This window comes from Amycolatopsis minnesotensis, from assembly GCF_039529815.1.
Lineage (GTDB): Bacteria > Actinomycetota > Actinomycetes > Mycobacteriales > Pseudonocardiaceae > Amycolatopsis > Amycolatopsis minnesotensis.
On record NZ_BAAANN010000024.1, the window covers coordinates 56,730 to 113,844 of the forward strand.

General features: G+C 70.2%; 54 protein-coding genes (2 of these 54 only partly in view). 31 read left to right on the forward strand and 23 right to left on the reverse strand.

Annotated features, from left to right (window positions below):
* Positions 1-468, forward strand: partial view of a GNAT family N-acetyltransferase gene (locus tag ABD256_RS27560; RefSeq protein ID WP_344425020.1) — the 3' portion only. The gene continues 165 nt to the left of window position 1, outside the view; the window shows 468 of its 633 coding nt (coding positions 166-633); its start codon lies beyond the left edge, outside the window; it ends in the stop codon at positions 466-468.
* A 55-nt stretch (positions 469-523) separates the two neighbouring features.
* On the opposite strand, the gene ABD256_RS27565 is transcribed toward ABD256_RS27560, so the two are convergent.
* The gene (locus ABD256_RS27565) at positions 524-682 is read right to left on the reverse strand and encodes a hypothetical protein (protein ID WP_344425023.1); all 159 of its coding nucleotides are present in this window, start codon (positions 680-682) and stop codon (positions 524-526) included.
* Positions 683-839: 157 nt separating this feature from the next.
* Here ABD256_RS27565 and ABD256_RS27570 point away from each other — a divergent pair, with 157 nt between their 5' ends.
* Positions 840-1,022 carry a hypothetical protein gene (locus ABD256_RS27570; protein ID WP_344425026.1) on the forward strand — a complete coding sequence of 61 codons (183 nt, stop codon included), beginning with the start codon at positions 840-842 and terminating at the stop codon, positions 1,020-1,022.
* Between the two features lie 3 nt (positions 1,023-1,025).
* Here the strand turns inward: ABD256_RS27570 and ABD256_RS27575 are convergent, their stop codons facing one another.
* The gene (locus ABD256_RS27575) at positions 1,026-1,889 is read right to left on the reverse strand and encodes a LysR family transcriptional regulator (RefSeq protein ID WP_344425029.1); all 864 of its coding nucleotides are present in this window, start codon (positions 1,887-1,889) and stop codon (positions 1,026-1,028) included.
* A 111-nt stretch (positions 1,890-2,000) separates the two neighbouring features.
* Between ABD256_RS27575 and ABD256_RS27580 the strand changes: the two genes are divergently transcribed.
* On the forward strand, positions 2,001-3,584 hold the full coding sequence (locus tag ABD256_RS27580) for an FMN-binding glutamate synthase family protein (protein ID WP_344425031.1): 1,584 nt from the start codon (positions 2,001-2,003) through the stop codon (positions 3,582-3,584).
* On the opposite strand, the gene ABD256_RS27585 is transcribed toward ABD256_RS27580, so the two are convergent.
* Together ABD256_RS27585 and ABD256_RS27590 are read right to left on the reverse strand one after the other, a co-directional pair.
* Positions 3,574-5,052 (reverse strand): FAD-dependent monooxygenase, encoded by a 1,479-nt coding sequence (locus ABD256_RS27585; protein WP_344425033.1) that lies wholly within the window; start codon positions 5,050-5,052, stop codon positions 3,574-3,576. The genes ABD256_RS27580 and ABD256_RS27585 overlap by 11 nt on opposite strands.
* Before the next feature lie 80 nt (positions 5,053-5,132).
* On the reverse strand, positions 5,133-5,597 hold the full coding sequence (locus ABD256_RS27590) for a MarR family winged helix-turn-helix transcriptional regulator (RefSeq protein WP_344425036.1): 465 nt from the start codon (positions 5,595-5,597) through the stop codon (positions 5,133-5,135).
* A gap of 337 nt (positions 5,598-5,934) precedes the next feature.
* On the opposite strand from ABD256_RS27590, the gene bla (ABD256_RS27595) reads away from it, so the two are divergent.
* Both bla (ABD256_RS27595) and bla (ABD256_RS27600) read left to right on the forward strand, forming a co-directional pair.
* Entirely contained in the window at positions 5,935-6,792 is an 858-nt protein-coding gene (gene bla / locus ABD256_RS27595; RefSeq protein ID WP_344425039.1) for a class A beta-lactamase, read from the forward strand.
* An 83-nt stretch (positions 6,793-6,875) separates the two neighbouring features.
* The gene (gene bla, locus ABD256_RS27600) at positions 6,876-7,733 is read left to right on the forward strand and encodes a class A beta-lactamase (protein WP_425546529.1); all 858 of its coding nucleotides are present in this window, start codon (positions 6,876-6,878) and stop codon (positions 7,731-7,733) included.
* Between the two features lie 7 nt (positions 7,734-7,740).
* On the opposite strand, the gene ABD256_RS27605 is transcribed toward bla (ABD256_RS27600), so the two are convergent.
* From ABD256_RS27605 to mgtA, 3 genes are all read right to left on the reverse strand, one after another.
* The gene (locus tag ABD256_RS27605) at positions 7,741-9,042 is read right to left on the reverse strand and encodes an ABC transporter ATP-binding protein (RefSeq protein WP_344425045.1); all 1,302 of its coding nucleotides are present in this window, start codon (positions 9,040-9,042) and stop codon (positions 7,741-7,743) included.
* A 15-nt stretch (positions 9,043-9,057) separates the two neighbouring features.
* Positions 9,058-10,794, reverse strand: a complete 1,737-nt coding sequence (locus ABD256_RS27610) for an ABC transporter permease (protein WP_344425048.1) — start codon at positions 10,792-10,794, stop codon at positions 9,058-9,060.
* An 81-nt stretch (positions 10,795-10,875) separates the two neighbouring features.
* The gene (gene mgtA / locus ABD256_RS27615) at positions 10,876-13,452 is read right to left on the reverse strand and encodes a magnesium-translocating P-type ATPase (protein ID WP_344425051.1); all 2,577 of its coding nucleotides are present in this window, start codon (positions 13,450-13,452) and stop codon (positions 10,876-10,878) included.
* Between the two features lie 274 nt (positions 13,453-13,726).
* Between mgtA and ABD256_RS27620 the strand changes: the two genes are divergently transcribed.
* From ABD256_RS27620 to ABD256_RS27645, 6 genes are all read left to right on the forward strand, one after another.
* Entirely contained in the window at positions 13,727-14,068 is a 342-nt protein-coding gene (locus ABD256_RS27620; RefSeq protein ID WP_344425054.1) for an ArsR/SmtB family transcription factor, read from the forward strand.
* Between the two features lie 47 nt (positions 14,069-14,115).
* Positions 14,116-15,339, forward strand: a complete 1,224-nt coding sequence (locus tag ABD256_RS27625) for a Mur ligase family protein (protein ID WP_344425057.1) — start codon at positions 14,116-14,118, stop codon at positions 15,337-15,339.
* Entirely contained in the window at positions 15,336-16,055 is a 720-nt protein-coding gene (locus tag ABD256_RS27630) for a type 1 glutamine amidotransferase (protein ID WP_344425060.1), read from the forward strand. Before ABD256_RS27625 ends, ABD256_RS27630 begins: the two co-directional genes overlap by 4 nt.
* A gap of 9 nt (positions 16,056-16,064) precedes the next feature.
* The gene (locus ABD256_RS27635; protein ID WP_344425063.1) at positions 16,065-17,477 is read left to right on the forward strand and encodes a sensor histidine kinase; all 1,413 of its coding nucleotides are present in this window, start codon (positions 16,065-16,067) and stop codon (positions 17,475-17,477) included.
* Positions 17,478-18,164: a response regulator transcription factor gene (locus ABD256_RS27640; protein WP_344425066.1), complete on the forward strand. Its 687-nt coding sequence runs from the start codon at positions 17,478-17,480 to the stop codon at positions 18,162-18,164.
* Positions 18,165-18,323: 159 nt separating this feature from the next.
* A complete protein-coding gene (locus ABD256_RS27645) occupies positions 18,324-18,938 on the forward strand; it encodes a hypothetical protein (RefSeq protein ID WP_344425069.1) in 615 nt (204 codons plus the stop codon).
* Positions 18,939-19,015: 77 nt separating this feature from the next.
* Here ABD256_RS27645 and ABD256_RS27650 read toward each other — a convergent pair whose 3' ends face one another.
* Positions 19,016-20,344 carry a helix-turn-helix domain-containing protein gene (locus tag ABD256_RS27650; RefSeq protein ID WP_344425072.1) on the reverse strand — a complete coding sequence of 443 codons (1,329 nt, stop codon included), beginning with the start codon at positions 20,342-20,344 and terminating at the stop codon, positions 19,016-19,018.
* 187 nt (positions 20,345-20,531) lie between these two features.
* Between ABD256_RS27650 and ABD256_RS27655 the strand changes: the two genes are divergently transcribed.
* On the forward strand, positions 20,532-20,789 hold the full coding sequence (locus ABD256_RS27655; protein ID WP_344425075.1) for a hypothetical protein: 258 nt from the start codon (positions 20,532-20,534) through the stop codon (positions 20,787-20,789).
* A 493-nt stretch (positions 20,790-21,282) separates the two neighbouring features.
* Positions 21,283-22,254, forward strand: coding sequence for a methyltransferase domain-containing protein (locus ABD256_RS27660; RefSeq protein WP_344425078.1), 972 nt, complete (start codon positions 21,283-21,285; stop codon positions 22,252-22,254).
* A 99-nt stretch (positions 22,255-22,353) separates the two neighbouring features.
* On the opposite strand, the gene ABD256_RS27665 is transcribed toward ABD256_RS27660, so the two are convergent.
* A complete protein-coding gene (locus ABD256_RS27665) occupies positions 22,354-22,968 on the reverse strand; it encodes a TetR/AcrR family transcriptional regulator (RefSeq protein WP_344425081.1) in 615 nt (204 codons plus the stop codon).
* A 96-nt stretch (positions 22,969-23,064) separates the two neighbouring features.
* On the opposite strand from ABD256_RS27665, the gene ABD256_RS27670 reads away from it, so the two are divergent.
* Genes ABD256_RS27670 through ABD256_RS27710 form a run of 9 tightly spaced genes read left to right on the forward strand, consistent with a single transcriptional unit; the run spans position 23,065 to position 31,867 of the window.
* On the forward strand, positions 23,065-23,856 hold the full coding sequence (locus ABD256_RS27670) for an MlaE family ABC transporter permease (protein ID WP_344425084.1): 792 nt from the start codon (positions 23,065-23,067) through the stop codon (positions 23,854-23,856).
* A complete protein-coding gene (locus ABD256_RS27675; RefSeq protein ID WP_344425087.1) occupies positions 23,856-24,707 on the forward strand; it encodes an MlaE family ABC transporter permease in 852 nt (283 codons plus the stop codon). Before ABD256_RS27670 ends, ABD256_RS27675 begins: the two co-directional genes overlap by 1 nt.
* Positions 24,704-25,927 (forward strand): MCE family protein, encoded by a 1,224-nt coding sequence (locus tag ABD256_RS27680; protein ID WP_344425089.1) that lies wholly within the window; start codon positions 24,704-24,706, stop codon positions 25,925-25,927. Before ABD256_RS27675 ends, ABD256_RS27680 begins: the two co-directional genes overlap by 4 nt.
* Entirely contained in the window at positions 25,924-26,925 is a 1,002-nt protein-coding gene (locus tag ABD256_RS27685) for an MCE family protein (protein ID WP_344425092.1), read from the forward strand. Before ABD256_RS27680 ends, ABD256_RS27685 begins: the two co-directional genes overlap by 4 nt.
* Positions 26,922-27,914 (forward strand): MCE family protein, encoded by a 993-nt coding sequence (locus ABD256_RS27690; protein WP_344425094.1) that lies wholly within the window; start codon positions 26,922-26,924, stop codon positions 27,912-27,914. The genes ABD256_RS27685 and ABD256_RS27690 overlap by 4 nt, the downstream gene beginning before the upstream one ends.
* Positions 27,911-29,014 (forward strand): MCE family protein, encoded by a 1,104-nt coding sequence (locus ABD256_RS27695; protein WP_344425097.1) that lies wholly within the window; start codon positions 27,911-27,913, stop codon positions 29,012-29,014. Before ABD256_RS27690 ends, ABD256_RS27695 begins: the two co-directional genes overlap by 4 nt.
* Positions 29,014-30,051, forward strand: coding sequence for an MCE family protein (locus ABD256_RS27700; protein ID WP_344425100.1), 1,038 nt, complete (start codon positions 29,014-29,016; stop codon positions 30,049-30,051). The genes ABD256_RS27695 and ABD256_RS27700 overlap by 1 nt, the downstream gene beginning before the upstream one ends.
* A complete protein-coding gene (locus ABD256_RS27705) occupies positions 30,048-31,223 on the forward strand; it encodes an MCE family protein (RefSeq protein ID WP_344425103.1) in 1,176 nt (391 codons plus the stop codon). Before ABD256_RS27700 ends, ABD256_RS27705 begins: the two co-directional genes overlap by 4 nt.
* Complete coding sequence (locus ABD256_RS27710) at positions 31,220-31,867, forward strand: hypothetical protein (RefSeq protein WP_344425106.1); 648 nt, start codon at positions 31,220-31,222, stop codon at positions 31,865-31,867. Before ABD256_RS27705 ends, ABD256_RS27710 begins: the two co-directional genes overlap by 4 nt.
* A gap of 112 nt (positions 31,868-31,979) precedes the next feature.
* Here ABD256_RS27710 and ABD256_RS27715 read toward each other — a convergent pair whose 3' ends face one another.
* Entirely contained in the window at positions 31,980-33,035 is a 1,056-nt protein-coding gene (locus ABD256_RS27715; protein ID WP_344425109.1) for an oxygenase MpaB family protein, read from the reverse strand.
* A gap of 19 nt (positions 33,036-33,054) precedes the next feature.
* The gene (locus ABD256_RS27720) at positions 33,055-34,437 is read right to left on the reverse strand and encodes an SCP2 sterol-binding domain-containing protein (RefSeq protein WP_344425111.1); all 1,383 of its coding nucleotides are present in this window, start codon (positions 34,435-34,437) and stop codon (positions 33,055-33,057) included.
* A gap of 62 nt (positions 34,438-34,499) precedes the next feature.
* Between ABD256_RS27720 and ABD256_RS27725 the strand changes: the two genes are divergently transcribed.
* Both ABD256_RS27725 and ABD256_RS27730 read left to right on the forward strand, forming a co-directional pair.
* Complete coding sequence (locus tag ABD256_RS27725; RefSeq protein ID WP_344425114.1) at positions 34,500-35,144, forward strand: TetR/AcrR family transcriptional regulator; 645 nt, start codon at positions 34,500-34,502, stop codon at positions 35,142-35,144.
* Positions 35,145-35,258: 114 nt separating this feature from the next.
* On the forward strand, positions 35,259-36,029 hold the full coding sequence (locus tag ABD256_RS27730) for a hypothetical protein (RefSeq protein ID WP_344425117.1): 771 nt from the start codon (positions 35,259-35,261) through the stop codon (positions 36,027-36,029).
* Between the two features lie 610 nt (positions 36,030-36,639).
* On the opposite strand, the gene ABD256_RS27735 is transcribed toward ABD256_RS27730, so the two are convergent.
* Genes ABD256_RS27735 through ABD256_RS27770 form a run of 8 tightly spaced genes read right to left on the reverse strand, consistent with a single transcriptional unit; the run spans position 36,640 to position 46,712 of the window.
* Positions 36,640-38,118, reverse strand: a complete 1,479-nt coding sequence (locus ABD256_RS27735) for a class I adenylate-forming enzyme family protein (RefSeq protein WP_344425120.1) — start codon at positions 38,116-38,118, stop codon at positions 36,640-36,642.
* Positions 38,115-39,692 (reverse strand): CoA transferase, encoded by a 1,578-nt coding sequence (locus tag ABD256_RS27740; protein WP_344425123.1) that lies wholly within the window; start codon positions 39,690-39,692, stop codon positions 38,115-38,117. Before ABD256_RS27740 ends, ABD256_RS27735 begins: the two co-directional genes overlap by 4 nt.
* Positions 39,689-40,474: a class I SAM-dependent methyltransferase gene (locus ABD256_RS27745; RefSeq protein ID WP_344425126.1), complete on the reverse strand. Its 786-nt coding sequence runs from the start codon at positions 40,472-40,474 to the stop codon at positions 39,689-39,691. Before ABD256_RS27745 ends, ABD256_RS27740 begins: the two co-directional genes overlap by 4 nt.
* Positions 40,471-42,048: an AMP-binding protein gene (locus ABD256_RS27750; protein ID WP_344425258.1), complete on the reverse strand. Its 1,578-nt coding sequence runs from the start codon at positions 42,046-42,048 to the stop codon at positions 40,471-40,473. The genes ABD256_RS27745 and ABD256_RS27750 overlap by 4 nt, the downstream gene beginning before the upstream one ends.
* An 11-nt stretch (positions 42,049-42,059) precedes the next feature.
* The gene (locus ABD256_RS27755) at positions 42,060-43,394 is read right to left on the reverse strand and encodes an FAD-dependent oxidoreductase (RefSeq protein ID WP_344425129.1); all 1,335 of its coding nucleotides are present in this window, start codon (positions 43,392-43,394) and stop codon (positions 42,060-42,062) included.
* Positions 43,391-44,365 (reverse strand): UbiA family prenyltransferase, encoded by a 975-nt coding sequence (locus ABD256_RS27760; protein WP_344425132.1) that lies wholly within the window; start codon positions 44,363-44,365, stop codon positions 43,391-43,393. Before ABD256_RS27760 ends, ABD256_RS27755 begins: the two co-directional genes overlap by 4 nt.
* Positions 44,362-45,531, reverse strand: a complete 1,170-nt coding sequence (locus tag ABD256_RS27765; RefSeq protein WP_344425135.1) for a DegT/DnrJ/EryC1/StrS family aminotransferase — start codon at positions 45,529-45,531, stop codon at positions 44,362-44,364. The genes ABD256_RS27760 and ABD256_RS27765 overlap by 4 nt, the downstream gene beginning before the upstream one ends.
* Positions 45,528-46,712, reverse strand: coding sequence for a DegT/DnrJ/EryC1/StrS family aminotransferase (locus ABD256_RS27770; protein ID WP_344425138.1), 1,185 nt, complete (start codon positions 46,710-46,712; stop codon positions 45,528-45,530). The genes ABD256_RS27765 and ABD256_RS27770 overlap by 4 nt, the downstream gene beginning before the upstream one ends.
* Positions 46,713-46,934: 222 nt before the next feature.
* Between ABD256_RS27770 and ABD256_RS27775 the strand changes: the two genes are divergently transcribed.
* Genes ABD256_RS27775 through ABD256_RS27800 form a run of 6 tightly spaced genes read left to right on the forward strand, consistent with a single transcriptional unit; the run spans position 46,935 to position 52,444 of the window.
* Entirely contained in the window at positions 46,935-47,954 is a 1,020-nt protein-coding gene (locus ABD256_RS27775) for a Gfo/Idh/MocA family oxidoreductase (protein ID WP_344425143.1), read from the forward strand.
* Complete coding sequence (locus ABD256_RS27780; RefSeq protein ID WP_344425146.1) at positions 47,944-48,804, forward strand: sugar phosphate isomerase/epimerase family protein; 861 nt, start codon at positions 47,944-47,946, stop codon at positions 48,802-48,804. The genes ABD256_RS27775 and ABD256_RS27780 overlap by 11 nt, the downstream gene beginning before the upstream one ends.
* Positions 48,801-50,039, forward strand: coding sequence for a M20/M25/M40 family metallo-hydrolase (locus ABD256_RS27785; RefSeq protein ID WP_344425149.1), 1,239 nt, complete (start codon positions 48,801-48,803; stop codon positions 50,037-50,039). The genes ABD256_RS27780 and ABD256_RS27785 overlap by 4 nt, the downstream gene beginning before the upstream one ends.
* Positions 50,036-51,112: an Ldh family oxidoreductase gene (locus tag ABD256_RS27790; protein WP_344425152.1), complete on the forward strand. Its 1,077-nt coding sequence runs from the start codon at positions 50,036-50,038 to the stop codon at positions 51,110-51,112. The genes ABD256_RS27785 and ABD256_RS27790 overlap by 4 nt, the downstream gene beginning before the upstream one ends.
* On the forward strand, positions 51,112-52,035 hold the full coding sequence (locus ABD256_RS27795; protein WP_344425154.1) for a Gfo/Idh/MocA family protein: 924 nt from the start codon (positions 51,112-51,114) through the stop codon (positions 52,033-52,035). The genes ABD256_RS27790 and ABD256_RS27795 overlap by 1 nt, the downstream gene beginning before the upstream one ends.
* Before the next feature lies 1 nt (position 52,036).
* A complete protein-coding gene (locus ABD256_RS27800) occupies positions 52,037-52,444 on the forward strand; it encodes a DUF6917 domain-containing protein (protein WP_344425157.1) in 408 nt (135 codons plus the stop codon).
* Between the two features lie 49 nt (positions 52,445-52,493).
* Here the strand turns inward: ABD256_RS27800 and ABD256_RS27805 are convergent, their stop codons facing one another.
* From ABD256_RS27805 to ABD256_RS27815, 3 genes are read right to left on the reverse strand one after another with little or no spacing between them, the layout of a single operon-like run.
* Positions 52,494-53,027 carry an EF-hand domain-containing protein gene (locus ABD256_RS27805; protein ID WP_344425160.1) on the reverse strand — a complete coding sequence of 178 codons (534 nt, stop codon included), beginning with the start codon at positions 53,025-53,027 and terminating at the stop codon, positions 52,494-52,496.
* Between the two features lie 32 nt (positions 53,028-53,059).
* Positions 53,060-54,319 (reverse strand): nucleotide sugar dehydrogenase, encoded by a 1,260-nt coding sequence (locus ABD256_RS27810; protein ID WP_344425163.1) that lies wholly within the window; start codon positions 54,317-54,319, stop codon positions 53,060-53,062.
* A gap of 43 nt (positions 54,320-54,362) precedes the next feature.
* Positions 54,363-54,668 (reverse strand): hypothetical protein, encoded by a 306-nt coding sequence (locus tag ABD256_RS27815; protein ID WP_344425166.1) that lies wholly within the window; start codon positions 54,666-54,668, stop codon positions 54,363-54,365.
* 628 nt (positions 54,669-55,296) lie between these two features.
* Between ABD256_RS27815 and ABD256_RS27820 the strand changes: the two genes are divergently transcribed.
* A complete protein-coding gene (locus ABD256_RS27820; RefSeq protein WP_344425169.1) occupies positions 55,297-56,436 on the forward strand; it encodes an HNH endonuclease signature motif containing protein in 1,140 nt (379 codons plus the stop codon).
* A 13-nt stretch (positions 56,437-56,449) separates the two neighbouring features.
* Here ABD256_RS27820 and ABD256_RS27825 read toward each other — a convergent pair whose 3' ends face one another.
* On the reverse strand, positions 56,450-57,115 hold the end of the coding sequence (locus tag ABD256_RS27825; RefSeq protein WP_344425172.1) for an acyl-CoA synthetase. 978 nt of this gene lie beyond the right edge of the window; 666 of the gene's 1,644 nt are visible here — the last part of the coding sequence; its start codon lies off the right edge, out of view; the stop codon is at positions 56,450-56,452.

Genomic DNA, 57,115 nt, shown 5'->3' on the forward strand with positions numbered 1-57,115 from the left:
GTCGCGGTGGCCGACGGCGCGCTGGTCGGCTACCTGGTGGGCTGCGCGGACGGCTCGGTGTTCCCCAGCGAGAGGGCCCGGATCAACGACGCCATCAGGAAGTACCGCCTGTCCTTCCGCCGGCAGCCTGCCGCGTTCTTCGCGCGCAGCCTCCTTGACCTGGCGTGGGCGGCGTTACGGCGCCTGCCCGTGGCGGGCGAACTCGACGACCCGCGGTGGCCGGCGCACCTGCACATCAACGTGGCACCGGCGGCACGCGGTACCGGTGCCGCCGAGGGGCTCGTGCGGCGCTGGCTCGCCGTGCTCGGCGAAACCGGCTGCCACCTGCAGACCCTGCGCGAGAACACCCGTGCCGTGCGCTTCTTCGAACGCATGGGCTTCGTCCAGCACGGCCCGGACCCGCTGGTGCCCGGCATCCGGTACCACGGCGCGCGGGTCCACCAGCACACCATGGTCCGAACCCCGTGACCGCGGCGGCGAGGTGCGTCCACATCGGACACAACCAGCGCCGCGGCCGGTCAGCTCACGGCGTGACCGGGATGTTGGTCAGGCCCGACTTCGCACCGGTGACGGTGTTGGAGGCATGCACGACGTCCGGCTTCGCCTTGCACTTGGACACCGAGCTGATCTTGATCGCGTACTCCCCGGCGCCACCGAGATCGGACTTGTCGCCGCGCCACACGTTGCCGCAGCCGTTGTCCGCGAAGGTGCCCGGCGCAGCATCAGGTCATCCCGATGATTCAGCTCTCTGAGGGCTGAATCCCAGCTCTTTCTTGTGTTGGACGCGCCAATCGGAGCAGCGAATACTGGGCGGGAGAGGCCAACGCGACGGGAGAGCCGTGGACACCGCAGAAACACCGGACACGGCGCGCCTCCTGCGCACGTTCGGCATCCGCTTCCTGGTGCTCGGTCTCGTGCTCGTCCTCGCAGGCGAGACGCTGACCGCGCTCGCCGTGCTCGTCGGCGGCGCGGGTCTGCTCATCGCGTCGGCACGGCCCGCCAAGGACACCGGCGAGCGGTGAGCGTCAGCGGGTCAGGTGCGCGAGCAGGGCGCGCGCGGCGGGATTCACCGGCTCCGCCAGCCGCCCGGCAAGGTGGATCGCCCTGCTCAAAGCGGGCCGCTCGATCGTGGCGAACGGCAGCCCGGAGCGCTCGGCGACCCGCAGCGGCACGATGGTGACCCCGAGGCCCGCCGCCACCAGCTCGACGAGCAGCGGAACGTGAGTCGCCTCGCAGACGCGGTGGTACCGGATCCCGGCGTCGGCGAAGCGGCGGCTGATCATCATCTGCAGCACGCTGCCGGTGAAGCCGGCGAACGGTTCGCCGTCGAGTTCCGCGAGCCGGACGCGGCGCCGGTGCGCGAGCCGGTGCCCGGGAAAGCTCAGCAGGACCAGGCGCTGGCTCCACCGCGCGAAACTGACGAGATCCTCCCGCAACGGCCCGTCGGCGGCGAGGTAGGCCAGGTCCAGCTCGCCGTCCACGACCGCGGTCGCCAGCTCCGGCACCGTGCCGTCGCGGACGTGGATCCGCACGCCGGGATGACGTGTCCGGAACACGCCCAGCTCGCGCGGCAGATCGACGACCGTCAGCGCCTGGATGGTGCCGATGGACACCGTGCCGCGGGCCAGTCCCGCCACCGCCGCCACCTCGCCTCGGGCCGCCTCGACGTCGGCGACCACGCGGTTCGCCACCGGCAGCAGTGCCCTGCCCGCCTCCGTCAGCATCACCCTGCGGGTGGTCCGCTCGAACAGCGGCGCGCCCAGTTCGGACTCGAGCTTGCGGACCGAAGCGCTCAGCGCCGACTGGACGACGTGCGCCTCGCGCGCGGCACCGGTGAAGCTGCCGGTGCGCACGACGGCGAGGAAGTGCTCGAACTGCCGCAGCTCCATTCAGCGATGCTATCGCTCGATGCCCGAGTGCACAGCCGTCGCGGCGCTCAGTCCCGCGAAGTCGGGGTGTACGCGCTGAAACCAGCACGACGGTCGGCTACCGTCGGACGGGTGACGCGCGTGGTGGTCGTTTCGAGCCTGTGCCTGCTGGCGGTCGTGCTGACCGCGGCCGTTTTCGCGATATCCCCGTGGTGGCTGCTCGCGGCCGTCCCGTTGCTCGCCGCAGGCGGTCTCGGGTGTTTCGACCTGCTGCAAAGAAGGCATTCAGTGCTGCGGAACTACCCCGTTCTGGGACATTTCCGCTATCTGCTCGAAGCCGTCCGGCCCGAGCTCCAGCAGTACTTCATCGAACGCAACACCGATGGCCGCCCCTACGACCGCGACGTGCGCAGCATCGTCTACGAGCGGGCGAAGGGCACCGAGGACGAATCGCCGTTCGGCACCGAACGGGACGTCTACGAAGACGGCTACGAAACCTTCGTGCATTCGCTCGCCCCGGTTCCGGCACCGGACGATCCGCCCAGAGTGCGTGTGGGCGGACCAGGCTGCGCGAAACCGTACGAAATGGCCTTGCTCAACGTGTCCGCGATGAGCTTCGGCTCGCTTTCGTCGAACGCGATACTGGCGCTCAACGGCGGCGCGGCCAAGGGCGGTTTCGCGCACGACACCGGCGAGGGCGGGTTGTCCGAGTACCACCTGCGCCACGGCGGCGACCTGGTGTGGGAACTCGGCACCGGCTACTTCGGGTGCCGCACCGCCGACGGCGGCTTCGACGGGGGCGAATTCGCCGAGAAGTCCGCGATCGACGCCGTGAAATGCGTGTCGCTCAAGCTTTCCCAGGGCGCGAAGCCGGGGATCGGCGGGGTGCTGCCCGGCAGCAAGGTCAACGCCGAGATCGCCAGGGTTCGCGAGGTCCCGCAGGGGGAGACGGTGATCTCGCCGCCGTACCACCGGGTGTTCTCCACCCCACGCGAGCTGGTGCGGTTCGTGGCGCGGATGCGCGAGCTGTCCGGCGGCAAGCCAACCGGGTTCAAGCTGTGCGTCGGTTCGCGGCGGCAGTTCCTCGCGGTGTGCAAGGCGATGGTGGCCGAGGACGTCACCCCGGACTTCATCCTCGTGGACGGGTCCGAGGGCGGGACCGGTGCCGCACCGCTCGAGTTCTCCGACCACATCGGCGCCCCGCTGACGGACGGGCTGATGACCGTCCACAACGCACTGGTCGGCACGGGCCTTCGCGACCGGATCAGGATCGGCGCGGCGGGGAAGGTCGCCACTGGCGCCGATATCGTGAAGCGGCTCATCCAGGGCGCGGACTACACCAACGCGGCGAGGGCGATGATGTTCGCGGTCGGCTGCATCCAGTCCCAGCGCTGCCACACCAACCACTGCCCGGTCGGCGTCGCGACGCAGGACGCCCGGCGCGCGCGGGCGCTCGACGTCGGGGACAAGACCGAACGCGTGTACCGCTTCCAGCGCGCGACGGTGCGCTCGGCGCAGCAGATCATGGCGTCGATGGGCGTGCACCGTCCCGAAGACCTGCGCCCGCACCAGCTCCGGCGCAGGCTCGATCCCATCACCGTGCGCTCCTACGACGAGCTGTACGAGTGGCTCGCACCCGGACAGCTCCTCGCGGAGGCGCCGGAAACCTGGGCTCAGGACTGGGCGGGCGCCGATCCCGACCGCTTCACCGTCTGATCGCGTACTCCGGCCACGAAACCGGATCCGCGAGTCCTCCGCGCGCCGAGACGTAGCCGTCGGGCCGGATGAGCAGCCAGCCACCGTCCTCCGCGCCGAGGTCTTCGGACAGTTCCGCGTCGTCGAGCGCCAGCACCGCCATTCCGTCCGGCACGGCGTCCGCGCACCGGAAACCGCCGAGCGCCAGCAGCGTCCACTGTGGATTTCTGAGCTGGTCGAGCAGCGCGCGCCAGCCGTCACCCCTGGCGCGGTCCGCGGTGACGGCGGTGACCCGCTCCCCCGGCCGGGGCGTCGCAGGGACCGCGGCGGGCACGGTCAGCGGGCTGTCGGGGTAGCTGATGGACAGGGCCTGGACACTGCCGAGTACCTCGTGCGCGGTCGTCTGCGGGCGGTGCTCGTCCTCGGTGCCGAGCACGTAGCTCGTGATCATCGCGGTGGACTCCAGCAGCTTCTTCCCGTTCGGCACCCGTTCGGCCGCGTAGCTGTCCAGCAGTTCGCCGCCAGCCAGCCCCTCGACGACGGCGGCGAGCTTCCAGCCGAGGTTGAACGCGTCCTGCAGGCCGGTGTTCATGCCCTGGCCGCCTGCCGGGCTGTGCACGTGCGCGGCGTCGCCCGCGACGAAACAACGCCCGCGGCGCATCTCGGGAACCGCGCGCTGCTGGATGGTGAACACGGACACCCAGTCCGGGATTCCGACCCGCACCGGAAGACCGGTGGCGGCGGTGACCCGGCGCTGGAATCGCTCCGCCACCTTCGACGGCTCGTTGTCCAGCAGTGCGTCCGCGGTGTCGAGGAGCCGCCACCTTCCCTTGTCCTGCATCGGGAACAGCATCACCGCGCCGCCGTCGGCGAAGAACCAGTGCACCGCGTGCGGATCGAGGTCGATCTCCACTTCGGCGTCGGCCACGAGCCAGGTGTAGGTGGATTCGCCTTCGAGCGGGATGCCCAGCTGCTTGCGCACGGTGCTGTGCGCACCATCGCAGCCGACCAGCCACGGCGTCTCCACCACCGACGCGGCCCCGTCGTGCCCGAGGAGCACCGCCCGCACGCCGTTCTCGTCCTGGGACAGCGAATCGAGCCGGGTGCCCCATTCGACCGTGCCGCCGAGCCGTTCGACGCGCCGCCTGAGCACCTCTTCGGTCCGCGTCTGGTCGACCAGCAGCCCGTACTCGTACCGGGTCGGCACGTCGCTGTACCCGAAGTCGAACCGCTGCTCCGGCACGCCTTCGCGGTGCCGGACGAGCGCGGTGACGCGCTGCCCCAGCGCGAGTATCTCGTCCACGATCCCCAACTGCTCGTAGATCTCCAGCGTGCGGGCTTGCGTGCCGAGCGCGCGGCTGCGCCGCACGGGACCCCCGGCGGCTTCGACCACCCGGACCCGCACCCCTCTGCGCAGCAGTTCCCCCGCCGCCATCAGTCCGACCGGGCCCGCGCCCACGACCAGGACATCCACTGGATCCGCTGACATTTCGACCACCTCTCCTGTTATTGTCAGGTCACCTGACAATAACAAGAGGGGTACCCGCTCCGTCAAGGAAGGTCCCCCGATCAGACCGCCGGGTGCGGCGGACCCCAATCGGCGTCCAGGGCCGCCCGCAGTTGCTCGACCACGCTGTCGCCGAGGCGGTCGGCCAGCCACTCCTCCGCCTCGGCCAGGCTCCGCCGCGCGACCCGCAACCGCTCCAGTCCCGCTTCCGTCGGCAGGACCAGCTTGCTGCGAGTCGAAGACGGATCCGGCTCGATGCGCAGCACGCCCGCCTTCACCAGCTCACGGACGGCCTGGTGCGCCGACTGGCGCGCGATACCGGAGCGGCGCGCCAGCTCGGAGATCGTGACGCCACCGGGATCGAGCTTGGTGAAGATGTCCATCTGCGTGATGCTCAGCGGCGGCATCCCCTTCGCCGCGAGGTCGGCGATCGTCGCGTCGGCGAACCAGCGGAACGCCTGCCTGAGCAGCGGCCCCAGCAGGGGCTTGCCGTGATGGGTCATCGTCGTGCCGCTTCGTTCGGACATACCGCCCATGGTAATCGTCAGGTGGCCTGACTGGACATCGACGGGACGCACTCGGTCGGACGTGGACTGTCCACAGCGGACAGCGGTGTGCCGACCGGCGGCTTTTCCGCGGATCTCGCGGCCTGCCGAGGACGGTGACCTGGTGTCATATCGAAGATCAATGGCTTCCTCGTGCCCGCTGTATTGGACAGGGGTCGCGGCGGCCTGCTTGGTTTGAAGTCGTTCAGACCACCTCTCCCGTTCGGAGTAGAAGATGCGCACTCGCTTGCCCGGTTCTCCGTCACCGCTCCGGCGGCAGCCCGTGAGACGCGGCCGCTGGCGGCTCTGGCTCACGGTCATGACGGCGTTTTCGGCACTGGTGACCGGGACCGGGTCGGCCGTGGCCTGCCCGCCGGCCTCGGACCTCGCCAGGCAGTTGCGCGAGCTGGAAACCTCGTCGCAGCGGCACATCGGCGCCTTCGCGCTCGACACGGCGACGGGCAGGACGGTCGGCTATCGCGCGAACGAGTTGTTCCCGTCGCTGTCGACGTTCAAGGCGGCCGAGGCGGGCGCCATCCTGGAGCGGGCACGGCGGGTGGACCCCGGGCTGCTCGAGCGGCGGATCCACTGGACGCCCGACCGCGAGGTACCCCTGGACGGCTCGCCGGTCAACGGGCACGGCGCCGCCGGGATGACCGTGTCCGAACTGGCCACGGCGGCGGTGCAGGTCAGCGACAACACCGCGGCCAACCTCCTCCTCGACCAGATCGGCGGCCCGGCAGGCATGACCCGCTACTACCGGTCGCTCGGCGACCCGGTCTCCCGGCTGGACCGCACCGAGCCCACGCTCAACGACTGGGCGCCGGGGCAGCGGCACGACACGACCACCCCCTCGGCGATGGGGCGCGATCTCCAGGCGATTTCGCTCGGCCGCGCCTTGACGCCGCCCGATCGCGAGGTGCTGAACGGCTGGCTCCGCGGGACCAAGACCGGGGCAGAGCGCATCCGCGCCGGCCTCCCTCCGGAGTGGACGGTCGGCGACAAGACCGGCTCGATGAGCGCGTTCGGCGGCGCCAATGACATCGCGGTCGCCTGGCCGCCGGGACACGCGCCGCTGGTCTTCGTGGTCTACACCTACGGTGCCACCGGCGCGGCCATCGACAACAAGACCATCGCGGCCACCGCGACCCTCCTCGCCACCGAACTGGCCAAGTGAGTTCGAACGTGCGGGACGACGGCCGGGTGCTCGCGCCCGGCCGTCGTCCGGTCGGGCGCCGCACCTTGCTGACCGGCGCGCTGATGCTCATCCCTGCCGCGTGCGCTCCTCGCGAGACCCCGGCACCCGCTCCGCCCCCTTCCCCCGCCGTCGACGAGCGGGCCGTCCACGAACGCTTGTCCTCTTTGGAGCGGAAATACGCGGCGCGCCTCGGCGTCCACGCCATCGACACCGGCTCCGGCGCCTCAATCAGCTTCCGGGCGGACGAACGCTTCGCGTTGTGCTCGACGTTCAAGACGATCGCCGCCGCGGCGGTGCTGCGACGGCGCCCACCATCCTATTTGGACACGAACGTCAGGTACACGAGGGCGGAGGTCAACTCGATCTCACCCATTGCGCAGCAGCACATCGGGACCGGGATGACGATCAGGCAGCTCTGCGACGCCGCCATCCGGTACAGCGACGGCACCGCGGGCAACCTGCTGATGCGCGACGTCGGCGGGCCAGCCGGGCTCACCGCCTACTTCCGCGGCCTCGGCGACACCGCGAGCAGGATCGACCAGTACGAACCCGATCTCAACCGGACGCCGCCCGGCGACCCGCGTGACACGACCACCGCCCGCGCGATCGCCGCCAGCTACCGGCGCATCGTGCTCGGCGACGCGTTGCCGCCGGATGCGCGAGCGCTGGTCGAGGACTGGCTGCGGCGCAGCACGACCGGCGCGAACACCATCAGGGCAGGACTGCCCGGAACCTGGTCCGTGGCGAACAAGACCGGGCACGGCGACTACGGTCGGGCCGACGACATCGCCGTCGCCTGGCCACCGCACCGCGAACCGCTGGTCATCGCGATCCTGTCCGATCGCGACGGCTACGACGCCGAACCCCGGTACCCGATGATCGCGGAGGCCGCGAACTGCATCGCGTCCACACTGGACTGACCAACCGCTAGGCCGAGACGGGTTCAGGTGGCGCTTCGAGCCTGAGGTGACCGCTGTCGGTGTCGTAGTCGAACAGCTCCGCGTACCTGCCCCAGTCGATCGCGATGTCGAGCTGCTGCCGCGCGTCGTCGTGGGAGAAGCCGCGCCGCAGCAGGTCGAGGAAGAACCCGGAGCGGAGGCTGCCGCCCGCGCTGCTGCCCAGCGCGGTCAGGATGGTGCGGACCAGCGGCGCGCGCCGTCGTGCCTGCCCGGCGAAGATCTCCTTGCTGCGCTGGATGTCCGCCGTGGTGAAGGCCTCGCCCATCGGGGTCAGGTGCAGATCGGCGCCCGCCACGAAGAGCAGGTCGAGCAGCGAGGCGGCGTCGACGAGCGGCAGCAGGTCATCGATCTCGAAGCTGAGTTCGGCCGCGACCGCGGGCAGCCCGGCCCGCCCGCCCTTGGCGTGCACGATCTCGACCAGCCCGGCGAGCCCGTCGACCGAGGCCGCGGGCAACGGACGAGCCGTCGGCGTCGCGGCTTCCGGCTCGGCGCGTTCCGGTTCGCGCCCGGTGAGCAGGCCGTAGAGCAGGTCGACGAGCCCGGTGAACGCGGGTGCGCGACGGTCGCGCGGGCGTGGGAGGTCGACGTGGATCTCGGCGCGGACGTGCCCGGGGTTCGCTCCCAGCACGAGCACCCGGTCCGCGAGCTGGACTGCCTCCTCGATGTTGTGCGTGACCAGGCAGATCGCCTTCGTCGGGAACTCCTCGCCCGCCCACAGCCGCATCAGCTCACCGCGCAGGTTCTCCGCGGTCAGCACGTCGAGCGCGGAGAACGGCTCGTCCATCAGCAGCAGGTCGGGTTCGAGCACGAGCGCGCGGGCGAACCCGACGCGCTGGCGCATCCCGCCGGAAAGTTCCTTCGGGTACGCGGATTCGAAGCCGTCGAGTCCGATCAGGTCGATGGCCGCGAGCGCGCGCTCGCGGCGTTCGGCCGGCGGAAGCCCGCGTGCCGCGAGGCCCAGTTCGACGTTGTCCTGCACGGTCAGCCACGGCATCAGTGCGAAGGACTGGAACACCATGGCGGTGCCGGGGTTGGCGCCGGTCAGCTCCTCGCCGCGGTAGCGGACCGCGCCGGAGGTGGGCGCGACGAGCCCGGCGATCGTGCGCAGCAGGGTCGACTTGCCGGAACCGGACCTGCCGAGCAGCGCGACGATCTCACCCGCTCTCAGGTCGAGCTCGATCTCGTCGAGGACGCGCAGTTCGCCGCCCGTGGTGCCGGTGAAGCTCTTGGACACCGAGTCGACGCTGACGAGAACTTCTGCGGTGGTCATGTTTTCCTCCGGTATTCACAGTGAGAAGCGGCGCTCGGCCAATGCGTACAGGGGCTGCCACAGCAGGCGGTTGAGGCCGACGACGAACAGGCTCATCACGGTGACGCCGATGAGGATCCTGGCCCCGTCGCCGGTTCCGGTGGCGTCCTTGATGTAGGCGCCGAGCCCGGTCGCGGTGAGCGTGATGCCGTGGTAGCTCACGATTTCGGCGACGATCGAGGCGTTCCACGCGCCGCCTGCCGCGGTGATGCCGCCGGTGACGTAGCTCGGGAAGATCGCGGGGAGCACCAGTTTCCGCCACCACAGCGCGCGCGGCAGGCGCAGGCTCGCCGACGCCTCGCGCAGGTCGTTCGGGATGGCGCTGGCACCGGCGATCACGTTGAACAGCACGTACCACTGCGCGCCGAGGCTCATCAGCAGGATGCCGCCCCAGTCGAGGCCGATGCCGGTGGCCACGAGCACGCCGGTGACGAGCGGGAACAGGAAGTTGGCCGGGAAGCTCGCGAGGACCTGCACCACCGGCTGCGCCAGCCGCGACACCCTGGGGTTGAGCCCGATCCACACGCCGACCGGCACCCAGACCAGCGTCGCGACCACCACCAGCACGAGCACCCTGCCGAACGTGACGAGCCCGAGCAGCAGCGCGTGCACGACCTCCCCGAACCCCGCGGTGTCCGCGATGAAGGACACCATTCGCACCACGCCATAACCGATCAGCGCGAACACCACCACCGCGAAGACGAGGTCACCGGCGCGCCGCCGCCCCTCGGAAATCCACAGTGGACGTTCGGCTCGGCCGAACACCGTCATCGCGCGGTCGAGCGGGTACACCAGCGGGCCGAACACCCTGCCGAGCAGCGCCGGGAGGTGCGAGCGGCGCAGGACGGCGAGGGTGCTGCTGCGGGGTGCTTCGGCCGCCTCGGACTCTTCGACCCGGAACCGCTCCGCCCACGCCGTCAGCGGCCGCCAGAACAACACGTTCACACCGGCCACCAGCACGATCATCGCCACGACCGCGAGCAGGACCCGGTCGAGCCTGCCTTCGTCGGTGGCGGTGGCGACGTAGGAACCGATCCCCGGCAGCGCGTAGAAGCGGTTGTTCACGCTCAGCGCCTCCGAGGCGACCAGGAAGAACCAGCCGCCGCCGAAGCTCATCATCCCGTTCCAGACCAGCCCGATCATCCCGCCCGGCACGTCGACCCGCCAGAACCGCTGCCACCGCGAAAGGCGCAGCGACCGCGCGGCCTCGTCGAGGTCACGGGGCTGGGACACCAGCGAGTGGTAGAACGCGAAGGTCATGTTCCACGCCTGCGAGGTGAAGATCGCGAACACCGACGCGCATTCCAGGCCGAGCTGCGAGCCGGGGAACAACGCGATGAACCCGGTGATGGTCACCGAAAGGAAGCCGAGCACGGGCACCGACTGGAGGATGTCGAGCACCGGCAGCAGCACCTTCTCCGCGCGCCGCAGCCGGGCGGCGGCGATGGCGTAGACGAAGGTGAACACCACCGACATCGCCAGCGCGGCGAACATGCGCAGCACCGAACGCGCCGCGTAGTAAGGAAGTTCCGCCGGTTCGGTGGACACTGTGGACGGTGCGCTCGCCTCGTCCCACGGGACGGTGGCCCCGTGCGCGAGCCGCACGAGCAGCCACAGCAGCGCGGCCGCGCCGAACAGCACGGCCACGTCGGCCACGCCGCGCTGCGGCCTCGCCAGTGCGCCGCGACCGGGAAAAGTGCGCAGCAAGGACATGCCGGACCCCCATTCTCGAATTCCGCGAAGGCGGTAATTCGGCAAGAAAGCGTCAGTGGACTGTCTTAAAAGGACTCAGTTTCACCATTCGACGCGGCCGTGGCGCTGCCGCACGAGCCAGGTGAGCAGGCCGTAGACGGCCAGCACCCCGGCCAGCCACAGCAGGTACACCGGTGGCAGCGGCTGCATGCGCAACGGGCCCGCCAGCGGGGAAAGCGGCAGCAGCAGGCCGGCGATCGCGGCACCTGCCGATGCCAGCAGCACCGGGCGGGCGGGCCGCGAGCGCCCGCGCAGCAGCAGCACGACCAGGAGCTGGGACAGCAGGCCCTCGACGAACCAGCCGGTCTGGAAGGTCGCGGGCTGTCCCGCCGCGTCGAAGACCCACCACAGCACGGCGAACGTCGACAGGTCGAACAGCGAGCTGAGCGGGCCGAACACGAGGATGAACCGGGTGAGCCCGCGCGCGTCCCACCGCCGCGGCCGCCGGAGGTAGCCGTCGTCGACGCGGTCCCACGCGAGCGCGAGCTGGGCGAGGTCGTAGAGCAGGTTCGCCACCATCAGCTGGATCGGCAGGATCGGCACGAACGGCAGGAACGCGCTCGCGGCCAGCACCGTCAACACGTTCCCGAAGTTCGACGCGGCCGTGATGTCGACGTACTTGAGCGTGTTGCCGAGCGTCTTGCGGCCCTCGACGACGCCGCGCGCGAGCACCCCGAGATCGCGGTCGAGCAGCACCAGGTCGGCCGCGTCCTTGGCGACCTCGGTGGCGGTGTCCGGTGCGACGGCGACGTCGGCGGCCCGCAGCGCCGGCACGTCGTTGACCCCGTCGCCGACGAACCCGACCGCGTGGCCGTGCTCGCGCAGTGCCGCCACGATCCGCGCCTTGTGGCCCGGCGCGAGCTTGGCGAACACGGTCGTGCGCGGTACCAGGACGGCGAGATCGGCGTCGTCGCACTCGTCGATCCGGCGCCCGGACACGATCTCCCCCACCGGCACCCCGACCTCGGCCGCGACCCGCGCGGCGACGTGGCGGTTGTCCCCGGTGAGGATCTTCACCGGCACGCCGTGCTCGCCGAGCACGCGCACGGCCTCCGCCGAACCGTCGCGGACCGGGTCGACGAAACCGAGGAACCCGACCAGCACCAGTCCGGTCTCGTCGCTTTCGCCGTAGCCACCCGGATTCGCGGCGGTCTCGCGCGCGGCGACGGCGAGCACCCGCATCCCGTGCCCGGCGTAGGTGAGCACGAGCCCTTCGGCGGCTTCGCGTCCCTCCCCGGTCAGTTCGACGACCCGGCCGCCGCGCCGCGCGTGCGTGCACTTCGGCAGGATCTCGTCCGGATCGCCCTTGGTGACGAGGATGTGCTCGTCCGCGCATCGCACGACCACGGTGGCACGCCTGCGCTCGTGGTCGAACCCCAGCTCGTCGACCTTCGTGAACAGCGCTTCGGTCAACGGGTCCTCGTCACCGAAGTACGCGAGGACCGCGGCGTCGAGGCGGTCGTGCTGGTCGGCCTGGAGGCGCACCGCGAGGCTCGCGTACTCGGCGGCCTCGCGGTCAGGCCGCCCGTCGAGGTCGACGCTGTGCGCGTAGGCGACCCTGTCCTCGGTGAGCGTGCCGGTCTTGTCCACGCACAGCACGTCCATCGCGGCCAGGTCCTGGATCGCGTTGAGGCGCTTGACGATCACCTCGCGCCGCGAAAGCCGGACCGCGCCGCGCGCCAGGTTCGCGGTCACGATGACCGGGAGCATTTCCGGGGTCAGCCCGACCGCGACGGCCACCGCGAACAGCACGGCCTGCGCCCAGTCCCCGGTGACCGTGCCGTTGACCGCGAGCACGATCGGCACCATCACCAGCATGAACCGCACCAGCGTCCAGCCGACCGCGCGCACGCCGAGGTCGAAGCTGGACTCCGGCTTCGGCGCGCGGACGGCCGCGACCGATCCCGACCGGGTGCGGCTCCCGGTCGCGAGCACGACCGCGGTCGCGGTGCCGCCCACCACCGAAGTCCCGTCGAAGCACAGGGAAGGCGCGTCCACCAGTTCCGGTGTGCCGTGGCGCCGCGGCACGGGCTTCGGCGCCCGCTTGGAAACCGGCAGCCCTTCGCCCGACAGCGCGGACTGGTCCACGCGCAGCCCGGAGGAGGCGAGCACGCGCACGTCCGCGGGCACCAGGTCGCCGGGACCGAGCAGCACCACGTCACCGGGGACGAGGTCCGACGGCGGCACCTCGCGATCGGCGCCGGGATAGCCCTCGGCGGCCCGGCGCCGCACGGTCACGGTCGTGCGCACGCGGTCGCGAAGGGCGCGCACCGCGCGGTCCGAGCGGGAGTGCTGCCAGAGCCGGACCGCGACGCTCACCGCCACCATCACGCCGACGGTGACCGCGCCGCGCACGTCCCCGACGACCGCGAACACGAGGCCGAGGCAGGCGAGCAACGCGACGAACGGGCTGGTCGCCGCCACGGCGGCATCCCGGACCACGGCGATCCCTGCGCTGTCTTCCCCGCCGTCGCGCAGGCGTTCCGCGGCTTCGGCCTCGGTCAGCCCCTTCGGCGTGCTGTCGACGGCGCGGAACAAGGTCAGCGCGGGTGCTTCGGCCAGCTCGCGCAGCATCGCGTCGGGCTGCGGGCGCACCGTCGCTGTGGGAGTGCGGGTCATCGGGTCGGTCCTGTCCGTGAGGCCGGTGTTCTGCTGGCTACGACGGCGCGAACCACGCGGACGGCCCGCGGCCTACCTCGGCGGAGCCGGGTACGACCGAAGGCCCGCGCGGACGCGGCGCCTACTACTTCCTTCGCCGGTCACCCGGCTCACCTCCTTCCCCACGTCCTCGGGCGGGCCAGCCGATCCTGGCGGCCCGTGACCCAGTAGAGCGCAGCACACCCGTAACAGTCAAATACTTGTACAAGTGAGCGGTATAGGTCACCCTGGACGCGTGCCGAGTCATCCCGCCGAACCCCCGCCGGACGTGCTGCAGGACGTCGCCGCCACCTTCGGCCTGCTGTCGGCCACCGTCCGGCTGCACATCCTGTGGCTGCTGACCGAGGGCGAACGCGACGTCGGCACGCTCGCCGCCGAAACCGGCCAGTCCGTGGCCACGGTCAGCCACCACCTCGGGAAGCTCAAGCTCGCCGGGCTCGTACGGGCCAGGCGGCACGGTAAGCGCCAGATCCACTACGTCGACGATCCGCACGTCGCCGAAATCGTGCGCCTCAGCGTCGGACGCCGGTGGCAGCCGGGGGAACCGGTCGTCCGCGCGGTCTCCGGCGAGAGCTGACTCACGCTCTCAGGGTCCTCACAGCGACGAAATCGCACTCTTCCCGGGTGGCCAACCCCAACCCGTTGCGTACGCGCGCGTCCATCGCCGCCGGGCGGGCGACGGCCTGGCTGTCGCGCCGCATCGGTTTCGGCGGCGGCATGATCGGCGGGCGCGTCGCGCTCAAGCTGGACCCGCACGCCCTCCGACGCCTCGGCAGGGACCGGACCGTGCTGCTCGTCTCCGGCACCAACGGCAAGACGACCACCACGCTCATGCTCGCCAGCGCGCTGGGCGCTGCCGGGGAAATCGCGTCGAACAGCGACGGCGCCAACATGCCCGACGGGCTGCTCGCCGCGCTCGTCGCCAAGCCGCACGCGGCCTACGCGGTGCTCGAAGTCGACGAGGTCTACCTGCCCTTGGTGGCCGAGCAGGTCGATCCCGCCGTCGTGGTGCTGCTCAACCTCAGCCGCGACCAGCTCGACCGGGTCGGCGAGGTCAGGGCGACCGAACGCGAGATCCGCGCGGCGATCGGCGCGCTGCCCTTCTCCTCGGTCGTCGCGAACTGCGACGACGTGCTCATCACCTCGGCGGCGGCCGGTGCCGCGCACCCGGTGTGGGTCGGCACCGGCCGCCGCTGGCACGAGGACGCCGCGAGCTGTCCCCGCTGCGGCGGCGCGATCCGCCACCACGACGACGGCTGGGCCTGCCGGTGCGGGCTCGCCAGGCCGCTGCCGTCGTGGTCGGTGACCGGGGACCGGCTCACCGACCCGCTCGGCACGGGCGTCGATCTCGGGCTCCGGTTGCCCGGCGCGGCGAACCGCGCCAACGCGGCGCTCGCGATCGCCGCGGCCGCGTGCGTCGGGGTACCGCCGGAACTGGCCTCGGCGCGGGTCCGCGAGATCTCCGACATCGGCGGCCGGTACCGCGTCGTCCGGCGCGCGCGGCACTCGGTGCGGCTGATGCTCGCGAAGAACCCGGCAGGCTGGGGTGCGACGATCCCGATCCTGGCCGAGGACACCCCGGTCGTCATCGCGGTCAACGCGCGCGAAGCGGACGGCAGGGACACGTCGTGGCTGTGGGACGTGCCGTTCGAACGGCTGCGGGGCAAGCAGGTCGTCGCCACCGGCGAGCGGTGCGCCGATCTCGCGGTGCGCCTGCGGTACGCCGAGGTGGCGCACCGGGTCCACCGCGATCCGGTGTGCGCGGTCGACTCGCTGCGCGGCGGCGAGATCGAGCTCGTCGCGAACTACACCGCGTTCCGCGAACTCGTCGGCAGGCTGACGGCGTGACGCGGGAGTCGACCGTCGCGATCGGCCTGCTGCTGCCGGATGTCCTTGGCACGTATGGGGATTCGGGCAACGCGCAGGTGCTGCGCAAACGCTTGCAGTGGCGCGGGATCGAGGCCGAGGTGCACCCGGTCCGGCTCGGCGAGCCGGTGCCGTCCTGGTTCGACCTCTACCTGCTCGGCGGCGGCGAGGACGACGCGCAGGTACTCGCCGCCGACCACCTCCGCGGGCAGCGGGGCCTGCTCGGAGCGGTGAGCGCGGGCGCCGTCGTGTTCGGCGTGTGCGCGGGCCTCCAGGTGCTCGGCACCTCGTTCCGCGGCCTCGACGGCGTGCGGCACGACGGGCTCGGGCTGCTCGACGCGACCACGGAACCCGGGCCGCGCCGTGCCGTCGGCGAGGTGGTCGCGACCGCGGTCGCCGAGCCGGTCTGCGGACCGTTGACCGGGTTCGAGAACCACCTCGGCCGCACCAGGCTCGGGCAGTCGGCGGACCCGCTCGGCCGGATCGTGCGCGGCACCGGAAACGGCGACGGCCACGAGGGCGCGGTCACCGGCAAGGTGGTCGCGACCTACCTGCACGGCCCGGTCCTCGCCAGGAATCCCGGCCTCGCGGACCTGGTGCTCGGCTGGCTCGTCGGCCACCCGCTGCCCCCGCTCGAAGTCACCGAAGTGGACCACCTTCGGCTGGAGCGCCTGTCGACCCGATCGCGCCGGTCCTAGGCTGCCGAGGTGGCTGTGCACCGGATACTGGCGGCGAGCGGCGTGCGCATGCGCACGACCGCGGTGACGATCATCGCGCTCGCGCTGGCACTGGTCACCGCCGGGTTCGTGGTGGTCGTGCTGCTGGAGGAGTCGCTCGACGCCGGCGTGACGCAGAGCGCGCGCAGCACCGGCCGCCAGGTGGCGATCCGGCTCGCCGCGGAGGGAACGAAGGATCTCAGCGCGAGCGATGTCGCGAGCACGGGTGACACCGAGGCCGTGACGCAGGTGCTCAACAGCGCCCGCAGGGTCATCGCGAGCGATCCCGCGATCACCGGCCGTCCGCCGATCACCGACGCCGCGCCGGCGCCCGGCCGCGAAACCGTCGAGACGAAACCGCTCGGGATCAACGGCGACGACGGCGACTACCGCCTGGTCTCGCAGGCGGTGGTCGGGCCGGGCGGGGTCTACACCGTGGTCGCGGCCCGCGCGCTCGACTCCGTGACCGAGGCGTCGGCGAGGCTGACGCTGCTGCTGCTGGTGATCGGGTTGCCGTTGATGGCCATTTCGGGCTTCGCCGTGTACCGCGCGGTCGGCTCGGCGCTGCGCCCGGTCGAGCAGATGCGGCGCACCGTCGCGGAGATCTCGACCCGCGACCTGGCCACCCGCGTCCGGCTGCCGCCCGGCCACGACGAGGTGCACCGGCTGGCGACCACCCTCAACGAAATGCTGTCGCGGCTGGCTTCGGCGCAGTCCGCGCAGCGCCGGTTCGTCGCGGACGCGAGCCACGAACTGCGCTCGCCGGTGTCCACGATCAGTACCGCGCTGGACGTGTCGTCGCGGCACCCGGACAGCATGGGCACCGACGAACTGGTCACCGTGGTCACCACGGAAACGGCGCGGCTGCGCGAACTCGTCGACGATCTGCTCGTGCTGGCGCGCACCGACGACTCGACCGACCGGCCGTCGCACCGCGAAGTCGACCTCGACGACATCGTGCGCGCGGAGGCGGCCAGGGTGCGCGCGGAAACCTCGCTGGAGATCGAGGTGCGCGCCGGTCCCGCGAAGGTGCTCGGCAGCGAGCCGCACCTTCGCCGCGCGGTGCGGAACCTCGTCGACAACGGCCGCGACCACGCGCGCCGCCGTCTCCGGCTGGCCAGTTCGACGGACGGGAAGCACGCGGCGATCGAAGTCAGCGACGACGGCCCTGGCGTGCCGCCGGAAGACCGCGAGCGGATCTTCGAACGGTTCGTGCGGCTGGACGCGTCACGCCAGCGCCGTCACGGTGGAACCGGGCTCGGACTCGCGATCGTCACCGGAATCGCGCTGCAGCACGGCGGTTCCGCGCGCTGCCCCGACCGTTCGGACGACCCCGACTACCCCGGCGCGCACTTCCGCCTCGAACTGCCCGCGCTGGACCGCCCCGGCACCGAGGAGGACTAGATGCGCCTGCTGATCGTGGAGGACGAGCGCGAGTTCGCCGAGACGCTGCGCAAGGGCCTCGTCGCCGAAGGCTTCACCGTGGACACCGCGCACACCGGCACCGACGGCCTGTGGGCGGCGACCGAGCAGGACTACGACGTCATCGTGCTGGACATCATGCTGCCGGAGTTGTCCGGGTACGAGGTGCTGCGGCGGTTGCGCCACGAGGAAATCTGGACCCCGGTGCTGATGCTCACCGCGAAGGACGGCGAGCACGACGAAGCCGACGCGTTCGACCTCGGCGCCGACGACTACCTGAGCAAACCGTTCTCCTACGTCGTGCTGGTGGCGAGGCTGCGCGCGCTACTGCGGCGTGCCGCTCCGGTGCGCCCGGCCGTCCTCACCGCGGGCGGGATCCAGCTCGACCCCGCCGCCCGGATCGTCCACAGGGGACAGAACCGGATCGACCTGACCGCCCGCGAATTCGGCTTGCTGGAGTTCTTCGTGCGCCGCGCGGGCGAAGTGCTGGCGAAGAACGAGATCCTCACCCACGTCTGGGACGCGCATTACGAAGGCGACGAGAACGTCGTGGAGGTCTACGTCGGATATCTGCGGCGGAAGATCGACGTCCCGTTCGGCACCCACACCATCGAAACCGTGCGCGGGCTAGGTTACCGCTTCGCCACCGAAGCACCAGCTTCGCCGTAGCGCAAGATTTTCACACTTGACGCCACACGGGCCGATCCGCGCTGCTCACCAGCGAAAGCCGGATCACGCCTGGCGTTCTTGTGTTTCGGGTCACTTGACCGGAATTGCGGACGATCCATAGCCTTCGAACCACCCCGACCCAAGCTGAAATGAGTGGAAATGACGATCTCCAAATACTCGCGATCGATCGCCGTCGTACTCACCTCAGGAATTGTGGCGCTCGGTTTCGGCCAGCCCGCGATGGCCGAGACGGAACCCGCGCCCGCGGTCGTCGCACCCGCGGCGCAAACCGCCTTGCAGAAAATCGTCACCACCGCGAACGTGGACGCGCTGATCGCCGCGGGTGACGCGACCACCGCACAGCAGCTCGCCCCGATCAAGGCGGCGCTGGCCAACCCCAGCGCCGAAGACATCGACATCATCGGCGCGCTGAAGAAGCTGGCGAAGTTCGCCCAGCCGATCATCGTCCAGGCCCTGCGGGTCGGCGGCCCGGTGGCAGCCAAGGTGCTGGAGACGATCGGAGACCTGGTCGCCGCGATCCCCGGCGTCGGCATCGGCGGCCCGATCACCCAGGCCGTGCTCAAGCCGATCGCCCTGCTGATCAAGGCGGGCGCCCCGGCACTGGCCGACCTCATCGAAGGCATCAAGATCGAGGGTGTCGCGAAGGACCAGGCCCGGGAGATCATCACCGGCCACCTTCGGCAGACCGACGGCCTTCCCGAAGACTCGGCCAAGGCGTTCGGCGCGGTACTGGCCGAAATCTACGGCGCCTGACCACTGCGATTCACACACGACGACGAGGTGCCCCACAGTCCGGTATGGACAGTGGGGCACCTCGCCGCGTCCTTGCCTTAGGTGGACTTCAGTGCTCGGGTCAGCCGAGATCGCAGCTCGGCGGCACCGGCCAGGTTCCCGTGCTTGCCCAGTGCTTTCCGCACGTCGGTCAGATCGTCCTGCGCTCGCCGTGATTTCAACGGTGCTTCCGCCTCAAGGGCTTGTTCACCGTAGGCAATTCCCTGACCTGCGTCACCCACGTTCAGTTCGAGAATGGCTAGCTTCGCGAGCGAGAAAGCTCGTGCACGTGCTTGCGTTGCCGAGTATGAATCGACGGACCGGCGTAGGTGGTGGCGCGCGTCATCGATATGTTTTCCAGTCAGTGCAACGTCGAGCAGAGCGTGTCCCGCGTCTCCCGCAAGGTCGGCGGCATTGAAGTAGGTGATCCACGGCGGATCTTCGCTCGGATTCTGATCGCCGAACTGGTCCTCGGCAGTCAGAACCGCGCCGTAGCACTCTTCGCCGCGTTCGACCTTGGCCAGGGTTCGGGCGCGAACCGTGGAGAGCATCGCACGGACGGTCGGCGTCTGCCGATCTTGGCGGACCTGGGCAAGCTCGATCAGGCTCAACCCGTCATCCGGACGGCCGAGGTAGATCGCCTGGCGAGACATGTCCGATAACACGTTCGCCCGCAGACCCCAGTCGTTCGCCTGCTCAGCACAGAACAGCGCCAGCTTGAAATACTGGCGAGCTGTTTCATGGTAGCCAGCGTCAAACGCTCCCCACCCGGCAACATCGACCAGAAACCCGACCGATCGGTAAAGGTCGAGCTTCACTTTTTCGGTGACGCTGGCATTGAGAAGTCCAGTAGCCCAGTTCACCTGCCCGGCTATCGCGTCTTTGCAAACCCCGCCGCCGTAAAGGTCCTGCCATTCTCCGAAGAGGCTGATCGCGTGATCGATCTGCTGGACCTCGGTGGCGCCGACCCGTGACGGCGTGTCGCCTCCTGCTGCCCGACCAACCGCCTCGGCTACCGGGTCACCCACCGCCATTCCGGCCACGGTGGCCGCCAACGCCCGAAGGAATGCCTGCCGCTTCACGTCATCACTCCCTTGGGCTACCTCGGATGGATCGTCGACGACGGTAGCCGCCTTGCCCCGAGTTGAGTAGAAGCCAAGATCGAAGTCGGTCGATGCGCCGAGCACCGTCAGGAGGGCACGTCGGTAGTGCTTGCCGGGCCACCGGTGAACGCCGCGTTCGAGCTTGCTCACGTAGTCGGCATCCATCGCCCCAGGCTGGCCGGTATCACGCTCTACCTGCGCGTTCGCGAGTTCCGCGAGCCCTTCCTGCGTCAACCGGGCAGCCGTACGAGCGACCACCAGCCGATGGTTTGGTGCAGGCGTCACGACTACCTCTCCGCATCCGGTCCTACCCAGAGAGTAGCGCCGAGCAGGGAAACTGCCACCGCCTGCGGCCAATCCTCCGTCCAAACCTCCGGGCTCGTCCGCGACCCGTTCGCCGACACTGCAGCCGGGTGAACCAGCGAGCTGATCGCTGTTCCCGACCTCGGAACGGCGCAGCAAGCTTGACCAAATGGGACGAGACAGGACGATGACGAGGGAGCAGCGGGTGCTCGGCAGAGTGTTCGTGACGTGGCAGACCAGCCTGGACGACGGGTGCGACCACGCCATCACGGACGAGAAGTTCGCCCTCGGTAGCCAGCGGCGACGAGGCGAGTTCGAGGCCGTCTGCGGTTCGGTCTTCTGCTTGGCGAGCTCGCATTCCCCACCCGGCCGTCGGTGTGCGTGCTGTGTCGCGTTCCTGCGCGCTCGCATCGGCCGCACCGCATGAGCCGCTACGTGTTCGCCCGGTACCTGCCGGGGCTGGTCGGGGAAACCCGCAGGGTGTGCCACGTCATCGAATTGCCCGATGACGGCACCGTGCCCGCAACCCTGACCGCGCTGTGCGGCCAGTCGTTCCCACCCTGCGTACTCGAACAGATGTCAGCGTGGGCCGGTATGCCCTGCGAGATGTGCGTACTGCAGACGCCCGGCACAGAGAAACAACAGGAGGTAGAAAGATGAGCAAGCGAGACGCCGACCGAGACGGGCAAGGCGAGGCGCAGCCGGACAAGTGGGAGAACTGGGGCAGCAAGGACGACCCCAACAAGCACGAGGGCGACGAGGAGAAGGAGTAGGGCGGGCACATCGTGACTGAATGGCAGGAACAGCTCACCGTGCCGCGTGCGCCGTTCATCCCGGCCGTGGTGTGGGTCGACGACCCTGCCACGAGCGGGTTCATCTCGGTGTCGCGAGGTGACGACGAAACTCGGTGGCACGAGTTGGTGGCAGCCGATGAGCCGATCATCACGCAGGTGGACGACGGGAGGACCGCACCGGGGCGCACGGGGCTGCAGCCGTCGAGTTCGTGCAGCCAACCGTCTTTGGTCGCAGCCATGCTCGCGGCGCTCGACGTGCGCGACGGGCACCGTGTCATGGAGATCGGAACCGGGACCGGATGGAACGCCGCGCTGTTGTCCGATCGGGCGGGTGCGCGTGGACGTGTCGTTTCGATCGAGGTCGACCCGACCGTGGCCGACAACGCCCGCACTGCCCTGGCTGACGTCGGCTACGCACCGTTGGTGATGACCGGTGACGGCACCAAGGGGTACGCAGGCGGCGCGCCTTATGACCGGGTCATCTGCACCGCGTCGGTTCGCACGATTCCCCGGCCGTGGATCGACCAGACGCAGCCGGGTGGCGTGATCGTCGTGCCGTGGGGCACCGACTACGGGAACGATGCGCTGACCCGGCTGGAGGTCGGTGAAGACGGCACGGCGTCCGGCCGGTGCGGCATGGGCCTGGCATTCATGCGAGTACGCCAGCAACGCCGTGATTTCCTCGAACCAGCCGTCGACGAACTCGACGCGGCCGAGACGACCCAGACCGGGCGCACCGGCCGGGAACTGTTCGAAATGGTCGCCTTCACGCAGGCCGCCTTCACGATCGGCCTTCGCGTGCCGTCGTGCTACCTCACCGTCGAAGAAATCGACGACGATCACCGCAGAATCGAACTGCACGACGTCCGTTCACAATCATGGGCACGGGTCACCCTCGTGCGCGGACACGACTCGTGGACGGTGCGTCAGATCGGGCCACGTCGCCTGTGGCACGAGGTAGACGCCGCACACACCTGGTGGTGCGACGCGGGAAAACCGACCCCGGACCGCTACGGACTGACCGTCACACCAGACGGCACGCACGAGGTATGGATCGACGCACCGCGGAACGAACGGCATTGGCCTTTGACATTCTGAACTGTCCCAACGCCCCGAAGGTGACCTTCGGGGCTATAGATGCCCCGAAGGTCACCTTCGGGGCATGACGAAGCGGCGGCAGGCACTCGGACCAGCCCGCTAATCGAGCACTGGGCTTCGGGTGAGGCTCGCCCAGTGCTCGGCGAGCATGCGGCGCGACCGGCGCCGCACCTCCCGCAGCAGGCGCGGCTCCCCGCCCGACATCAGACCGAGTCCGCCGACGAGCACCAGCACCCGCTCCGCCTCGTAGCGGGGATCCACTGTGGACGGTAGCTCCCCCGCGGCGACCGCGGACTCGAAAGCCTGGTGCAACCAGCCTTCCAGCGCGCCGTAGCCCGCGTTCGCGCCTTCCTCCGCGACCATCCGGTGCGCACCGCGCTCACCCCAGAAGGCCATCCACACCGTCCACCACCGCAGGCGGTCCTCGTCGTGCGGCAGCATCGCCTCGACGCCGCGGCTCAGCGCGTCGAGCCCCGTCCTACCGCCGACCGCGGCGACGACGCGTTCGGCGGCGAGCTTGTTGTTGTAGCGCAGGACGGCGGCCATCACCTGCGCCTTGTCCTCGAAGTAGTGCGTCACCGAGCCGGTGGTCACCCCGGCCTCCGCGGCGATCCCCCGCACCGTCGTCGCGTGGATCCCCTGGACGGCGACCAGGCGCCAGGCGGCCGCGATCACGCGATGGCGGCTCTCGGGGTCGCGGATCCGGCGGGGCATGTCGCCATCGTAAAACCCATAACGCTTGTTTCGTAACCTGTGTTACGTCACACTCGTTACCTACTCCAGGGTAGGAACTCGGCGAGGAGGGTGCGCATGGCGGCGCGGGGGAGATCGGGCTCGGTGGCCGAGATCGGCCTGCTGTTCGGCTTCGCCGCCGATACCGCCTACGCCGCAGGGCAGGCCGTGCTGCGACGGCGTTTCGCCTGGCGCGAGTCGATCGACCAGATGTGGTTCCTCGCCGGGGTCACCGCACTGCCCTCGATCCTCGTGATGATCCCGTTCGGGGTCGTGGTCGCCGCCCAGGTCGGCTCGCTGACCGGGCAGATCGGCGCGCAGAGCTACAGCGGCGCCGTGGTCGGGCTGCTGATCGTCGGGCAGGCCGCCCCGCTGGTGTGCGCGCTGATGATCGCGGGCGTCGGCGGGTCCGCGCTGTGCGCCGATCTCGGTTCGCGGACCATCCGCGAGGAGACCGACGCGCTCGAAGTGATGGGCCTGTCCGTGCTGGAACGGCTGGTACTGCCCCGGATCGTCGCCGCCGTCGTCGTCACCATGCTCCTGGACAGCCTCGTGATGGCCGTCGGGATCACCGCGAGCTTCCTCTTCCAAGTGCTCGCCGGGCACGTCGCCCCTGGCAGCTTCCTCACCACGATGACCGATTTCGCGCACCTCAGCGACTTCTTCGTCTCCCAGGTCAAGTCGGCGGTCTTCGCGGTGCTCGCCGCGGGGGTCGCCTGCGTCAAGGGCATCACCGTCAAGGGCGGCCCCGCCGGGGTGGGCAACGCGGTCAACGAGACGGTCGTGCTCGCGTTCCTGCTGGTGTTCCTCGCCAACGTCGGGATCGGCGAGCTGTATGCGCTGATGGCACCGCCGGACGGGGGCTTCTGATGACCGTCCCCGCCGTGGACGCGGTGACCAGGAACCTTCGCCGCGTGTCGGCCGGGCTCGCCGAAGCGGGCGCGCAGTTCACCTTCGCGCTGCACGTGCTGGCCTCGGTGCCCGCGACGCTGCGCCACCACTGGCGCCAGATCGTCCGGCTCGTCGCGGAGATCAGCTTCGGCTCGGCGACCCTGCTCGCCGGTGGCGGCAGCATCGGCGTCGTGTTCGCGATGAGCTTCGTGACCGGCTCGCAGATCGGTCTCGAAGGGTTCCGCGGGCTCGACCTGGTGGGGCTTTCGCCGCTGTCCGGTGCGATGTCGGGGCTCGTCAACACCCGCGAGCTGGCGCCGGTCGTGGCCGGGATCGCGCTGGCGGCCAAGGTCGGCACCGGGTTCACCGCGCAGCTCGGCGCGATGCGGATCGCCGAGGAGATCGACGCGCTCGACGCGATGTCGATCCGGTCGCTGCGGTTTCTCGTCACCACCAGGATGATCGCCGCCTTCGTCGCGGTGATCCCGCTCTACCTCGTCGGGCTCTTCGCCTCCTACGTCGCGACGAGGCTGATCGTGGTGAACGCCAACGGCCAGTCCCCCGGCAACTACGACTACTACTTCCACCTCGTGCTGCCGCCGCAGGACGTCGTGCTGTCCCTGCTGAAGGCGCTCGTGCTGGCGATGATCGTCACGATGGTGCACTGCTACCACGGCTACCACGCCTACGGCGGGCCAGAAGGCGTCGGCAAGGCCGCGGGGCGGGCACTGCGGACCAGCATCGTGCTGATCATGATCGCCGACATCCTGGTGACGTTCGCGTTCTGGGGCGTCTACCCGTCGATCCCCGGCACCGGGAGCGCGCAGTGAAGGGGCGGCGCGAAACCAGCCACGCGGCGATGGCCTGGCGCGGCGTCGTGGGTGTCACCGCGGGCATCGCGGTCATCGTCATGGTCGTCGCCTACGGCTCGGGCGGTCTCCGCACCGAGCCGACTGCCGTTTCGGACATCCCGCCGCAGACCGTCGGCGTCGCCGAACGGTCCACTGTGGAGTTCCGGGGCGTCGTGGTCGGATCGGTCGAATCGGTGCGCAGCGACGCCACCCGCACCCGCCTGACCCTGCGGTTTTCCGGTGACCACGCGGCGAACATCCCGGCGGGCGTGCACACGCGAGTGCTGCCCCGCACCCTGTTCGGCGACCAGTACGTCGACCTCGTGCCACCGGCGGCGGGCGCGACCGGCACGCTCGACGTCGGGGCGCCGATCCCGGCGGACACCTCCGGCGGCACCATCCAGCTCTACACCGCCTACAAGCGGCTTTTCGATGTGCTGCAGGCGATCCAGCCCGCGAAGATCGACACCGCGCTGTCCGCGGTCAGCAAGGCGCTGGCCGGTCGTGGCGCGCGGCTCGGCGCGCTCGTAGACCAGCTCCACGACCTGACCGACGACGCGCCCGCCCTCGTCGGCACCTTCAGCGACACCCTCGGGTTCGTCGCCGATCTCGGTCAGCAGCTCAGCGCGGTCGCCCCCGGCGGCGTACAGGCGCTCAAGGACGCCACCGCCCTGTCCGCGGACGTGGTGCGGCAGAAGGGAAACATCGAAGCGGTGCTCACCGGCGGGCTGGCACTGAGCGGGCAGGCGAAGCAGTTCCTCGGCGACAACCGCGACCGGCTCATCCACCTCGTGGACGGTGCTGGCGAGGTCGTGCGCACCGTGCACGACAAGCGGCACGGCCTCACCGAGTTCTTCGACAGCTTCACCGCGCTGGTCACCGGGGTCAAAAGCGTGCTGAGCCACGGGCCGCCGATGCCGCTGGACCTCACCGCGACCTTCGACCGCAACGCGCCCTACACCGCCGCGGACTGCCCGCGCTACGGGAAGCTGACCAGCCCGACGTGCGTCCCGGCGGCACCGCCGCCGCCTCCTCCTGCACTGGGCGGCACCTCCGGCCCGGTCGGCAGCGACGATGAGACCGCCGCGCTCGCGAAGCTGCCCGGCGTGCCGCAGAGCCAGCGTCCCGAGACGCAGAACGGGATCCTCGCGCTGCTGGCCGGGCCGATCCTGCGGGGAACGCGGGTGCTCATGCCATGACCGGATTGCCTTTCACCGCAGTGAAACTGGGCGTGTTCGCGACGGTGTGCGCGCTGTGCACCGCGCTCGTGGTGAACACGCTGAACCAGCCGTTCGGCCGCGCCGTCACCTACCACGCCGTGTTCACCGACGCGCTCGGTGTGAAACCGGGAAGCGACGTCCGGATCGCCGGGGTCCGCGTCGGCAAGGTCGACCGGGTGGCGCTCGACGGCCGCACCGCCGTCGTCACCTTCGCGGTCGCCGACGACCAGGAGATCCCCGCCGACGCGAAGGCCACCGTCCGCTACGCGGATCTCCTCGGCGCCCGGTACGTCTCGCTCGCCCCCGGCGGCGACGCCTCGAAGCGGCTGCCGGAGAACGGCACGATCCCGGTCGCGCACACCGCGCCCGCGCTCGACCTCACCGCGCTGTTCAACGGGTTCAAGCCGGTTTTCGAGCTGCTGCAACCCGGCGAGGTCAACCAGCTCACCAAGGAGATCGTCGCGGTGTTCCAGGGCGAGGGCCCCACGATCGACGCGCTGCTGTCCAAAGTGGTCACCCTGACCCAGACCTTCGCCGGGCAGGACAAGGTGATCGGTGAGGTGCTCGCGAACCTCCAGCCGGTACTGGACACCACGATCGGGCACGCGCAGGACTTCAAGAAGCTGGTTTCGGGACTCGGCAGCCTCGTCAGCGGGCTCGCGGCGAACCGGGACACGATCACCTCCGCGCTCGACAGCGGCGCGAAGCTCGCGGGCACCCTCGCCGACGTCACCACGCGCCTGACCCCGTCGATCAGCAAGGACCTCACTTCTTTGAACCAGCTCAGCGCGTCGCTGCTGGCCAACCGCGAACCGATCGTCGGCGCGTTGCACGACATGCCCGGCCTGCTCGGGAAGGTCACCGGGACGATGGACTACGGCGGCTGGATGAACGTGTACCTGTGCGATCTCGGCGTGCAGGCCGGCGGGCTCGGGGTGTCCTCGGCCATCGGCCCGCATTCGGCGGTGTGCCGATGAGGCGGCCGTTCCGGGAGCGCGATCCGCGCAAGCTCGCCGCGGTCGGCGTCACCGCGCTGGTGCTCGTCGTCGCGGCGGCGATCGGCGTGCCGCAGCTCGTGTTCTACACGCGCACCGCCGCCTACACCGCCGAACTCGCCAACGCCGCCGGGCTGCGCGCGGACGACCAGGTGTTCGTCGCCGGGGTTCCCGCGGGCCGGGTCCGCGCGATCACACTGGCCGGTGACCGGGTGCGCGTCGACTTCCGCCTCGACCGCGATCAGCCGCTCGGCGCGGCGACCAGCGCCGGCGTCAAGATCCAGACCGTGCTCGGCAAGCGCTACCTCGACGTGCGGCCCGATGGTGCCGGTGCGCTGCCCGGCGGCGGGACGATCCCGCTCGCGCGCACCTCCGTCCCGTTCTCGCTCGACGACCTCGGGCGCGCGGCCTCCGACACCACGCAGAAACTGGACCTCGGCTCGCTGCGCAAGATGATCACCACGCTGCGGGACAACGCACCGGACGCCAAGCTCGCCGGTGACGCGCTCACCGGCGTCACCTCGGCGACCTCGGTGTTCACCAAGTACAGCAAGGGAATCCAGGACCTGCTCGCCGGAGCCCGGTCGGTGACCTCGACGCTGGTCGGCCAGCAGGACAGCCTGGTGAAGCTGCTCGGCGACACCGATCTCATCACCCGTGCGCTGGTCGCCCGCAAGGACACGCTCAACCAGCTCGTCGGCGACGTCGGCCGCCTCGCCGACCGGATCCGCTCGTTCCTCGACACGAACCGCCCGCTCGTCGAACCGCTGATGCACCGGCTCGGCGAGACGGTGCGGACGCTGACCGACAACGCGGCGGATCTCGGCCGCACGATCGACCTGCTCGCGCCGACCGGACGCTACCTCGCCAACGCCACCGGGAACGGGCCGTGGATCGACGTCGTCGGCCCGGCGGCCATCGTGCCGGATCCGATCCTGTGCGTCACCGGACTCGTACGGGGGTGCAAATGAACCCGGCCGCGAAGGTCGTGGCGCTGCTGTGCGTCGCGGGACTGCTCGTCGCCGGGGCGATCTTCGTGCTGCGCCCGGAGCCGACGACGACCGTCGTCGCCGAGTTCGGCCAGGTCGACGGCGTCTACCCCGGCAGCAAGGTCGACATCCTCGGCGTGCCGATCGGCGAAGTCCGTGCGGTCGACCCGGCCGGCTCCCGCGTGCGCGTGACCCTCTCGCTCCCGGCGGGGACGAAGGTGCCGGCGCAGGCGCAGGCGTGGGTCATGTCGCCCGCGGTGATCAGCGACAAGTACGTGGAGCTGACCCCGGCTTACACGACCGGCGCGACGCTCCCGGACGGCGGCGTCATCCCACCGGACCGGGCGCACGCACCGGTGAAGTGGGACGACCTGATGAAGTCGCTCAACACGCTGCTCACCACGCTCGCACCGGGCGACCCCGCCGCGGGCGCGCCACTCGGCGACGCGCTCGCCGCCGCCGCGAAGCTCCTCGACGGGAAGGGCCAGGCGTTCAGGGACGCGATCACCCAGGTGAACCAGACATCCGGCGTCGTGGCGGGTCAGCTCCCCGATGCCAGCGCGCTGCTCGACACCCTGGCCACTCTGGTGTCCACACTGGACAAGAACAAGTCCGCCGTCGACTCGGTGACCAGCTCGGTCACCATGGCCGCTGACGAGTTCGGCAAGCAGCAGGACTCCATCGCGTCCACTGTGGAGGATCTTTCGGTCGCGATGACCGATCTCGCCGACCTGCTGAAGAACCACGGCGCGGAGCTGACGAAGGACGTGTCCCAGCTCGGCTCGCTCGCCGCGGAGCTGGGGAAGCACCAGGGGCAGCTCGCCGAACTGCTGGACACACTGCCACTGGCTGGGCAGAACCTCAGCCGCGCGGTCTCCCCCGACCACCGGCTCCGCACCCGGATCGACGTGTCGACGAACTTCAGCCAGTTCGCGCTCGGCAAGGAGCTCTGCGCGAAGCTGCCGCTGCCGCTGTGCAGCGGCGCCGGGATCACCAACCCGGTGCGCTTCCCGCCGTCGGTCGGCGACCCGCTCGGCCTGCCGTCCGTACTCGCCCCGCCAGCGAAGACGGGAGGCAACTGATGCGCCGGTTCGCACTCGCTTCGGTCGCCGTGCTCACGGCAGCCGCGCTCACCGGCTGCCGGCTGAGCCTGCAGGACATGGGCGCCGGTGAGGGGGTGGACGGCCCGTCGTACGAACTCACCGCGGTCTTCACCGACGTGTCCGGGCTGCCGTCGGGTGGCGAGGTGAAACTGGGGCCGTCCTCGGTCGGGCGGGTCGTGGCGACGCGGTCGGAACGGTTCCAGGCGAAGGTGACGATGCGCCTGCGCCAGGACGTCCGGCTGCCGAAGGGAACGCGCGCCGAGTTGAAGCTCGGCACCGCGCTCGGCGACCAGTACATCGAACTCCGCCCGCCCGATGGCGGCGGTGCCGACCACCTCGCCGACGGCGCGACCATCGGCGTCGCGGAAACCACTCGCGGGCCCGATATCGAGAACACGCTCGCCGTACTCGGCATGGTGCTCAACAACAGCGGGCTCGACCAGGCGCGCACCATCATCACCGAGCTGAACACCATGCTCGGTGGCCGCGAGGACAAGATACGCGACCTGCTGGCGAGGGCGAACGGCATTCTGTCCACATTGGATGCCCGGTCCGGCGACTTCACGCGCGCGCTCGGCTCGCTGAACCGGCTCGCCAAGATCGCCTCGGACAACCGCGCGGTGCTTGAGCAGGCGTTCACCCAGATCACCCCCGCCGTCGACGTGCTGCGGAGCCAGCAGGACTCGTTGAACAGGCTGCTCGCCGACGTGACCCCGCTCGCGAAGACGACGGACGACACGCTCGGCCGCACCAAGGAAGCCGTCGGTTCGATCGTGGACGGTGTCGGCCCCGTCCTCGACGAGCTGAACGGGTTCAGCGGCAGCCTCGGCTCGACGCTGGGCACGCTCAAGTCCGCGACCGCCCTGCTCGGCCGCGCGATCCCAGGGGACTACCTGAACCTCAACGTCCGGTTCGACGTGCCCGGCACGCTGACCGCGCTGTTCACCGGCACTTCCGGGACTGGCATGACGTTCCCCGGCGGTGTCGAGCAGTTGCTGAAAGGGGGTGCCCGATGATCCGGCGGCTCGGACGGCGGCTGCCGCTGGTGCAGCTCACGGCGTTCCTGCTGATCGGCGTCGGTTGCTCGGTGTACCTCGCGGTCACCGCCGTCGGCCCGGCCGAGTTCCGCGCCGCGACGCACGTGACGGTGCGGATGCCCGACGCGGGTGGTATTTCGCCCGGCGCTTCGGTGACCTACCACGGGGTCACCGCGGGGAGCGTGGCCGCGGTGAACCTGCGCGGCGACGGCGTGGAGATCGCACTCGACCTCGACAGCGCGCTGCGCGTCCCGGCGAACACCGAAGTCGTGGTGGCGCAGGACACCGCCGTCGCGCTGCGGCACCTCGACCTGCGTCCCAAGACGGACGCGCCCCCGTTCCTCGCCGACGGCGCGGTGGTCCACGCCGGTAAGGACGCCGGGATCCTGCCGCTGCAAACGGTGCTGGTGAACCTGATGAAGCTCACCGACAGCATCGATGTCGACGATCTGGGCACCATCGCGGACGAACTGTCGACGGGTCTCTCGGGAACCGCTCCACAGCTCGAAAACCTGGTCGACAAGGGCAGTCAGATCGTCACCGAACTCAACGAGATGCGCCCGACCGTGACCACGGTGCTCACCGGTGCGAAGGACTTCCTCGGCGAAGGGACCTCCGCCCGCCTGCCGAAACTCGTCGAATCGCTCGGCAAGCTGACCGGCCAGCTACGCACCCTCGAACCGAAAGCGGTGCCGCTGCTGGAAAGGGCCCCTGGCCTGATCGACCAGCTCGTGCCGCTGCTGAAGGACAACCAGCGGAACGTCGGCGTGCTGCTGGCGAACCTGGTCTCCCCCGTCGATCTCGTCGCGGGCCGTTCGGAGGCGCTGCGAGCGTTCCTCACCGACGTGCCGCGCGGACTCGGCGACCTCGCGTCGATCGGCCGCGGTGACCACGCCGACTTCACGCTCGTCCTCGGGCAGGGCGGAATCTGCTACTACCCGCAGCAACGACGCACGCCGACCGACACGACACCGCGACCGCCCGCTTCCGATTTCCGTTGCCCACCGGGAAAGAGCGGAGACCAGGGCGTCCGCGGGGCCGCGAACGCACCGACGCCGCCCGCACCGGCGAACCCCGGTCAGGAAAGCGGAACGCCACCGCCGGGAAGCCCTTCGTGGGCGGCCCTGTACACGCAAGGAGCGCGAGGATGACAGCACCGAACCGCACCCGCAAGCGTCCCGTGGTCGCGGGAAAGAAGACCACCAGGGCACCGTCCGACGCCGAACGACGACCCTCGCCGACGCCGCGTCCCGCGCCCGGGGATGAACCGGTCACCGCCGAGCAGTCAGTTCCGTTGCCGGTACGGAAAAAGCGGCGTTTCGCGTGGCGCCCTCGACGGATCGTCGCCGGTGTGCTCGTCCTGCTCGTGCTCGGCGCCGGCGGGTTCGCCGGCTGGCAGTGGCACCGCCACGCGCAGCTCGAATCGGCGCGCGAAGCCGCGACCGGGGCGGCGCGGCAGTTCGCGCTCGACCTCACCAGCTACGACTTCACCAGGATCGACGACAACCTGAAGAAGGTCACCGGCGACTCCACGGACTCGTTCGCGAAGCAGTACCAGTCCGTCGCGAACAACCTGACGCAGCTCATGCGGCAGTACAAGGCGGTCGCGAAGAGCACCGTCGTGCAGGCCGGAATCGCGGACGCGACCCCCGATCGCGCCGTGGTGCTCCTGTTCGTCGACCAGACCATCACGAACACCAACAGCCCGCAGCCCCGCGTCGAACGCAACCGCCTGCAACTGACCGTCCTGAACCAGGACGACACCTGGCGCCTGGACGACGTCCAACTCCGCTGACCGTCTCGCTCGTCCCGGTCCCGCGTTTCCTCAAGGTGCCCTTCAGGGCATGCCGGGCACGCCCTTTCTCAGGCCGAAGCCACGCGAAGGGCTTCCTCCGGGGATTCCGGCGTCAGGCGATCGGACCGAGGACGGGCTCCGACTCCACGATCCCGGCGTCGCTCGGCGCCGTCCCGCTCTCGAACACCCTGGCGCGCTGCTTCGCCCGCCATTCCAGGTGCGCCTCGGCCGGTTTCGCGTAGCCGTAGCGCCGCCGCCCTTCCGCCGGCGTGACGGTTTCCGGCGTGGCAGGGGGAATGCCGAGCAGCACGGGAGCCACCACCGGCACCGTCGCCGGTGACAGCCGCCGCAGCATCATCAGCTCAAGCCGCCGGTTCAGGTGCGCGAGCCGGAACGTGATCTTGAGCAGCGGGGTGACCAGAACGTCGGTGAACCGCGACTGGCGCAGCCCGGACATCGTCCGCATCCAGCGGGGCATGGTGGCGATGGTGGCCGCGCGCAGCACCCTGGTGACGAGGAGGGTGACCGGGCGAAGCAGGGCGGGCATCGGCGGGAGCATCACCTCGGCGTGCAGCAGGTGATCCATTGTGGACCGCGCGACGTCGGAGCCGACGAGCTGCGGGCGCATTTCCTCGAAGTAGGCTCGTACCCCGACGCGGTCGCGTGGCACGTCCTCCGGCGCACAGGTCTGCAGTTCCGCGGCCACGGCGCATTCCTGCCAGTACCGCTCCTCCTCGGCGGGAGTGAGCTTCCCCAGCCCGTACTTCTCGTAGGCGTACAGGATCGAATGCCATGCGGTGAGGTGGATCCAGAGCTGGGACTTCGGGTCGTTGGCGTCGTAGGGATCCCCGCTGAGCGGTTCCGTCCCGATCGCCTTCGAGTGGATCTTCACCAGCACGTCGGCCGCCTTGAGCGTCGAACGCGATCCACCGAAGGCCACCATCGCGAAGTACCGGAGCGTCCGGTCGTACCGGGTGCGCGGCCGGTTCCGGATCGCCTTGGTCTCGTCGACCGATGCGACCAGTGCCGGGTCGAGCTCTTCCACCACCACGGCACGCTGGAAACCCACGGTCAGCGAGGTCGGATAGCTCCACACCTTCCAGGTGACCGATTCCGGGCCGAAGAAGCCGTAGTCCTCGTGCGGCTCGACAGAACGCTTGCGTGTCATCGTCGCCTCCGTTTGGGTTTCACGCCTTGGGAATGCTGAAGATCGCGGGCAGCCTGCTGGCGAACGCCAGGTCACCGCGCACGGAAAGCCTGCGCCACAGGAAAGCCTTCACCGGGTTGAGATTTCCGGTGACGAGCTTGAAGAACAGCACCGGGTCGGTCCGGATCGTCAGGCTTGGCTTGCCGGGGAGATCGCCGACGGTCGCCGTGCCGCCGGTGATCCTGGTGCGGTATTCGTCGTACCGCCCGGTGCCGCCGGTGATCTGCCACGCGATCATGCCCTCGACACCGGCGGCGCGCCGGGGATTGAGGTAGCCGGGCAGGCGGCGGAAGATCTCGTCGAGCAGGATCTGGCGCACCGGGCCGCGCAGCCGCTCCTTCAGGTCTCGGTCCGAGGTGCTCGCGACGAGCCGGACGATGCTGCCGACGTCGACCGCGCGCGGGTCGCCGACCTCGACGACGCCCTTGGCCGACGGAATCCTCAGCAACCGCACCAGATCCAGCGCCACCGCCGCATCACCCTCGATCCGCAGCACCCCCGAGAGCACCATCGTCGCCGGATCCCCGTTCCCCGTCGCCAACACCAGGAAATCCGCCGTACCGAGACGCAACGTCACCGACGGCACGCCGTCAAGCTCCCGCCCCGCCGACGCGACCCCGTCGTCGATCCGCAACAGGAACCGGTCGCCCGCTCCGCGCTCGTCGAGCAGCCGCCAGCCGATCACCTGGTTCACTCCGGCCGCCGCGACCGGATCGACGTACTCGGGCAGCCGCCGGATCACCTCGTCCACCACGATCCGGCCCACCGGCCCCCGCAGCCTCTCGGCGAGCTTGCGCGGCTCGATCTTCCCGATCAGCGCCGCGATCCTGGTGACGTCGACCGCGCGCGGGTCATCGACCTCGACGACGCCCTTGGCCGACGGAATCCTCAGCAACCGCACCAGATCCAGCGCCACCGCCGCATCACCCTCGATCCGCAGCACCCCCGAGAGCACCATCGTCGCCGGATCCCCGTTCCCCGTCGCCAGCACCAGGAAGTCCGCCGTACCGAGACGCAAGGTCACCGACGGCGCGCCGTCGAGGTCCCGGCCCACCGAAACCACGCCGTTGTCGAAGCGCAGCACGAACCGGTCGACCACGCCGTCCTCCCCGAACAGGTGCCAGCCGACGACCCGGTTCACGCCTGCCGCCGCGGTCTGGTCGACGTACTCCGGCAACCGGCGGATCACCTCGTCCACCAGGACCTTCCCGATGCCGCCACGCAACCGCGCCCGCAGCTCGTCCCGGTCCGTTTCGGCGACCGCGGTGGCGATCTCCGCGGCGTCCACGGTGGCGGCCACGGCCGACGGCTCCGAAGACAGCCGGAGGAAGAACTCGTCCAGCTTCGCCAGCTCTCCGGTCATGACCGCCTCCTCGCGTTCCTACTTACGAGTAGGAATTTCCTACTTCGTGGTAGATTAGTCAAGTGGGTACCTCAGGAGTGGCACGGGTCACAGCAGAGCCTCGCAAGCCTCGCGCGGCTCATCTCGGGCCGGAGCGCAGGCGTCCACTCGTCCTCGACGCCGCACTGGAGGTCTTCCTGGAGCACGGGTACCGCGGCACGTCGATGCAGGCGGTCGCGACGGCGGCGGGCGTGACGAAACCCGTTGTCTACGAATGCTTTCCCAACAAGGAGGCGCTGCTGCTCGCCCTGCTCGACCGGGAAGAGCGGCGCCTGCTGGACGCGGTGGTGGCCGCGATGCCGGAGACCCTCTCGACGTCGGACGACCTCGGCGATCTGGTCGCCGCGGGACTGGCCGCCTTCCTCACGGCCGCGAGCGAGGCGGACGACGCGTGGCGGATCGTGTTCGCCGCGCAGCACGATCCGAAGACCGTGATCGGGGCCAGGGTCGGTGCGGCGCGCGCGATGCTCGTGGGCCGCCTTCGCGACATCATCCACCCGCGTCTGAAGACCATGCCCCACGCCGACGCCGACCGCGAAGCCCCGGTGCTCGCCGAGTTGGTCGCGAGCCTTGCCGAAACGAGCGCGCGAATGCTCGTCGTCGACCGGATCCCGTGGTCGGTCTCCGAACTTTCCCGCTATGTCGCCAAACTGCTCGTACGGGACTGAAACCCGTTACGGCGGCGAGAGTAGCCGCCCTACGCCGGTACGCGCACCGGCGTAGTCGCGGAGCCGTCCTCGAACGGACGCGGCGCGGGTGGATCCGCGACAGGCTTTCCCACCATGACCACTACTGCCGCACCACCGCGAACGCTCTCACCCCTTGTCTCGACGACCGTTGCCGGTCAACTGATCGGCGCTGCCGGACTCGTCGTTCAATGGATCTCGGCGCCCGAAGTGTTCGAGGGCTTCGGCTTTCCTCCCGGCCTGTTCTACGTGCTCGGCGCGGCGGCGATCGTGCTGCTGAACCGGCGGTCGAACTGGTCGCCCGCCGCTGCGATCGCGTTGTCGCTGTGGATCACGATCGGCGGGCTCGCGGGCGGCAACCTGCAGGACAACCTCGCCGATCCCGACACCGGGATGGTCGTCGGCAACATCGTGATGCTCGCCGGCCTGGCGATCTCCGCGATCGCCGGTGTGCTCGCGATCCGGCACAACTTCCGCACCCGCCCCGAAAAGCGGATCGCACCGCTGGGCTCGGGCAACCCGCGCCGGATCGCCACCACGATCGTCTTCGCCGGTCTGCTGCTCGACGCGATCGGCGACGCCGCGCCGGAAGGGTTCAACTGGGACGGCCCCGGCCCGATCCTGTTCCTGGTGCTCGCGATCCTGGTGGCGCTGATTCCCGGCAACGCCATGATCGAGCTGAGCATGATGCTGTCGCTGACCTTCGTGCTGACCGCGTTCCTCAACCCGCAGGCGGGGCAACGGCTGACCGACCCGTCGAACGTGCTGCCGTTCACGGGCGCGCTCATGCAGGTCGTCGGGCTGAGCCTGGCGGTACTCGCGGGCGCGGTCGCGATTCTGCCGCGGCGACGCCCGGTCGCGGGTTGACCGGGCGCCGTCCGCGTTGGCCCATACCCGTGCGAAGGTCCGGACGGCGGCCTTGGACGCCGCGCAGGTGTCGAATGCTTGATTTTTGTTGGTGCGGTATGGGTGTACCGCACGCCTGCGGTGCGCCGCGGGACCGGACATGGTGGTCGGCTCTCGTTCGTGGGGCCGCGGTTGTTGTTGTGGTTGGGAGGCTTCGGCTTTGTGTGGTGGTTACGTGGCGTTGGCGGGGCTTGGCGCACGTGGATTCGCAACACCACTATGTCGCGTTTGGACAGTTGGTCACCACCGGAGTGCAGTTCAGCGGCGCGAGGTCGGCGACATCGTGTCTTTCGGACGAGGAACGGCAGCGGCAGCGTGTGGAGGCTCGCCGATTGGAGCTTCGGCACGGGGATCACGGGTCCTCGAAGTTGAAGGGTGATCCGCGCACCCGGGACCAGTTGCGAGTGGACGCGTTCGTGGCGCGGTGTCTCGGTGGAGGTGGTGCGGGTAAGGGATTACGGGACAATCCGGGTGAGCTGGGTGGCTATGGCGACATTTCGGCCGCGATGGCGCGGAAGATCGCGTTCGACACGAACTCGACCACGCAACAGCCTGGTCCGAGGGCCCGCGCTTACGCCAACACAGCTCGGTGGCGCGCGAGTTCGGTCAGCGTGCGGCGGCAGACTTTCCCGGTCGCACCAAGGGGAAGCTCCGGCAGCACCACCAATGCCTCCGGGAGCTTCCGCCGGTCGACGCCGCGATCCTGTTCCAGGAACGCGGTGAGCGCGGGCAGCGTCAGCGGGGTTCCCGGTCGCGGGGCGACGCAGGCGCACAGTCGTTCGCCCAGGTCCTGGTCGGGGACGCCGACGCAGGCGACCTCGGCGATCGCCGGGTGGGTGCCCAGGTGGTCCTCGATCTCGGCGGGGCTGATGTTGAAGCCGCCTCTGACCACGATCTGCTTCAGCCTTCCCAGTACACGGAGGCGGCCGTGATCGTCGAACGTGCCGCGGTCACCGGTGCGTACCCAGCCTCCGGGGAGGCGGTAGCGCGCGTCCAGTTCCGGGTCGTCCACATAGCACAGTGGGGTCATCGGGCCCCGTGCGAGGATCTCGCCGTCGCGGCCGTCGTCGACCCTGATCGACACGACCGCGGGGTCCGGCTTTCCGGTCCACGGGCCGAGCCCGGTCTTCGCGGTGTGGCAGTTGACGCCGTCGGACGAGCCGTAGACGGTGATCACCTCGCAGGGGAACGCTTCCGCGCAGGCGCGGGCCACGGCGGCCGGGAGTGCGGCGCCGCTGGACACCACGGCTTCGAGCGCGGGGAGTGCCGGGGGCGGGGCCGCGGCCATCCTGCCGAGCATGGTGGGCACACCGAACACGTGCGTCGCGCGCCAGCCTGCCGCCGCCCGTACGGCCGCGCCGAGGTCGAAGGCGCCGGGCAGCAACAGGGTGCCGCCGAGCGCGGCGATGGTGACCGGCACCCCGCACGAGCCGAACGAGGATCCGAGCGGCACCAGCACGAGATTGCGCATCGGCGTGCCGGTGCGCCGCAGCGCGCGCACATAGGTCGCACGGCCGCCGGCGAACGCGTTGTGCGAATAGGCGACGAGTTTCGGGCGCGCCTCGGAACCGGACGACACCAGTATCCGCGCGGGCGCTTCGGCGTCGATCCGGGCGGTGCTCGCGCCACCGGTGCGGGAAAGGCGGCGCGTGCCGCCGTCGATCAGCACGCTCGCCCGAGCGCGGTGCGGCGCGTCGGCGTGACCCGGCGGGCACGGCAGCGCGACCGCTCCTACCGCGTATACGGCCAGTTCGGCGATCACGGCGGCCCTGCTGTCGGGCAGTGCGATACCGACGACGTCGTGGGGGCCGACACCGGCCGATGCCAACCTCCCCGCGCGACGCCGGACCTCGGCATCGAGACTCGCGTAGTCGAGGGAGCCGTCGACATCCACCACGGCTTCGCGATCGGGGTGGTTCCGGACGTGCTGGGAAAAGCACCGGTACAGATCATGTCCTGGGCACAGTCCCCTGCGCACCCATCCCGCACGCAGCGCGGGCGGAACCTGGTCGGCCAGTGTGATCCCGGCGGCGGAGGTCCACGCGCTCACGAGAAAGTCCAGGGGCTGCGCGGGAACGCGTACCCGTCCCAGTCCAGCGCGCGGGCGAACCGGGGGTCGGCGGCGAGCAGCCGCAGGTCGGTGCACACCGCGGTGGCGGCGACCCCGGCGTCGGCGAACCTCGCCACCCAGTCGTCGCTCGTGCGGTCGCCGAAGCTCGCCGCGCCGAGCACCGCCGCCACCTTCTCGCGCCCGGCAGGGCCTATCGAGAGGTATCCGTCCGCGGTCTCCTGTGGACGGTCCCATTCCGTCCACATCGGACGGCTCGACGGGCGGAGCACGAGTGCCGAGGAAAGCAGTGACGACTCGACCCGCGAGCCGATACCCGTGCGGAGGCTCGCGAGCAACGCCGTCAGCACCCCTTCGGCGCACACGAGTCCCCCGAGCACGTCGGTGACGGTCATCAGCGACGGCGCGGCCGGTTCGTTCGCGGGCCGGATCGCGGCGGCGAGCCCGCTGTGGGCCTGCACCAAGAAGTCGGTGCCCAGCGGCGGGTTCGGGCCGAGCTGGCCGCCCCAGCCCGACGCGGCCGCCGCCACCAGTCCCGGCCGCACCGCGGTCAGGTCCTCGGCGGTGAGGCCGAGCGCCGACGCCCGTCCCGGCCGCCAGTTGTGCAGGAACACCTCGGCATCGGCGACGAGTTCGAGCACGCCAGCGCGTCCGGCTGCCGACTTGAGGTCGAGGTCGACCGCGCGCTTCCCGTCGTTGAGCGCGCGGAACCGGGCCGAGCGGGCACCGGCGAGCGGCGGCACACCGCGCATCGGGTCACCGCCAGGCGGTTCGACCCGGAGCACGTCGGCGCCGAGCAGGCGCAGGACGTGCCCGGCGAGCGGGCCCTGCACCCTGCTGGTCGACTCGACGACCGCGATACCGGAAAGGGGCAGCCCTTCGCGGTGGTACGACGCGACCGGGCCGTGGCGCCCGCAGGGCTGGATGTCCCAGCGCGGCACCGTGACGGGCGGGACCGGCGAGTCCCGCACGGCCAGCACGCTCAGCCCCGACGACTGCCCGGTGTTGGCGAGTTCGGCGAAGGCGCGCCGCCGCGCCGCGTGGGCGAGTTCGGCGGGCAGTGGGCAGGTCGCGGTCGCGAACCGGAGCTGGAACGGCCGCCACGCCCGCCGCACCGCGACGGGGTCCGCGTCCAGCCGGGACCAGAACCGCTGCCAGTCTTCGGCGGCCAGCGTCTCGACCTCGAACCGGATACCGTCGGCCGAAACGAACGGCGGCCCGCCGGTGCCGAGCGGCTCCGGCCGGTCCTCCGCGCAGGTCGCCGCCGCGAGGTACTGGCACACAGCGAGCAGCGCGCCCTGCGCGGCCGAGGTGTGCGCGGCGCGCACCTCCTGCCCGCGCTCACGGCCGATCGCCACCGCCAGCCTGCCGTGGCTGGCGAGCAGCCCGGCGACGGTGGTCGCGTAGTCGACGCCGAGTGGCAGCGGGCGCCCCGATTTCCGGCCGTGGACGTGCATCAGGCCGCACGCGGCCTGGACGGCGGTGTCATCGTCGAGCGGGAGGTCGACCGGGCCCGCCCAGTCGAGGGTGTCCCGTACGCCGGGTGCGACCGTCATCCCGCACGCCTTCCCTGCACCGAGTAGAAGACACTGGAACAGACCAGGAAACCCGGGTCCGCCAGCAATGCGCGAACCCGGCGGAGGCCGTCGCCGGTCATCCCCGCGGCGAGCAGTTCCTCGCGAAGGCGGTACGTGTGGTGCACCAGCAGCCGCGCGCCCGGCGATCCCGGCCCCCAGGTTTCGACCTGCGGCCACACATCGACCTCGGTGAACCCGGCGTGCCGCATCGCCGCGCCCACCCGGCTACCCCACGCGACGTCCACGCCCGCCGCCGCCATCACGGCGTCCTTCGCCGAAAGGAACTCGCGGAAGAGCCGCTCCGCCTCGGTGTCCGGCGCGACGAGGCAGGGCTGGTAGGTGGTGTCGAACTCGTCCACCTGGAGCCAGCCGCCCGGTTTCAAGGTGGCCAGCACCTTTTCGAGCACGGCCTCGCGCGCCGGGAGGTGCCGCAGTACCAGTCGCGCGTGAACGAGATCGAAGGCGTTGCGGGGCAAGGGATCCGTGACCACGTCGTGCCGAATCGCGGTCAGCCCGCGCGCCCCGGGACCGTGCTGCGGCGCCAGATCGGTGGCCACCACGCCACCGGCACCGGGGGCGACGCGTTCGGCGAGCCAGCGTGCGACGCTGCCGCCGCCGGCGCCTATTTCGAGGCAGCGCCAGCCTCGGGTGACCCCGGTGGCCGCGAGCCTGGCCGTGGTCACCGGGTCGTAGGCGGCGGCGAGGCAGTCCTCCTGGTCGTGGCGGAGCTCGCCCTCCCCCGCGAACACGTAGCTCGTCATGTCCAGCGCCCGGTGCCCGTCGGCGCCGACTGCCCGGTCAGCGCCCGTAGCAGCGCCAGCCGCCGCACCTTGCCGGTTCCGGTGCGCGGCACGTCCTCCCACCGCACCACCACCGGCTCGCGCAACCGGGGCAGGTCGCTGGTCGCGGTGACCCACTCGTGCTGCGGCAGCGGGGATTCGGTGACGAGCACGGGAAGCGGCGGGCCGTCCGTCGTGCCGAGCACGATGCATTCGAGCACCCCTGGCAGCCGATCCTCCAGCAGATCCTCGGTTTCCAGGCAGCTCAGCTCCGGCACGCTGTCCACCTCGCGGTCCAGCAGCACCACGCTGCCGTCACGGCCGCGCCGCGCGAGATCCCCGGTGTTCCACCACTTCCCGTCCTGTTTGGCCGCCCAGCGCCGCTCCTCCCCCAGGTATCCCAGGCAGCGGGCCGGCGTGCGCACCAGCACGAGCCCCGCCTCTCCCCTGGCGACGGGGCGGAAGGTCTCCGGGTCCACCACCTTGAGGCGGGTGCGCACCGGCACCGGCCTGCCGAGGTTGCGCGTGGTCGGGTGCCGGTCGCCGCGCGAGGCGACCGACCCGCGGGTGAGGAACCGGAAGGTGATCGGGCCGGTCTCGGTCTGCCCCCAGCCCTGCATCCACAGTGGACGTCGCACGGCCGATGCTGCGAGGTAGCCGCGCACGACCGGCGGGTGGACCGCGTCGTAAGTGCTGATGTAGAGCCGGACGTCGCGGAACGGGTTGTCCAAACGCGACAGCAGCGGCGTGAACCGCACGAACGTGGCCGGCAGCGCCTCCACGACGGTCGGCGGCGCGGACCGCAGCACCGGGTCCGCGGTGGCGGGATCGGCGCCGGTGAGCACCACGATCCGGCGCGGTGCCAGGCAGCACACGCTGGCCGTCCAGCAGAAGGTCCTGCCGTGGGCGTAGGAGCTGGCGTTGACGAGCGTGTCGTCGCGACGCACGCCGACCACGGGCAGCCGGTTCGCTTCGAGCCCGGCCAGCTTGCCGATGATCGTGCCGGTGGAGTGCACCACCAGCTTCGGCACGCCGGTGGTCCCGGAGGTGTGGTTGATCACCAGCGGTTCGTCGCGAACCGGGCGTCTCGGTGCGGGTGGTGTCGTCCCGCGCACGTCGGCCAGCGTCAGCGCGCCCTCTTCCGCCGAATCGAGGCTGAGCACCCGGCTGGCCAGTGAGGGCAGGTCCACGCCCTCGTCGCGGCAGCGTCGCAGCAGTGCGGCATCGGTCACCAGCAGCGCGGAATCGAGGCGCTTCACCAGTTCCTGCAGCGCCTCGGCCGCGAGATGGGCGGAAAGCTGCGCGGGCACCGCGCCGAGCCGGATCGCGGCGCAGGCGAGCAGGTCGTAGTCCCAGTGGTTGCGCTTCACGATCGCGACGCGGTCGCCGGGACCCGCTCCCGCCGCCGCGAGCCAACCGGAGGCTTCGCGCACCAGACCGGCGAGCGCGGGCATGTCGTAGGTGAGCCCCGCGCCGGGTGCGATGTCGAACGGCCGGTCCAGCAGCACCGTCGTCGGCACGCCGTGGTCGGCGCAGTCGTCGAACAGCACGCCCATGTCGTACGGTTTCACGCCGCTCTCCTCACTGTTCCCGATCTGCTCAGCACGCGTGACGCGGCCGTCGCCGCGGACCGCACGGCCCCTTCGCTGCTCGGCCGCAGCAGCACCCAGTCACCGGCGTAGTCGACCGTTCCGATCGGACGCGCCGCGAAACCGGCGCGCAACCGCAGCGCTTCCGGTGTCGCCTCGGGAAGGCCGTGCCGGAAGCGGTGTACGAAGTTCCGCACCGTCGCCCCCGCCAGGCCGGGGAGAAACCGTTCTCCGCTGCCGACGAGGGCGGCGGCGACCTCGTCGTCCGCGGCGTCGAACAGGTCCGGAACGGCGCGCGCCGAGGCCAGCAGGCTCACCAGACCGGCTCCGACGGGTGCCCTCGACGGGTGCTTCTCGTGGTCGACGACGAGGCCGGACAGCACCTCCTCTTCCGCCGGCGGGGTCAGCAGCACGTAGGCAGGGCGGCTCGCCGCCACCGCGAGCGGGCGGTCGAGGAAGCAGCTGACCTTGAGCATCGGGCGGAACGTGCAGGCGGCGAGGAACTCCGCGTCCGCCGCGGGCGCGTTGACGTAGAGCCGTGCCGCCACCGGCGCCGGAACGCACAGCAGCACCGAGCGGGCGGTCAGCGTCTCGTCGTCGAACACCACGCGCGCGAGATCCGTGCCCCCGATCACCTCGCGCACCGCGCGATCCGTGACCACGTCGAGCGGCTCGGCGAGGCGGCGGGCCAGCGTGTCCATGCCGTCGCGGTAGGTCAGCCAGCACGACGCGGGGCCGATCTCCCGGAGCAGGCACGCGAACGGCGCCATCGAGGAACGTCCGGTGTCCCAGCCGAAGAACCCGCCCGCCACCGCCTGGAACAGGTAGTCGTGCAGATCGGGGTGGAAGCCCGTGGCGTACTCGGCGACCGTCCGCGCCCCCAGCGGAGTCCACTCGGGACGGTCCGCGTCGAAGCGGCGCGGATCCCTGATGGCAGCGAGGAAACGTACGAGATCCACTCTGGCGCGTTTGGACAGTCCGGCGCCGGTGAGGACCGCGCCCGGCTCCGACAGGCCAGGATGTGCCCTGCCGCAACGCCACACCGCGACGCCCTTGCCGATGGCGGGCACTTCGCCCCGGCTGATACCCGCTCGGCGGATCAGCTCCCAGGTGGCGCGGTAGCCCCGTGTGGATAGCTGCTCGGCGCCTTCGTCCACTGTGTACCCGGCGCGGCGGAAGCTCGCCATCCTGCCGCCGACCCGGTCGGCGGCCTCGAAGACACGTACGGACAACCCCGCCGCGCGCAGCTCCGTCGCCGCGGCCAGTCCGCCGATCCCGGCGCCGACCACCGCGACGTCCAGGTCCACCGTCATGCCGTGGCCGCCGCGATCAGGTTGGCCAGCACGAGCAGCACGACGCTCACCCGGTGCACCTTGAACCCGAGCTTGCGCGCGGTCATGATGTCGCCGTCACCGGAGAACCCGATCCGGAACTGCACCGCGCGCAGCGCCGTCGTCGGCAGCATCAGCAGCACGAACCACCACGGCGCCAGCCCGGTGAGCGAACCGAGTGCGCCGAACGCGAACTCGGCCACGGACAGCGCCCCGATGAACCGCGCGTTGCCCTTCGCCGAGGCCAGCACCGCCATCGTCGGCCTGCCGACCGCGCGGTCGCCCTCGATGTCGTTGGTGTTGGAGTAGACGCCGAACAGCAGCGGGCCCATGCCGAAGATCAGCCCCTGCACCAGGATGAACCCCGAGAACTCCCCCGCGATCAGTCCATAGGGGACGAGCACGAGCGCGAGCCCCAGCGCGGCGAGGAACGCCTCCTGGAAGCCGCGGTAGCTGAGCTTGACACCGTAGGAGTACTGCGGCATCAGCACGAAGGTCACCGCAAGCAGGATGACCGTCCACAACGGACTGTGCGGCGAGATGACGGCGGCCAGCAGCCACAGCACCCCGCCCGCCGAAGCGGCCAGCCAGCCGAACCACTTCGCCTCCGCGACGGTGAGCGTTCCCGCCACCAGCGGCTTGCGGAGCAGGCGGCGGGTGGGCGTGTCCGGGCCGTAGTTCGCCGCGTCGCTCCCGTCGTAGTAGCCGGTGACGTCGTCGAGCGCGACCATCGCGGCGGTCACCAGCACTTCCCCCGCGAGGAACAGCAGCAGTGCGGGCACGGTCACGGCGTCGAACGCGGCAGCCGGGAAGAGCACCGCGGACAGGACCACGAGGATGCTCAGGTAGTAGTCGTAGACGTCGAACTTGGCCAGGCGCGCGTAGCTGCGGACCTTGCTCTCCTGCCGTGCTCCGGCGACGGCACGGGGCCAGGGTTGGGCGCTACTGGTCACGACGGGACTCCTTCCGGTTCGGCGAGCGCGTTCGACGCCGTCGACCGTGCGAAGGCGCACACGGCGTCGGCGATGCGCTCGACCTCGGCATCGGTCAGGTGCGGGTAGATCGGCAGCGCGAGGATGCGGGCCGCGGCGTGCTCGGCCACCGGCCACCGCGCGCCCTGCCTCGCGTGCGCGACGAACGCGGCCTGCCGCGGCAGCGGTCTCGGGTAGTAGACGTGCGAACCGATCCCGCGCTCGGCGAGCCAGTCCTTCAGCTCGTCACGGCGTTCGCACAGCAGGCAGTAGACGTAGTAGCAGCGGCCGTCGCGCCCCGCGGGCGGCGGCAGCACACCCGCGTCGGCCAGCTCGGCGAACCGGGCGGTGTAGTAGTCGGCGATCCGCGCACGCCGTTCGAGCCGGGCGGGGAACAGGGCGTACCGGTACTGCTGGAAGGCGGCCTGGATCTCGTCGAACCGGCTGTTGTAGCCGATCCGGTGGTGCACGAACCGGTGCACGCCGTCCTGGCCGTGGTTGCGCAGCATCCGCACCGCGTCGCCGAGGGCGGGGTTCGCGGTGACCACCACGCCACCCTCCCCCGGCATGCCGAACGACTTCACCTGGACGAACGAGAACACCCCTGCCTCGCCCCAGGTCCCCGCCGGCCGCCCGCGCAGCACCGCGCCCTGCGCCACGGCCGAGTCCTCGACCAGCCGCAGGCCGTGCCGCGCCGCGAGATCGGCGATGGCAGGCATGTCCGCCATCATCGAAAACAGGTGCGCCGGCAGCACGGCCTTGGTGCGGGGCCCGATCAGCTCTTCGATCCGCGCCGGGTCGACGACCATGGTGTGCCTGCTGATGTCGGCGAACACCGGGGTGGCACCGACGCCGAGCACGGTGGCGGCCAGCGGGGCGCAGCCGAACGCGGGCACGATCACCTCGTCCCCCGCGCCGACGCCCATCCCGTGCAGCACGAGCGTGAGCGCGGACGTCCCGCTGCCGCAGGCCACCACATCGGCGGCGTCGAGCGACTCGCGCAGCATCCGCTCGAACGCAGCGGTGTGCTCGCCGAGGATGAACCGCTGGTCGGCACCGGTGCCGATCTCCTTGATCAGGCGCAGCAGCACCGCCTTGTCGGCTTCGAACAGGTCGCGGGCGAAGAACGGCAGCTCGCGGGCCGTCACCGCGCGCGCCCGAGGTAGAAGGACCGGACGAGGTCGCAGACGCGGTCCACCTGAGCGAGCTCCAGATCGGGGTAGAGCGGCAGCGCGAGCGCACGCGCGCACGCCGCTTCGGCGTTCGGGAACTGGCCGGCGCGGTACCCGAGATCGGCGAAGCACGGCTGGAACGGCAACGGAACCGGGTAGTAGGTTTCCGTTCCGACGCCGCTCTCCGCGAGATGGGACGCCAGCGCGTCCCGATTTTCTACCTCGATCAGGTACACGTAGAAAACGTCGCGGCGATAATCCGATGGTGCCGTCACCACCGGCATCCGGATTATTCCCGGGATATCCCGCAGGCGTTCGGAATAGGCACTCGCGAGTTCCGCCCTGCGGACGATGTCCGATTCGAGGCGCCCGAGTTTCGCGATCAGCACGGCGGCCTGGATGTCGTCCATCTTGCTGTTCATGCCCGGTTCGTCGGTCTCGTTGGAGATACCGGGGAAATGGTCCAGTGTGCGACCGCCTCGGCCGTGGTGGCGCAGCGCGGCCACCCGTTCCGCGATCTCGGGCCGGTCGGTGAGCACCGCACCGGCATCGCCGATCGCGCCGAGCGTCTTGCTCGGGAAGAACGAGAGCACCCCGCCCGCGCCGTGCAGCCCGGCGTGCCTGCCGCCCTGCCGCATGCCGATCGCCTCGGCACTGTCCTCCACCACGACCAGCTCGTGCCGTCGGGCCAGTTCGCCGAGCGCGCGCAGGTCAGCCTGGTGGGAGAACAGGTGCACCGGCATCAGGAACCGCGTCGCCGAGGTGACCGCGCCCGCCGCCGACTCCGGATCCATCGCGTAGGTGACGGGATCGATGTCGGTGAAGCGCGGCAGCCCGCCCGCGAGCACGACCGACGAAGCCGAAGCGACGAAGGAGAACGCGGGCACCAGTACCTTCTCGCCCGGTGCGAGGCCGCACGCCCGCAGGAGCAGCACGAGCGCGTCGGTCCCGCTGTTCACCCCGACGGCGTATCGGGCGCCGGTGTACTCGGCGAGCCGCTGCTCGAACCGCGCCACCTGCGCGCCGTGCGAGAACTTCCCGTTCTCGAAGATCTCCTCGACACCCGCTCTTATCGACGGCCACAGCTCGGCGAACGCACTCGACTGCGTGAAAAAAGGAACCTTACGAACTGCACTTTCCGCAAACGTTTCATTCACGGGCGCTGGCGTTTTCGCAGGCAAGAAGAACCCTCCCCTTCACGCGCACCGGATATTCGAGGCAAAACTCAACGTAGCCGACGCCCCGGACCCGCAGAAGACTCCGAACGGGGCTCGCCGGTATTTCACCCGTTGCGGTCAGAACGGCGAACGGCCTTAACTTTCCTTGGTCACCAACCGATATCGCGGATGACGAAAGACACGACGGACGCCATTGGAGCAGTGTTGCGAACCTTCGTCATCGGCCTCGGCCGCGCCGGGGCCGGACTGCACATCCCGATCCTGACCAGAATCCGCGAGACCGCAACGGCGAACGGAGCGCCGATCCTCGCGTGCGATCCGGCCACCGGGGAGGGTGACCTCCCGCCCGGTGTGGTGGCGGTGCGGTCGATCGAGCAGGCGGCGCGGTCGCTCGACCCGGCGGACACCGTGACCCACCTGTGCACCCCGCCCGGCTCGCGGTCGGCACTGCTCGACGAGCTCGCCGCCGCCGGCTTCCGCCGGTTCGTGCTGGAGAAGCCGATCGCCACCAACGACAGGGACCTGCGCCGCATCATGCGCCTGCGCGCCCGGCACGACCTCCGGTTCGTGGTGGTCGCGCCGTGGCTCGCCGCCGCCCTGACCGGCAGGCTCGCCAGTATCGTCCGCGACGGCACTCTCGGCGCGCTGCGCGCGATCACCGTGCACCAGCACAAGCCCCGGTTCCACCGGTCGCTGGCCACCTACGGCCACCCGACGGCGTTCGACGTCGAGATCCCGCACGCGATCCCGGTCGTCCTGCGGCTCGCCGGCCCTGCCGAACTGGTGGACGCGAGCTGGCGGACGCTGTCGTGCGACGAGCGCGACATCCCGCGGCTCGGCGGCGCCCGCCTGACGCTCGCGCACCGCGGCGGGGCGCGCAGCGAACTGGTTTCGGACCTCACGTCGCCGACACGCGAGCGGCGGATCCGGCTCGAGTTCGCCGAGGGCACCGTGACCGCCGACTACCCGGTCGGCGAGGACGACGACCACGCCCAGCTCACCGTCACCACGGGAGACCGGAGCGAACACCGGGCCTTCCGGGACGACGCGCTCACCGCGTTCTTCATCGGCGCCTACCGGCGGCTCGGCAAGCCGGCCGACGACACCGAGGACCTCGACTTCGCGCTGCACCGCGAAACGGTCCGCCTGCTGAGCGAGGCGAAGAGCCGGTGCGCGACCATCCCCGTCCAGTCCAGGTCGGAGCCGCAGTATGCACGGTGACGAACTCCCGCTCGCCGGGATCGGGGACGAGGCGGGGCAGTCGCTCGCCGACCAGCTCGAAGCACTGCGCGCGCTCGGCTGGCGGCACCTCGAACTGCGCACGGTCGACGGGCTCGCGCTCTCCGATCTCGACCGCGCGCGGGCGCGCGCGGTCGCCGACACCGTGCTCGACGCGGGTGTCACGGTGGTGTGCCTCGACTCCAGGATCGGGAACTGGTCGAACCCGATCGACACCCCGTTCGCGGGCGATCTCGCCGAGCTGGACACCCTGCTGGAATGGTGCGCGCGGCTCGGCACCCGGTACGTGCGCATCATGTCCTACCCGGACGCCGGGCTCACCGAACCCGAATGGCGGCACCGGGTCTTCGACCGCGTCGGGCGGCTGACCGAACGCGCGGAGCGCGCGGGAATCGTGCTGCTGCACGAAAACTGCTCGGGGTGGGCCGGTTCGAGTGCCGAGCGCATGACACGCCTGCTCGACGAGATCGACAGCCCGTCGCTGCGGCTGCTCTTCGACACCGGCAACGGTGTCGCACACGGTTATGTCGCCTACGACCTGCTCGCCGAGATCGCGGACCGCGTCGAGCACGTGCACGTCAAGGACGCGGTGACCACCGTGGCGGGAGTGCGCTACACACTGCCTGGCGACGGGCAGTCCTCCGTCGCCGACTGCCTCGGCCTGCTGCTGGCCACCGGGTACTGCGGCGCGCTGTCACTCGAACCCCACCTGGCGGTGGTTCCGCACACCGGGGCCCGTGACGACCGCTGCGCGCGGGAACGGTTCGTCGCGGCGGGCAAGCGGTTGCGGCGGCTGGTCGACCGGGAACTGCTCGACCGGGTCACCTGGTGACCCCGGCGCTACGGGCGGCGGACCGGGAGCTGCTCCTCCGGCTGCTGCGGATCCCGACCGTCTCCCCGCTCGAAGGCGGGCGGGGAGACGGTTTGTGGCGGGCACAGCACGCCTACGCGGACGCGGCGGCCGCGATCGGGTTCACCGTGCTGCGGCACGCGTGCGCCACGGCGGAGGACGTCGACCGCCCCGACGTCCCGCTGGCCGTCCGCGCCGCCGGTCAATCCTTTTTGGACGAACAGCCGAGCTTGGTGCTGCGGCTGGGGCCGGAGCTGGCGCGCGAGCGCACCGTGATGTTCAACGTGCACCTCGACACCGTCGCGGGCGAGGAACCCGTCGGCTTCGACGGCACGCGGTTCACCGGCCGCGGCGCCATCGACGCCAAGGGGCCCGCGGTCGCGCTGCTCGCCGGGATACGGGCGGCCGCCCCCGCGCTCGGCCGGGACATCGGCGTGCTCGTGCAGGCCGTGTCCGGCGAGGAGGGCGGCGCGATGGGCACCATCGGCACCCGGCCGCTGCTCGACCGCGGTTTCTACGGCGCGGTGAACGTGTTCTGCGAGCCGACCGGGCTGCGGTACCTGACCAGGGCCACCGCGTCGATGACCGCCCGCGTCAGCGTGCGCGGGCAGGGCGCGATCGACGACAGGCCCGCCGCCGGGCACAACGCGACGGTGCTGCTCGGCTCGCTCGCGCGGCACTTCGCACTGGCGCTCGACGACGTCACGGTGTGCGTCGCCGGGCTGCACACGGGTGAACTCCACAACCGCGTCTACGGCAGCGGGCGGTTGCTGCTCAACCTCGCCTACGCCACTTCCGCCGAAGGCGCCAGGCTGGAACGGCTGGTGGAGAACGCCTTCCGAACCGGGATCGCCGAGTTCGCCACCGAGTTCGCCGTCAGCAAGCAGTTCGCGATGACCGCGGCCGACGCCGCCTCGATCGCCACTTTGGACTGGACCAAGCGCGGGCTGCCGTGCCTGCGCGCGGAGATGCCGTCCGCACTGGTCGCCGGGATCCCGGCCTGGCCCGCCGTCGAACCCGCCTTCACCTGCGACGCGATCTGGATGGACGGCAGGCCGGGTACCGGCACGATCGTGCTCGGCCCCGGCGAACTGGACAAGAACAACGCCCATGCCGAAGGCGAGTTCGCCGAACTCGCCGAACTGGACGCCTTCGCGGCGATGGTTTCCCGGCTGCTCACCGGTTTCGCCGCCCGAACCCGAAAGGACCCCGCATGACCGCTACCACGACCGCCACCGCGGTGCGCGTGCCCTACGCCGCCCTGCTTTCCTTCACCACGGAGGTGTTCCGCGTTCGCGGTGTACCACCCGCGCGCGCCGCCGTCGCCGCCGAAGCGCTGTGCTACGGCGATCTCGCCGGCCTCGGTTCGCACGGGCTGTGCAACCTGTCCCGGCTGTACCTGCCCCTGCTCGACGAGCGCAGGGCCGACCCGGACGCGGAGCCGCGCACCGTGCGGGACCTCGGTGCCTGCGCGGTGGTCGACTCCCGTCGCGCGCTCGGGCTCTGGGCCGCCGCCGAAGCGATGGAGTCCGCCGTCGAACGCGCGGCGCGACACGGCATCGGGCTCGTCTCGGTCCGCGGCGCGACCCATTTCGGCTGCGCGGGTCACCACGCGGCGATCGCCGCCGCCCACGGCATGATCGGGCTGGTCGCGAGCAACTGCGGCGGGCAGCGCATCGCACGGCCACCGGGTGGTGCGGTGGCCGTGCTCGGCACGAACCCGCTGAGCGTGGCCGCGCCCGCGGTCGACGGCCACCCCTACGTGCTCGACATGAGCACCACCGTGGTGCCGACCGGCCGCGTCCGCGCGGCCGCACGAGCGGGCTCGCCCGTCCCGCCGGGCTGGCTCACCGACGACGACGGTGAGCCGGTCACCGACCCGGGTGCGTTCGATCGCGGCGAAGCGCATCTCGGCTGGCTCGGCGGAACGCCCGCGACCGGTGTCTACAAAGGATTCGGGCTGGGGCTCGCGGTGGAGCTGCTCGCCGCGGCGCTGCCCGGCGCCGGGCTCGGCCCGACCGCGGCGGCGCTCGGCGGCGACCGCGGGCGTGACGACGACATCGGGTTCCTCGTGCTCGCGATCAGCCCGGAAACCCTGCGACCGGGCGAGAACTTCACCGATCTGGCCGCGGAACTGTTCGGCACCGTCCTGACCTGCCCACCGCTCGACGAACGGAGACCCGTGCGCTATCCCGGCTGGACCGAGGCGGAACGAGCGGCGGCGAACCGGCGCGACGGGGTACCGCTCCCCGATTCGCTCCACCGCGAACTCGTCGGATTGGGGCTGTGATGGCACTGCGAATCGGTGTGATCGGCCTCGGCGTCATTTCGAAGTACTACCTCGCCGCACTCGATCGCCTGTCCGAAGTGGAACTCAGCGCCGTCTGCGATGTGCGGCCCGACGCGCTCGCGCCGCACGTCGCCACGGTCGCCTGCCACACCGACCACCGGCGGATGCTCGAAAACGAGCCGCTCGACGCGGTCGTCGTCACCACCCCCAACGACACCCACGCGTACCTGTGCCGCGACGTGCTCGAAGCGGGACTGCCGGTGTGCGTCGAGAAACCGCTCACGCTGTCACTCGCCGAAGCCCGTGCGCTCGCCAGGCTCGCCGCCGCGCGGCGTCGCCCGCTCTACACCGCGTTCCACCGGCGGCACAACGAAAACGTGCTCGCCCTGCGGGAGAAGGTCGCGGGCGCCAAGGTCGTCGAGGTCACGGTCCGGTACTTCGAGCGGATCGAGGAGCACATCGGCGCGGACACCTGGTACCTCGACACCGCGCGGTGCGGTGGCGGCTGCGTCGCCGACAACGGGCCCAACGCCTTCGACCTCGTCCGGATGTTCCTCGGGGACGTCCACGTGACGGACGCGAGCGTCCGCCGGGACGGGTCCGGTGTGGACAGGTACGCGAGCGTCCGGCTGCGGTCGGGCCGCCGGACCGGGCACGTCGTGCTCGACTGGTCCTACCCCGGTGAGCGCAAGGACATCGAAGTCCGGCTTGCCGACGACACTGTGCTGCGGGCGGACCTGCTCGACGGGCACCCCGGGTTCAAGGACTCGCTGTGGCACGAGTACCGGGGAATCATGGCCGAGTTCGTGGAGACGATCGCGCAGCGCCGGATCGAGGCCGTCCGGCCGGGGCTCGCCGCACTGGAGCTCGTGCGCGCCACCTACCGGTCCGAGCGGATCGCCAGCGCGGCCGGAAGGAACTGACGTGTCGCCCGCGGACGAGAACGGCGCCAAACGGACCGTGCACGGGGTGCTCGTGAAAGTGTTGCGGCACCGGCGCACCGAACGCGGCATGTCGCTGGAGCCGCACGCCAGCCGGTGCGTCCGGCTCGGCGAGGTGCACGAGCTGGTCACCACCGACCACACCGAAACCGGGGACGGCGCGCGCATCGACCGCGTCGGCTTCCTCGGCTTCGCCGAACTGGGCTGCGCCGGGGTGCTCGATCGCGGGGACGAATTCCTGATCGGCGGCAGGCTCGTCGGCACCGTGCTCGGATTCGACGCCTGCCACTTCCCCAACCACTACAACATCCTGATCGCCACCGACATCCCGGTCAGCGGCGAGGATCTGGGGTTGCGGCCGGAGCTGCCGATCGAATTCCGCTCGCGCTGAGCGCCGCGGGTGCCCCGGAGCCATCGCCCCGGGGCACCCGCCGCTCGGATCACCCGAGCAGGTTGACGTCCAGCTTGCCGAAGTGGAAGTTCCGCACCGCGGCCAGCAGCTCGTCCACCGACAGCTGACCGTCTCCGATCGTGTCGATCTGCTGGAAGGCCGACTGCGCCTGCGCGCGATCGACGCCGATGGCCTGCAGGTAGGCCGCGAACTCCTGCTGGTCGATCATGCCGTTGTGGTCGCTGTCGCACAGCCCGACGACGGCCTTCATCACCGGCCGCAGCACCCGGTTGAAGGTGGCCTCACCGTCGGTGAAGATCAGCTTCTCGTTGACCGACCGGAACTGCTCCTCGTTGATCGAACCGTTCGGGCCGACGCCGGCCTCGTTCGCCTCGTACTCGAACAGCCCGGTGAGTGCCTTGAGCATGGCCTGTCCCTCGGCCGAGCTCATGCTCTGCCCGAAGGCGCCGACGATGCGCTCCGCTTCCCGCTCGAAATCGGCACGCTCCAGCACGCCGTCGCCGTTCACGTCCCACTTGTCGAAGCGCTGCTTGAGCCGGTCGCCTGCGATCGCGGTAGTCATCGGAAATCAGGGTCCTTTCCTCGGTTGGGTTGTCACAGCATTTCCACGCGGCTTCCCGCGACGATGCCCCTGGTGTCCAGCAGGGAACGGGAAAGCCTTGCCAGCTCCGCGCTCTCGTAGCACGTGTGGTCCTGCAGCAGCACGGCCAGATCGGCGCGCGCCAGCGCGGTCCGCAGGTTCTCCGATCGGAGAACCCGCCCGCGGGACAGATTCAGCTCCGCCACGTACGGATCGTGGTACGTGACGGTCGTTCCCAGCGCGCGCAGGCCGTCCGCGATCGGAATCGCGGGCGACTCGCGCACGTCGGGCACATCCGGTTTGTAGGTCACCCCGAGCAGGAGCACCTCGGCGTCGCCGACGTCGAGGCCACGCGCGGCAAGCGCGGCGGAGACGCGCTCGACCACGTAGCCCGGCATGCCGTCGTTCACCGCACGGGCGGCCGACAGCAGACTGAACGTGAAACCCTCGTCGCGTGCCCTGCTGAACAGGTACAGCGGGTCGACGGGGACGCAGTGCCCGCCGACACCGGGCCCCGGCTGGAACCGGGCGAACCCGAACGGTTTGGTACCCGCGCAGTGCAGCACGTCCCACGCGTCGACACCCGTCTTCTGGCAGAACACGGTCAGCTCGTTGACGAGCGCGATGTTGACGTACCGGTAGGTGTTCTCCAGCAGCTTGGCCAGCTCGGCCTCCCTGGTGCCCTTCGCCACCACGACGGTGTCGACGAACCGGCCGTAGAACTCCGCGCAGTACTTCGCGCACAACGGGGTGATCCCGCTGACGATCTTCGGCGTGTTCACCACACCGAACCGGCGGTTCCCCGGGTCGATCCGCTCCGGCGAAAAACCCAGATGGAACTCCTTTCCGGCGATTATTCCGCTCATCGACTCCAGAATCGGCAGTACCACCTCTTCGGTGGTTCCCGGGTAACTGGTCGACTCGAGCACCACGAGCGTTTCCGGTCGCAGCCACGCGCCGACCGATTCGGCCGCGGCGCGAACCGCACCGAGATCGGGTTCCCGTTCCGCGGAAAGACCGGTCGGCACGCAGATCACAATCGTGTCCGCCTTGGCGAGCACGGCCGGATCGGTGGTTGCGGTGAACCCGGACTCGATCATTTCCCGGACATCGATGTCGGAAACATCGGGCACGTGGGAACGGCCCGCGTTCAGTCCGTTCACCACCTCCGCGCTCAGGTCGAAACCGACCCCCGTCAGCCCGGCTCGACCAGCCTGCACGAGAAGCGGAAGACCCACGTACCCCAGTCCGACCACCGCCACATCGACCATCATCCACGCCTCCCGAATCGGCTCTGGGCCAGGTGGAACGGGGATATCAGGCGGAGAAGCTCCCGCTCGCCGGCGCGACGTGGGAGCCGTAGCCCGGCCGCACCGTCAACGACGGGCTCAGGCAGAACGGGTCACCGTAGATCTTTACCGGCGAGTCCGTCTCGTTGACGAGCACATGCGCCAGCGGGGGCAGTTTCTTACACCCGGACGGGTTGTCATAAGTGGTCAAGCTGGTGATCTCCACCTCGAAAACGATGACCTTCCCCGTCGCCGCAGAAGCGGTGCTGGGCAGGGCCACCAAAAATGCCGCCCCAGCCATGCTGGCCAGCAGGGTGCTGAATATTTTTCGCATGAGAACTCCCCATTCCCGGCACTGGATTTTTCGCAACGAAACGTAAGCTATCAGCTACCCACCGTGTCAGAAAGGGGGGTGGCGGCGAAGGGCACCGGAAGTGCGAACGCGCTGGCATCCGAGGGACGCATTGAGGTTCCACGTCACCGTGCGTTCCCGCATCCGCCGGACCTCTATTACCCGAACGAACAGGATGTCAGCGAACGAAGGACACACGAAACATGTTCTCCGTAAACAAGTCGGGCCGGGTCGGGCTGAACGGGTTGTAGTCCAGGGTCGGCGGGGGGCTTCGCGGGTCTGCGGGTCGCGTCGATGTCGGGTTCGGTTGTCGGTGTTTTGACCTCTGGTCTACGTTCGCGTGTTTGGTGGGCGCGGTGAGGGTTTCAAGCACGCCTACGGCGCGCCGTGGGGAACTGTCGCTCCTCGGTGCAGGTCGCGTCGTTGGTCACCAGCGACAGTTCCCCACGGAACGGAATTCTTTGGTCGCCTTGGCGTGCCGTTCCCGACGCATTGCCGGTCCCGTTAGGTTTGGCTTCCGTGTTGTTGTGGTTCCGTTGTGGCAAGCTGTGATCTTTTGTGTACCTGATTGGGTGACGGAAAGTGTTTTGCGGGGCGGTAGAATTGTGGCATGTCTACTGAAGAAGAGTTTTATCGGGTTCGTGTGCTTTCTGACTCTGCGGCTCGGCGGTTGCGGGTTATTCGGTATCAGCAGGCAATGCTGCTGCGCGAGATAGCGGAGATGGAGCAAGTGTCCTCACGAAGATCGACGGTGGGGCAGGTGGGGTTGCTGCATGCTGTGACGCAGGCTGCGGCGGAGCGGAAAGTGGCGCTCGCTGACGCGTTGACCTCATACCTGCCGTGCACGCTGGCCGCGATGGAGGCGGGGCTCATTGACGAGTATGCGGCCTCGCGGGTATTTGAGGCGACCGCGTGTGTGTCCGAGGGGGTGGCTGCTGAGGTTGACTCGTTATTGGCAGGGAGGTTCGAGAATCGGAATCCGCCCGCACTGCGGAGGTTGGTCAACTCATTGCTGATGCGAGTTGACCCTGAAGGATATGAGCGGCGACGGCAAGAGAAAGTGGCGGCGCGTCGGTTGGAAATCCGGCATGGGGATCACGGATCGTCGACCCTGTTCGCCGAACTTCCTTCCGATCGGGCGCAAGCGCTCTACGCCGCCTGCGACCGGGACGCGCTCGCCAAGAAGCGCCAGGGAGATAAGCGCACCATGGATCAATTGCGTTTGGATGCGCTGGTCGAGCGGTGTCTGGGTGGCCACGGGTGTGTGGGGAAGCCCAAGGCGCAGATCTTCGTCCACATCGACCTGCCAACCCTGCTGGGACTGCGCGACAATCCGGGCGAGCTGGCCGGGTGTGGTGACATCTCACCGGAGATGGCGCGGGTGATCGCGTTCGACGCCGACTCGGTCTGGAACCGCATCGTCGACGAACCCATGACCGGCCTGCCCATCGACCTCGGCCGGGAAAACTACCGGCCACCCAGCGCCATGCGGAAGTACCTCCACGTCACCCACCGGACCTGCAGCATGCCCGGCTGCACCCGGCCCGCCCAGTACACCGACCTCGACCACGCACAGGCTTGGAAAGACGGCGGACGCACCGACAAAGCCAACATGCGGCCGCTCTGCCGAGTCCACCACGTACTACGCGACGAACCCGGCTGGACCTTCACCACCAACGACACCGGCGCACTCACCGTCACCACCCCGAACGGCCGCAGCTACACCGAAGATCCCACCGGGTTCGGCTGATACCTGAGCGCGGTCAGTGGTCGAGCAGGGTGCGGCGGAGTACCTTGCCGGTGGCGTTGCGGGGCAGGGCCTCCAGGAACACGACCTCGCGGGGCACCTTGTACCGGGCGAGGTTTTCCTTCACGTAGGCCTTGACCTCTTCCTCGCCTAGCGAGGCGTCGTCGGCCAGCACCACGAAGGCCTTCAGGCGTTGGCCGAACTTCTCGTCCGGTACTCCCAGCACGGCGGCCTCGACGACGTCGTCGCGTTCCACGAGCACGTTTTCGACTTCGAGCGGGAAGACGTTCTCACCGCCGGAGACGATCATGTCGTCGTCCCTGCCGTCGATGAACAGCAGGCCGTCGGTGTCGAAATGGCCGACGTCACCGGTGGCCAGCAGGCCGTCGACGGTTTCCTTCGTGGCGCCGTCGGTGTAGCCGGCGAAGCTGAGGCCGCTCGCAGCGAAGACGCGGCCGGTGCGGCCGGGGTCGGTGATCTGCTTGCCCTCATCGTCGTACAGGGCGACTCGGCAGGTGACCGGCGGACGGCCCGCGGTGCCCGGTGCGCGGCGGAGGTCCTCCGGGGTCGCCACGGTCACCACCGCGACCTCCGTCGAGCCGTACAGGTTGTACAGCACCTCGCCGAACACGTCCGCGGTGCGGCGGCAGAGATCCGGTGACAGCGACGAGCCAGCGGCGAA

Coding starts and splice junctions, on each gene's coding strand:
- ABD256_RS27700 (WP_344425100.1), top strand. CDS start 29,014: ATGCGCCGGTTCGCACTCGCTTCGGTCGCCGTGCTCACGGCAGCCGCG.
- mgtA (WP_344425051.1), bottom strand. CDS start 13,452: ATGACCCGCACTCCCACAGCGACGGTGCGCCCGCAGCCCGACGCGATG.
- ABD256_RS27780 (WP_344425146.1), top strand. CDS start 47,944: ATGCACGGTGACGAACTCCCGCTCGCCGGGATCGGGGACGAGGCGGGG.
- ABD256_RS27820 (WP_344425169.1), top strand. CDS start 55,297: ATGTCTACTGAAGAAGAGTTTTATCGGGTTCGTGTGCTTTCTGACTCT.
- ABD256_RS27665 (WP_344425081.1), bottom strand. CDS start 22,968: ATGCCCCGCCGGATCCGCGACCCCGAGAGCCGCCATCGCGTGATCGCG.
- ABD256_RS27610 (WP_344425048.1), bottom strand. CDS start 10,794: ATGTCCTTGCTGCGCACTTTTCCCGGTCGCGGCGCACTGGCGAGGCCG.
- ABD256_RS27605 (WP_344425045.1), bottom strand. CDS start 9,042: ATGACCACCGCAGAAGTTCTCGTCAGCGTCGACTCGGTGTCCAAGAGC.
- bla (WP_344425039.1), top strand. CDS start 5,935: ATGACGGCGTTTTCGGCACTGGTGACCGGGACCGGGTCGGCCGTGGCC.
- ABD256_RS27575 (WP_344425029.1), bottom strand. CDS start 1,889: ATGGAGCTGCGGCAGTTCGAGCACTTCCTCGCCGTCGTGCGCACCGGC.
- ABD256_RS27755 (WP_344425129.1), bottom strand. CDS start 43,394: ATGACGGTGGACCTGGACGTCGCGGTGGTCGGCGCCGGGATCGGCGGA.
- ABD256_RS27695 (WP_344425097.1), top strand. CDS start 27,911: ATGAACCCGGCCGCGAAGGTCGTGGCGCTGCTGTGCGTCGCGGGACTG.
- ABD256_RS27670 (WP_344425084.1), top strand. CDS start 23,065: ATGGCGGCGCGGGGGAGATCGGGCTCGGTGGCCGAGATCGGCCTGCTG.
- ABD256_RS27675 (WP_344425087.1), top strand. CDS start 23,856: ATGACCGTCCCCGCCGTGGACGCGGTGACCAGGAACCTTCGCCGCGTG.
- bla (WP_425546529.1), top strand. CDS start 6,876: ATGCTCATCCCTGCCGCGTGCGCTCCTCGCGAGACCCCGGCACCCGCT.
- ABD256_RS27590 (WP_344425036.1), bottom strand. CDS start 5,597: ATGTCCGAACGAAGCGGCACGACGATGACCCATCACGGCAAGCCCCTG.
- ABD256_RS27690 (WP_344425094.1), top strand. CDS start 26,922: ATGAGGCGGCCGTTCCGGGAGCGCGATCCGCGCAAGCTCGCCGCGGTC.
- ABD256_RS27815 (WP_344425166.1), bottom strand. CDS start 54,668: ATGCGAAAAATATTCAGCACCCTGCTGGCCAGCATGGCTGGGGCGGCA.
- ABD256_RS27640 (WP_344425066.1), top strand. CDS start 17,478: ATGCGCCTGCTGATCGTGGAGGACGAGCGCGAGTTCGCCGAGACGCTG.
- ABD256_RS27685 (WP_344425092.1), top strand. CDS start 25,924: ATGACCGGATTGCCTTTCACCGCAGTGAAACTGGGCGTGTTCGCGACG.
- ABD256_RS27710 (WP_344425106.1), top strand. CDS start 31,220: ATGACAGCACCGAACCGCACCCGCAAGCGTCCCGTGGTCGCGGGAAAG.
- ABD256_RS27810 (WP_344425163.1), bottom strand. CDS start 54,319: ATGATGGTCGATGTGGCGGTGGTCGGACTGGGGTACGTGGGTCTTCCG.
- ABD256_RS27795 (WP_344425154.1), top strand. CDS start 51,112: ATGGCACTGCGAATCGGTGTGATCGGCCTCGGCGTCATTTCGAAGTAC.
- ABD256_RS27585 (WP_344425033.1), bottom strand. CDS start 5,052: ATGTCAGCGGATCCAGTGGATGTCCTGGTCGTGGGCGCGGGCCCGGTC.
- ABD256_RS27720 (WP_344425111.1), bottom strand. CDS start 34,437: ATGACCGGAGAGCTGGCGAAGCTGGACGAGTTCTTCCTCCGGCTGTCT.
- ABD256_RS27655 (WP_344425075.1), top strand. CDS start 20,532: ATGGGACGAGACAGGACGATGACGAGGGAGCAGCGGGTGCTCGGCAGA.
- ABD256_RS27745 (WP_344425126.1), bottom strand. CDS start 40,474: ATGACGAGCTACGTGTTCGCGGGGGAGGGCGAGCTCCGCCACGACCAG.
- ABD256_RS27645 (WP_344425069.1), top strand. CDS start 18,324: ATGACGATCTCCAAATACTCGCGATCGATCGCCGTCGTACTCACCTCA.
- ABD256_RS27715 (WP_344425109.1), bottom strand. CDS start 33,035: ATGACACGCAAGCGTTCTGTCGAGCCGCACGAGGACTACGGCTTCTTC.
- ABD256_RS27750 (WP_344425258.1), bottom strand. CDS start 42,048: ATGGGCGTGCTGTTCGACGACTGCGCCGACCACGGCGTGCCGACGACG.
- ABD256_RS27730 (WP_344425117.1), top strand. CDS start 35,259: ATGACCACTACTGCCGCACCACCGCGAACGCTCTCACCCCTTGTCTCG.
- ABD256_RS27805 (WP_344425160.1), bottom strand. CDS start 53,027: ATGACTACCGCGATCGCAGGCGACCGGCTCAAGCAGCGCTTCGACAAG.
- ABD256_RS27740 (WP_344425123.1), bottom strand. CDS start 39,692: ATGACGGTCGCACCCGGCGTACGGGACACCCTCGACTGGGCGGGCCCG.
- ABD256_RS27705 (WP_344425103.1), top strand. CDS start 30,048: ATGATCCGGCGGCTCGGACGGCGGCTGCCGCTGGTGCAGCTCACGGCG.
- ABD256_RS27790 (WP_344425152.1), top strand. CDS start 50,036: ATGACCGCTACCACGACCGCCACCGCGGTGCGCGTGCCCTACGCCGCC.